The 57,671-nt window shown below is 53.7% G+C and carries 48 protein-coding genes (2 of these 48 only partly in view); 27 read left to right on the top strand and 21 right to left on the bottom strand.

Annotation, left to right across the window (positions count from 1 at the left end):
• The 5 genes in view from glgB to glgP are tightly spaced (at most 19 nt apart) and all read left to right on the top strand, a layout consistent with a single transcriptional unit that may run on beyond the window.
• Positions 1-814, top strand: partial view of a 1,4-alpha-glucan branching enzyme gene (gene glgB, locus SK32_RS18410; RefSeq protein WP_048213570.1) — the 3' portion only. It extends 1,373 nt beyond the left edge of the window; only the last 814 of its 2,187 coding nucleotides appear in the window; its start codon lies off the left edge, out of view; the stop codon is at positions 812-814.
• A complete protein-coding gene (glgX, locus tag SK32_RS18405; RefSeq protein ID WP_048213569.1) occupies positions 811-2,787 on the top strand; it encodes a glycogen debranching protein GlgX in 1,977 nt (658 codons plus the stop codon). Before glgB ends, glgX begins: the two co-directional genes overlap by 4 nt.
• Positions 2,788-2,800: 13 nt before the next feature.
• The gene (gene glgC, locus SK32_RS18400) at positions 2,801-4,096 is read left to right on the top strand and encodes a glucose-1-phosphate adenylyltransferase (RefSeq protein ID WP_048213568.1); all 1,296 of its coding nucleotides are present in this window, start codon (positions 2,801-2,803) and stop codon (positions 4,094-4,096) included.
• The gene (gene glgA / locus SK32_RS18395; RefSeq protein ID WP_048213567.1) at positions 4,096-5,529 is read left to right on the top strand and encodes a glycogen synthase GlgA; all 1,434 of its coding nucleotides are present in this window, start codon (positions 4,096-4,098) and stop codon (positions 5,527-5,529) included. Before glgC ends, glgA begins: the two co-directional genes overlap by 1 nt.
• A 19-nt stretch (positions 5,530-5,548) precedes the next feature.
• Complete coding sequence (glgP, locus tag SK32_RS18390) at positions 5,549-7,996, top strand: glycogen phosphorylase (RefSeq protein ID WP_048213566.1); 2,448 nt, start codon at positions 5,549-5,551, stop codon at positions 7,994-7,996.
• 90 nt (positions 7,997-8,086) lie between these two features.
• Here glgP and glpD read toward each other — a convergent pair whose 3' ends face one another.
• Positions 8,087-9,595: a glycerol-3-phosphate dehydrogenase gene (gene glpD, locus SK32_RS18385; protein ID WP_048213565.1), complete on the bottom strand. Its 1,509-nt coding sequence runs from the start codon at positions 9,593-9,595 to the stop codon at positions 8,087-8,089.
• Between the two features lie 197 nt (positions 9,596-9,792).
• On the opposite strand from glpD, the gene glpE reads away from it, so the two are divergent.
• The 3 genes from glpE to SK32_RS18370 all read left to right on the top strand — a co-directional run bounded on the left by glpE (position 9,793) and on the right by SK32_RS18370 (position 11,799).
• Positions 9,793-10,119, top strand: coding sequence for a thiosulfate sulfurtransferase GlpE (gene glpE / locus SK32_RS18380; RefSeq protein WP_048213564.1), 327 nt, complete (start codon positions 9,793-9,795; stop codon positions 10,117-10,119).
• A 75-nt stretch (positions 10,120-10,194) separates the two neighbouring features.
• Positions 10,195-11,025 carry a rhomboid family intramembrane serine protease GlpG gene (gene glpG, locus SK32_RS18375; RefSeq protein ID WP_048213800.1) on the top strand — a complete coding sequence of 277 codons (831 nt, stop codon included), beginning with the start codon at positions 10,195-10,197 and terminating at the stop codon, positions 11,023-11,025.
• Between the two features lie 15 nt (positions 11,026-11,040).
• Positions 11,041-11,799, top strand: a complete 759-nt coding sequence (locus tag SK32_RS18370; RefSeq protein WP_003023499.1) for a DeoR/GlpR family transcriptional regulator — start codon at positions 11,041-11,043, stop codon at positions 11,797-11,799.
• 41 nt (positions 11,800-11,840) lie between these two features.
• On the opposite strand, the gene malT is transcribed toward SK32_RS18370, so the two are convergent.
• Positions 11,841-14,546, bottom strand: coding sequence for an HTH-type transcriptional regulator MalT (gene malT, locus SK32_RS18365; RefSeq protein WP_048213563.1), 2,706 nt, complete (start codon positions 14,544-14,546; stop codon positions 11,841-11,843).
• A gap of 627 nt (positions 14,547-15,173) precedes the next feature.
• On the opposite strand from malT, the gene malP reads away from it, so the two are divergent.
• Complete coding sequence (malP, locus tag SK32_RS18360) at positions 15,174-17,567, top strand: maltodextrin phosphorylase (protein ID WP_048213562.1); 2,394 nt, start codon at positions 15,174-15,176, stop codon at positions 17,565-17,567.
• Between the two features lie 9 nt (positions 17,568-17,576).
• Entirely contained in the window at positions 17,577-19,664 is a 2,088-nt protein-coding gene (gene malQ / locus SK32_RS18355; protein ID WP_048213561.1) for a 4-alpha-glucanotransferase, read from the top strand.
• Positions 19,665-19,709: 45 nt separating this feature from the next.
• Here the strand turns inward: malQ and gntT are convergent, their stop codons facing one another.
• From gntT to gntX, 3 genes are all read right to left on the bottom strand, one after another.
• Positions 19,710-21,026 (bottom strand): gluconate transporter, encoded by a 1,317-nt coding sequence (gntT, locus tag SK32_RS18350; RefSeq protein ID WP_032950402.1) that lies wholly within the window; start codon positions 21,024-21,026, stop codon positions 19,710-19,712.
• A gap of 369 nt (positions 21,027-21,395) precedes the next feature.
• On the bottom strand, positions 21,396-21,971 hold the full coding sequence (gene nfuA / locus SK32_RS18345; RefSeq protein WP_003023509.1) for a Fe-S biogenesis protein NfuA: 576 nt from the start codon (positions 21,969-21,971) through the stop codon (positions 21,396-21,398).
• 58 nt (positions 21,972-22,029) lie between these two features.
• Positions 22,030-22,713: a DNA utilization protein GntX gene (gntX, locus tag SK32_RS18340; RefSeq protein WP_048213560.1), complete on the bottom strand. Its 684-nt coding sequence runs from the start codon at positions 22,711-22,713 to the stop codon at positions 22,030-22,032.
• A gap of 37 nt (positions 22,714-22,750) precedes the next feature.
• Here gntX and bioH point away from each other — a divergent pair, with 37 nt between their 5' ends.
• The gene (gene bioH / locus SK32_RS18335) at positions 22,751-23,530 is read left to right on the top strand and encodes a pimeloyl-ACP methyl ester esterase BioH (RefSeq protein WP_048213559.1); all 780 of its coding nucleotides are present in this window, start codon (positions 22,751-22,753) and stop codon (positions 23,528-23,530) included.
• A 96-nt stretch (positions 23,531-23,626) separates the two neighbouring features.
• Here the strand turns inward: bioH and feoC are convergent, their stop codons facing one another.
• The 5 genes from feoC to greB form a co-directional block, all read right to left on the bottom strand.
• Entirely contained in the window at positions 23,627-23,863 is a 237-nt protein-coding gene (feoC, locus tag SK32_RS18330; protein ID WP_003023516.1) for a [Fe-S]-dependent transcriptional repressor FeoC, read from the bottom strand.
• 11 nt (positions 23,864-23,874) lie between these two features.
• The gene (gene feoB / locus SK32_RS18325; RefSeq protein WP_048213558.1) at positions 23,875-26,193 is read right to left on the bottom strand and encodes a Fe(2+) transporter permease subunit FeoB; all 2,319 of its coding nucleotides are present in this window, start codon (positions 26,191-26,193) and stop codon (positions 23,875-23,877) included.
• 18 nt (positions 26,194-26,211) lie between these two features.
• On the bottom strand, positions 26,212-26,439 hold the full coding sequence (gene feoA / locus SK32_RS18320) for a ferrous iron transporter A (RefSeq protein WP_003023519.1): 228 nt from the start codon (positions 26,437-26,439) through the stop codon (positions 26,212-26,214).
• 374 nt (positions 26,440-26,813) lie between these two features.
• Positions 26,814-29,147 (bottom strand): Tex family protein, encoded by a 2,334-nt coding sequence (locus SK32_RS18315; protein ID WP_048213557.1) that lies wholly within the window; start codon positions 29,145-29,147, stop codon positions 26,814-26,816.
• 98 nt (positions 29,148-29,245) lie between these two features.
• Positions 29,246-29,719, bottom strand: a complete 474-nt coding sequence (gene greB, locus SK32_RS18310; protein ID WP_003023524.1) for a transcription elongation factor GreB — start codon at positions 29,717-29,719, stop codon at positions 29,246-29,248.
• Positions 29,720-29,944: 225 nt separating this feature from the next.
• Between greB and ompR the strand changes: the two genes are divergently transcribed.
• Together ompR and envZ are read left to right on the top strand one after the other, a co-directional pair.
• The gene (gene ompR / locus SK32_RS18305; RefSeq protein WP_001157751.1) at positions 29,945-30,664 is read left to right on the top strand and encodes an osmolarity response regulator transcription factor OmpR; all 720 of its coding nucleotides are present in this window, start codon (positions 29,945-29,947) and stop codon (positions 30,662-30,664) included.
• Entirely contained in the window at positions 30,661-32,013 is a 1,353-nt protein-coding gene (envZ, locus tag SK32_RS18300; RefSeq protein WP_048213556.1) for a two-component system sensor histidine kinase EnvZ, read from the top strand. The genes ompR and envZ overlap by 4 nt, the downstream gene beginning before the upstream one ends.
• 111 nt (positions 32,014-32,124) lie before the next feature.
• Here the strand turns inward: envZ and pckA are convergent, their stop codons facing one another.
• Positions 32,125-33,747 carry a phosphoenolpyruvate carboxykinase (ATP) gene (gene pckA / locus SK32_RS18295; RefSeq protein WP_048213555.1) on the bottom strand — a complete coding sequence of 541 codons (1,623 nt, stop codon included), beginning with the start codon at positions 33,745-33,747 and terminating at the stop codon, positions 32,125-32,127.
• Positions 33,748-34,125: 378 nt separating this feature from the next.
• Between pckA and SK32_RS18290 the strand changes: the two genes are divergently transcribed.
• Positions 34,126-35,844, top strand: coding sequence for a DUF4153 domain-containing protein (locus tag SK32_RS18290; protein WP_048213554.1), 1,719 nt, complete (start codon positions 34,126-34,128; stop codon positions 35,842-35,844).
• A 94-nt stretch (positions 35,845-35,938) separates the two neighbouring features.
• Here the strand turns inward: SK32_RS18290 and hslO are convergent, their stop codons facing one another.
• From hslO to igaA, 4 genes are all read right to left on the bottom strand, one after another.
• Complete coding sequence (gene hslO / locus SK32_RS18285) at positions 35,939-36,817, bottom strand: Hsp33 family molecular chaperone HslO (RefSeq protein ID WP_005121631.1); 879 nt, start codon at positions 36,815-36,817, stop codon at positions 35,939-35,941.
• Between the two features lie 24 nt (positions 36,818-36,841).
• The gene (hslR, locus tag SK32_RS18280; RefSeq protein WP_048213553.1) at positions 36,842-37,243 is read right to left on the bottom strand and encodes a ribosome-associated heat shock protein Hsp15; all 402 of its coding nucleotides are present in this window, start codon (positions 37,241-37,243) and stop codon (positions 36,842-36,844) included.
• A 10-nt stretch (positions 37,244-37,253) separates the two neighbouring features.
• The gene (gene yrfG, locus SK32_RS18275) at positions 37,254-37,922 is read right to left on the bottom strand and encodes a GMP/IMP nucleotidase (RefSeq protein ID WP_048213552.1); all 669 of its coding nucleotides are present in this window, start codon (positions 37,920-37,922) and stop codon (positions 37,254-37,256) included.
• 62 nt (positions 37,923-37,984) lie between these two features.
• A complete protein-coding gene (igaA, locus tag SK32_RS18270) occupies positions 37,985-40,120 on the bottom strand; it encodes an intracellular growth attenuator protein IgaA (RefSeq protein WP_048213551.1) in 2,136 nt (711 codons plus the stop codon).
• 322 nt (positions 40,121-40,442) lie between these two features.
• Here igaA and nudE point away from each other — a divergent pair, with 322 nt between their 5' ends.
• Positions 40,443-41,003 (top strand): ADP compounds hydrolase NudE, encoded by a 561-nt coding sequence (gene nudE / locus SK32_RS18265; RefSeq protein ID WP_048213799.1) that lies wholly within the window; start codon positions 40,443-40,445, stop codon positions 41,001-41,003.
• Positions 41,004-41,115: 112 nt separating this feature from the next.
• Here nudE and mrcA read toward each other — a convergent pair whose 3' ends face one another.
• On the bottom strand, positions 41,116-43,668 hold the full coding sequence (gene mrcA, locus SK32_RS18260; protein WP_048213550.1) for a peptidoglycan glycosyltransferase/peptidoglycan DD-transpeptidase MrcA: 2,553 nt from the start codon (positions 43,666-43,668) through the stop codon (positions 41,116-41,118).
• Positions 43,669-43,788: 120 nt separating this feature from the next.
• Here mrcA and SK32_RS18255 point away from each other — a divergent pair, with 120 nt between their 5' ends.
• From SK32_RS18255 to trpS, 12 genes are all read left to right on the top strand, one after another.
• The gene (locus tag SK32_RS18255) at positions 43,789-44,568 is read left to right on the top strand and encodes a type IV pilus biogenesis protein PilM (RefSeq protein WP_048213549.1); all 780 of its coding nucleotides are present in this window, start codon (positions 43,789-43,791) and stop codon (positions 44,566-44,568) included.
• The gene (locus tag SK32_RS18250; protein WP_048213548.1) at positions 44,568-45,107 is read left to right on the top strand and encodes a PilN domain-containing protein; all 540 of its coding nucleotides are present in this window, start codon (positions 44,568-44,570) and stop codon (positions 45,105-45,107) included. Before SK32_RS18255 ends, SK32_RS18250 begins: the two co-directional genes overlap by 1 nt.
• Before the next feature lie 52 nt (positions 45,108-45,159).
• Positions 45,160-45,558, top strand: coding sequence for a HofO family protein (locus SK32_RS18245; RefSeq protein WP_231591588.1), 399 nt, complete (start codon positions 45,160-45,162; stop codon positions 45,556-45,558).
• Positions 45,548-45,952, top strand: a complete 405-nt coding sequence (locus SK32_RS25135) for a HofP DNA utilization family protein (protein ID WP_075551437.1) — start codon at positions 45,548-45,550, stop codon at positions 45,950-45,952. The genes SK32_RS18245 and SK32_RS25135 overlap by 11 nt, the downstream gene beginning before the upstream one ends.
• Positions 45,864-47,102, top strand: coding sequence for a DNA uptake porin HofQ (gene hofQ / locus SK32_RS18240; protein ID WP_048213546.1), 1,239 nt, complete (start codon positions 45,864-45,866; stop codon positions 47,100-47,102). Before SK32_RS25135 ends, hofQ begins: the two co-directional genes overlap by 89 nt.
• 404 nt (positions 47,103-47,506) lie before the next feature.
• On the top strand, positions 47,507-48,028 hold the full coding sequence (aroK, locus tag SK32_RS18235; protein WP_003023552.1) for a shikimate kinase AroK: 522 nt from the start codon (positions 47,507-47,509) through the stop codon (positions 48,026-48,028).
• A 57-nt stretch (positions 48,029-48,085) separates the two neighbouring features.
• Positions 48,086-49,174 (top strand): 3-dehydroquinate synthase, encoded by a 1,089-nt coding sequence (aroB, locus tag SK32_RS18230; protein WP_048213545.1) that lies wholly within the window; start codon positions 48,086-48,088, stop codon positions 49,172-49,174.
• 96 nt (positions 49,175-49,270) lie between these two features.
• Complete coding sequence (damX, locus tag SK32_RS18225) at positions 49,271-50,563, top strand: cell division protein DamX (protein WP_048213544.1); 1,293 nt, start codon at positions 49,271-49,273, stop codon at positions 50,561-50,563.
• A gap of 117 nt (positions 50,564-50,680) precedes the next feature.
• On the top strand, positions 50,681-51,517 hold the full coding sequence (gene dam, locus SK32_RS18220; protein WP_048213543.1) for an adenine-specific DNA-methyltransferase: 837 nt from the start codon (positions 50,681-50,683) through the stop codon (positions 51,515-51,517).
• 17 nt (positions 51,518-51,534) lie between these two features.
• Entirely contained in the window at positions 51,535-52,212 is a 678-nt protein-coding gene (rpe, locus tag SK32_RS18215; protein ID WP_040231743.1) for a ribulose-phosphate 3-epimerase, read from the top strand.
• Positions 52,205-52,963 (top strand): phosphoglycolate phosphatase, encoded by a 759-nt coding sequence (gph, locus tag SK32_RS18210; protein ID WP_048213542.1) that lies wholly within the window; start codon positions 52,205-52,207, stop codon positions 52,961-52,963. Before rpe ends, gph begins: the two co-directional genes overlap by 8 nt.
• Positions 52,956-53,960, top strand: coding sequence for a tryptophan--tRNA ligase (gene trpS / locus SK32_RS18205; protein ID WP_048213541.1), 1,005 nt, complete (start codon positions 52,956-52,958; stop codon positions 53,958-53,960). The genes gph and trpS overlap by 8 nt, the downstream gene beginning before the upstream one ends.
• Positions 53,961-54,030: 70 nt before the next feature.
• Here the strand turns inward: trpS and SK32_RS25125 are convergent, their stop codons facing one another.
• The 5 genes from SK32_RS25125 to nirB form a co-directional block, all read right to left on the bottom strand.
• A complete protein-coding gene (locus tag SK32_RS25125) occupies positions 54,031-54,198 on the bottom strand; it encodes a YhfL family protein (RefSeq protein ID WP_048213798.1) in 168 nt (55 codons plus the stop codon).
• A gap of 256 nt (positions 54,199-54,454) precedes the next feature.
• Positions 54,455-55,828, bottom strand: a complete 1,374-nt coding sequence (gene cysG / locus SK32_RS18195; RefSeq protein ID WP_048213540.1) for a siroheme synthase CysG — start codon at positions 55,826-55,828, stop codon at positions 54,455-54,457.
• Positions 55,829-55,843: 15 nt separating this feature from the next.
• Positions 55,844-56,653: a nitrite transporter NirC gene (gene nirC, locus SK32_RS18190; protein WP_005121658.1), complete on the bottom strand. Its 810-nt coding sequence runs from the start codon at positions 56,651-56,653 to the stop codon at positions 55,844-55,846.
• 275 nt (positions 56,654-56,928) lie between these two features.
• Positions 56,929-57,255: a nitrite reductase small subunit NirD gene (nirD, locus tag SK32_RS18185; protein ID WP_005121659.1), complete on the bottom strand. Its 327-nt coding sequence runs from the start codon at positions 57,253-57,255 to the stop codon at positions 56,929-56,931.
• On the bottom strand, positions 57,252-57,671 hold the end of the coding sequence (gene nirB / locus SK32_RS18180) for an NADPH-nitrite reductase large subunit (RefSeq protein WP_048213539.1). The gene runs 2,124 nt beyond the window's last position; the window shows 420 of its 2,544 coding nt (coding positions 2,125-2,544); its start codon lies off the right edge, out of view; its stop codon occupies positions 57,252-57,254. The genes nirD and nirB overlap by 4 nt, the downstream gene beginning before the upstream one ends.

Below are 57,671 nucleotides of genomic sequence, written 5' to 3'. Positions count from 1 at the left end.
AGAGTCCACTGATTTTGCTGGCGTTTCAAGACCGCAGGACATGGGCGGTTTAGGGTTCTGGTATAAGTGGAACCTCGGCTGGATGCACGACACGCTGGACTACATGAAACTGGACCCGGTTCATCGTCAGTACCATCACGACAAGCTGACCTTCGGTATGCTGTACAACTACACCGAAAACTTTGTCCTGCCGCTGTCGCATGACGAAGTGGTACACGGTAAAAAATCGATTCTCGACCGCATGCCGGGCGATGCGTGGCAGAAGTTTGCCAACCTGCGCGCCTACTACGGCTGGATGTGGGCCTTCCCCGGTAAGAAACTGTTGTTTATGGGCAATGAGTTTGCTCAGGGACGCGAATGGAACCACGACGCCAGCCTCGACTGGCACCTGCTGGAAGGCGGCGACAACTGGCACCACGGCGTACAGCGTCTGGTGCGCGATCTGAACCACACCTACCGTCATCACAAAGCGCTGCACGAGCTCGACTTTGACGCCTATGGCTTTGAGTGGCTGGTGGTGGATGACAACGAACGTTCGGTGCTGGCTTTCGTGCGTCGTGACAAGGTCGGCAATGAAATCATCGTGGTCAGTAACTTTACGCCTGTGCCCCGCCACGGCTATCGCTTCGGTATCAATCAGCCGGGGAAATGGCGTGAGATCCTCAACACCGACTCGATGCATTACCACGGCAGCAATACCGGCAACGGCGGTGCGGTGCACAGTGATGAAATCGCAAGTCATGGTCGGCAGCATTCACTGAGCCTCACGTTGCCGCCGTTGGCAACGATCTGGCTGGTTCGGGAGGGGGAATGACGCAACTGGCAACCGGCAACGCCACCCCCCATGGTGCAACGTATGACGGCCATGGCGTTAATTTTACTCTCTTCTCAGCCCACGCTGAACGCGTTGAATTATGCGTATTCGATGAGCAAGGCTGTGAACTCCGCTACGACCTGCCGGGGCGTAGCGGCGATGTCTGGCACGGCTATCTGGCCAACGCCCGGCCCGGTCTGCGCTATGGCTATCGCGTCCATGGCCCATGGCAACCGCAGCAGGGCCACCGGTTTAACCCGGCGAAACTGCTGCTCGACCCTTGCGCCCGTCGGGTCGAGGGCGAGTTAAAAGATAACCCACTGTTGCACGGTGGGCTAAATGAACCGGATCACCGTGATAACGCCGCCATCGCGCTGAAGGGCGTGGTGGTGTCCGACCATTATGACTGGGAGGATGATGCCGCGCCGCGCACGCCGTGGGGCAATACCGTGATTTACGAAGCGCATGTCAAAGGGTTGACGTATTTGCATCCTGACCTGCCGGAAGAGATTCGCGGAACCTACAAAGCGCTGGGTCATCCGGTGATGATCGATTACTTCAAGCGTCTCGGCATTACCGCGCTGGAGCTGCTACCGGTGGCGCATTTCGCCAGCGAGCCACGGCTTCAACGGCTGGGCCTGTCGAACTACTGGGGATACAACCCGGTGGCGATGTTCGCGCTGCATCCGGCCTATGCCTGTTCGCCGGAGAGTGCGCTTGATGAGTTTCGCGACGCGGTAAAAGCGCTGCACAAAGCGGGGATTGAGGTCATTCTCGATATCGTTTTGAACCACAGTGCCGAGCTGGATCTCGAAGGGCCTGTCTTCTCGCTGCGCGGAATTGATAACCGTAGCTATTATTGGATCAGGGATGATGGCGATTACTACAACTGGACCGGTTGTGGGAACACCCTCAATCTGAGCCATCCCGGCGTTGTGGAATACGCATGTGAATGCCTGCGTTACTGGGTTGAAACCTGCCACGTGGACGGCTTTCGCTTTGATTTAGCATCCGTCATGGGGCGTACGCCTGCGTTTCGTCAGGATGCGCCGCTGTTTACCGCGATCCAAAACTGTCCGTTGCTCTCTCGCGTGAAGCTGATTGCGGAACCGTGGGATATTGGTGAAGGCGGGTATCAGGTGGGGAATTTCCCACCACCGTTTGCCGAGTGGAATGACCATTTTCGCGACGCAAGTCGACGCTTCTGGCTTCAGCGTAATCTGTCTTTAGGTGAGTTTGCCGGACGTTTCGCTGCATCCAGCGATGTGTTTAAACGCCAGGGCCGCAAACCCAGCGCCACGGTCAATCTGGTGACCGCGCACGACGGTTTTACGCTACGCGACTGTGTGTGCTTCACAAATAAGCACAATGAAGCGAATGGTGAGGAAAATCGCGACGGCACTAGCAATAACTACAGCGACAATCATGGTAAAGAAGGATTAGGCGGCACGCTGGACCTGATTGAACGGCGGCGCGACAGCATTCATGCGCTGTTAACCACGCTGTTGCTCTCCCAGGGGACGCCGATGTTGCTGGCGGGCGATGAGCATGGTCATAGCCAGCACGGCAACAATAACGCTTACTGTCAGGATAACGCCTTAACGTGGCTGGACTGGCAGCAGGCAAACAGTGGGCTAACCACATTTACCGCCGCGCTGATTCATCTGCGCCGGCAAATACCCGCATTAACGGGGGATTGCTGGTGGGAAGAGGGCGATGGCAATGTTCGTTGGCTGAATAAGTACGCACAACCCTTAAGTGCGGATGAGTGGCAAAACGGCCCGAGGCAGATGCAAATCCAGCTTTCAGACCGTTTTCTGATTGCAATAAACGCCACGCTTGAGGTGACAGATATCGTTTTACCTGAAGGGGAATGGCACGCCATTCCCCCATTTGCCGGAGAGGATAATCCGGTGCTTACGGCTGTCTGGCAGGGACCTGCGCACGGACTGTGTGTGTTCCAGAGAAGATAAAAAGGAGTTAGTCATGGTGAGTTTAGAGAAGAACGATCGTGTAATGTTGGCGCGCCAGCTGCCATTAAAATCTGTTGCCCTGATCCTGGCCGGTGGCCGCGGAACCCGTCTGAAAGATTTAACCAACAAACGAGCCAAGCCTGCCGTGCACTTTGGCGGTAAGTTCCGCATTATCGATTTTGCTTTATCCAACTGTATTAACTCCGGGATCCGCCGTATCGGCGTAATCACGCAGTACCAGTCCCACACGCTGGTGCAGCATATTCAGCGCGGCTGGTCGTTCTTTAGCGAAGAGATGAACGAGTTCGTCGATCTGCTGCCTGCCCAGCAGAGAATGCAGGGTGAAAACTGGTATCGCGGCACGGCGGATGCGGTGACCCAAAACCTGGATATCATTCGACGCTATAAAGCGGAATACGTGGTGATCCTCGCGGGCGATCATATTTATAAGCAGGACTACTCACGCATGCTGATCGACCACGTCGAGAAAGGCGCGCGCTGCACCGTGGCCTGTATGCCAGTGCCGATCGAAGAAGCCAGCGCGTTTGGCGTGATGGACGTGGACGACACCGATAAAATTATCGAGTTCGTTGAAAAACCCGCCAACCCGCCAGCGATGCCTAACGATCCGACCAAATCGCTTGCCAGTATGGGGATCTACATCTTCAACGCCGATTATCTGTATGAACTGCTGGCGGAAGATGATCTCGATGAAAAATCCAGTCACGATTTTGGCAAAGACATCATTCCAAAAATCACCGAAGCTGGCATGGCATATGCGCATCCATTCCCGTTGTCCTGCGTGCAGTCTGATCCGGAATCCGAACCGTACTGGCGCGATGTGGGGACGCTGGAAGCCTACTGGAAAGCGAACCTCGATCTGGCTTCGGTGACGCCTGAACTGGATATGTACGACCAGGACTGGCCAATCCGAACGCACATGGAATCGCTGCCACCAGCGAAATTTGTTCAGGACCGTTCCGGCAGCCACGGCATGACGCTGAACTCGCTGGTTTCCGGCGGCTGTATTATTTCAGGTTCGGTGGTGGTGCAGTCCGTTCTGTTCCCGCGTGTGCGGGTGAATTCATTCTGTAACATTGATTCGGCAGTGTTATTACCTGAAGTGTGGGTGGGACGTTCATGCCGCTTACGTCGTTGCATTATTGACCGCGCCTGCGTTATTCCTGAAGGCATGGTAATCGGTGAAAACGCGGAAGAAGATGCTCGTCGCTTCTACCGCTCAGAGGAAGGCATTGTGCTGGTCACGCGTGAAATGCTACGCAAACTGCAAATCAAACAGGAGCGATAATGCAGGTTTTACACGTTTGTTCAGAGATGTTCCCCCTGTTAAAAACCGGGGGACTGGCGGATGTTATTGGGGCGTTACCTGCGGCACAAATTGCGGACGGTGTGGATGCCCGCGTATTGCTTCCGGCGTTTCCTGATATTCGTCGCGGCATTCCCGATGCGCAGGTCGTGACGCGTCGGGATACCTTCGCCGGACGGATAACGCTGTTGTTCGGACATTACAACGGCGTCGGTATTTATCTGATTGATGCGCCACATCTCTATGACCGTCCCGGGAGCCCGTATCACGATACGAACCTGTTTGCGTATACCGATAACGTGCTGCGTTTTGCGCTGTTGGGTTGGGTCGGCTGTGAAATGGCCTGCGGCCTTGATCCATTCTGGCGCCCGGATGTGGTGCATGCGCACGACTGGCACGCTGGCCTGGCGCCGGCGTATCTGGCGGCGCGCGGCCATCCGGCGAAATCGGTGTTCACCGTACACAACCTGGCGTATCAAGGCATGTTTTATGCAAAGCATATGGATGACATCCAATTGCCATGGTCGTTCTTTAATGTGCACGGGCTGGAGTTTAACGGCCAGATTTCGTTCCTGAAGGCCGGGTTGTACTACGCCGACCACATTACGGCGGTCAGTCCGACCTACGCGCGGGAAATTACCGAGGCGCAGTTCGCCTACGGCATGGAAGGTTTGTTGCAGCAGCGCCATCGCGAAGGGCGTCTTTCCGGCGTGCTGAACGGCGTTGATGAAAAAATCTGGAGCCCGGAAACCGATCTGCTGCTGGCGTCGCGCTATACGCGTGACACGCTGGAAGAGAAGGCGGAGAACAAACGGCAGCTACAGATCGCGATGGGACTTAAGGTTAACGATAAAGTGCCGCTGTTTGCTGTAGTCAGTCGCCTGACCAGCCAGAAAGGGTTGGATCTGGTGCTGGAAGCGTTGCCGGGGTTGTTAGAGCAGGGCGGACAACTGGCGTTGCTCGGCGCGGGCGATCCGGTATTGCAGGAAGGTTTCCTCGCCGCGGCGGCGGAACATCCGGGCCAGGTGGGCGTACAGATTGGCTATCATGAAGCCTTCTCGCATCGCATCATGGGCGGGGCTGATGTGATATTGGTGCCCAGCCGTTTTGAGCCGTGTGGCTTAACACAATTGTATGGACTGAAGTACGGCACGTTGCCGCTGGTGCGACGTACCGGTGGGCTGGCTGATACGGTGTCTGATAGTTCGCTGGAGAACCTGGCGGACGGTATCGCCAGTGGGTTTGTATTTGAAGATAGTAATGCCTGGTCGCTGCTACGGGCGATCCGGCGTGCTTTCGTATTGTGGTCCCGGCCTTCGCTGTGGCGGTTTGTACAACGTCAGGCCATGACCATGGATTTTAGCTGGCAAGTCGCGGCGAAGTCATACCGTGAGCTTTACTATCGCTTGAAATAGTTATCCAGGAATCACCTATATGAATGCTCCATTTACTTATGCATCGCCCACACTCAGCGTAGAGGCACTTAAGCATTCTATTGCCTACAAGCTGATGTTCACGATTGGTAAAGACCCGGTCATTGCCAATAAACATGAGTGGCTGAACGCCACATTGTTCGCGGTGCGCGATCGTCTCGTGGAGCGCTGGCTGCGTTCTAATCGTGCGCAATTATCCCAGGAAACTCGTCAGGTCTATTACCTGTCTATGGAGTTCCTGATTGGCCGCACGCTTTCCAATGCACTGTTATCGTTGGGGATTTATGACGATGTCAAAAATGCGCTGGAAGGCATGGGGCTGGATCTTGAAGATCTGATCGACGAAGAAAACGACCCGGGTCTTGGCAACGGTGGCCTCGGGCGCCTGGCGGCCTGCTTCCTGGACTCGCTGGCAACGCTGGGACTGCCGGGACGTGGCTACGGTATTCGCTATGACTACGGCATGTTCAAGCAAAACATTGTTGATGGCCGACAGAAAGAGTCGCCAGACTACTGGCTGGAATACGGTAACCCATGGGAGTTCAAACGCCACAATACGCGCTACAAAGTGCGTTTTGGCGGGCGTATTCAGCAGGAAGGCAAGAAAACGCGCTGGATAGAAACTGAAGAGATCCTCGCGGTTGCCTACGACCAGATTATCCCCGGTTACGACACTGATGCCACCAACACGCTGCGCCTGTGGAATGCACAGGCCAGTAGCGAAATCAACCTTGGTAAATTCAATCAGGGCGATTACTTTGCGGCGGTGGAAGATAAAAACCACTCCGAGAACGTTTCCCGCGTGCTGTATCCGGATGACTCCACCTATTCGGGACGCGAGCTGCGCTTGCGTCAGGAGTATTTCCTGGTCTCCGCCACGGTGCAGGATATCCTGAGTCGTCATTACCAACTGCACAAAACCTACGACAACCTGGCGGACAAAATTGCTATTCACCTCAATGACACCCATCCGGTGCTGTCGATCCCTGAGCTGATGCGTCTGCTGATTGATGAGCACAAGTTTAGCTGGGACGATGCCTTTGAGGTGTGCTGTCAGGTCTTCTCGTATACCAACCATACGCTGATGAGCGAGGCGCTGGAAACCTGGCCGGTGGATATGCTGGGTAAAATTCTGCCGCGCCACCTGCAAATTATCTTTGAGATTAACGATTACTTCCTGAAAACGCTGCAGGAGCAGTATCCGAGCGATACGGGTCTGTTGGGGCGGACGTCGATCATCGATGAATCCAACGGCCGCCGGGTGCGTATGGCATGGCTGGCGGTGGTGGTGAGCCACAAGGTTAACGGCGTGTCGGAACTGCACTCCAACCTGATGGTACAGTCGCTGTTTGCTGACTTTGCGAAGATCTTCCCGACCCGTTTTTGCAACGTTACCAACGGCGTGACGCCGCGTCGCTGGCTGGCGCTGGCGAATCCGGCGCTTTCCAATGTGCTGGATGAGAACATTGGCCGTACCTGGCGCACCGATCTCAGTCAGCTCAGCGAACTGGAACAACACTGCGATTACCCGCTGGTAAATCAGGCGGTGCGTCATGCGAAGCTGGAGAACAAAAAGCGACTGGCGACGCTCATCGCGCAGCAGTTGAATGTGGTGGTGAATCCGAAATCGCTGTTTGATGTGCAGATCAAGCGTATTCACGAGTACAAGCGTCAGTTGATGAACGTGCTGCATGTGATCACCCGCTACAACCGCATTAAGGCCGATCCTGACGCCGAGTGGGTGCCGCGTGTGAATATTTTTGCCGGTAAGGCGGCTTCGGCTTATTACATGGCGAAGCACATCATTCACCTGATTAACGATGTCGCGAAAGTGATCAACAACGATCCGCAAATTGGCGACAAACTGAAAGTGGTGTTTATTCCTAACTACAGCGTCAGCCTGGCGCAGGTGATTATTCCTGCCGCCGACCTGTCTGAGCAAATCTCACTGGCCGGGACCGAAGCCTCCGGGACCAGTAACATGAAATTTGCGCTGAATGGCGCGTTGACCATCGGTACGCTGGATGGTGCCAACGTCGAGATGCTGGAACATGTGGGCGCAGAAAATATCTTTATCTTTGGTAATACGGCGGAAGAAGTGGAGGCGCTGCGTAGTCAGGGTTACAAGCCGCGTGAGTATTATGAGAAAGACGAAGAGCTGCACCAGGTGCTGACGCAGATTGGCAGCGGTGTATTCAGCCCTGAGGAGCCGGGACGCTATCGCGACCTGGTGGACTCATTGATTAACTTTGGCGACCACTATCAGGTGCTGGCGGATTATCGCAGCTATGTTGATTGCCAGGATAAGGTGGATGAACTGTATCGTCATCCGGAAGAGTGGACCACCAAGTCGATGATTAATATCGCCAACATGGGCTATTTCTCGTCGGACAGGACGATCAAAGAGTACGCCGAAAACATCTGGCATATTGATTCGGTACGGTTGTAACACACGAGGCCGGGGGCGCTTCGCTTGCCCGGCCTACGTTTATGCACTTTTGTAGGCCGGATAAGGCGTCGCCGCCATCCGGCATTTTTATCAGGACGCCAGCGACAGCTGGTGCTTCTCAATGTATTCAGCCAGCCACTGGGTCATGCGTGACTGCTGCTCAGCGTTCAGCCACATACCTTCTTTCGTACGGCGCCACAACGCATCTTCCGCACGACGAACCCATTCGTGATCGACCAGATATTTCAGCTCGGCCTCATAAAACTCATGGCCAAAGTCTTCACCTAACTCGGCAAGCGAGGTGGCTTCGCCGATGACCCATTCGGTGTTGCTGCCGTAGGTGCGAGAATAATGGCGCGCCAGCGACTCGGTCAGGAACGGGTAGCGACGGCGCAGTTTGGCCGCGTAGTCTTCGCGATCGCCGCCAATGTCACCGCCTGGCAGAATGCACTCTTTCGTCCACGCCGGACCAATGCCCTGATAGTACGATGCCAGTTTTTCCATCGCGTGCTCAGCCAGCTTACGATAGGTCGTCAGCTTGCCGCCAAAGACCGACAGCAGCGGCGCTTTGCCGTTTTCATCATGGATATCCAGCGTGTAATCACGGGTGATAGCCTGCGGCGAGTCGGACTCGTCGTCGCACAGCGGGCGCACGCCTGAGTAAGTCCAGACGATATCATCACGGCCCAGCTGTTTCTTAAAGTGCGCATTGTAGACCTTCAGCAGGTAATTGATTTCACTCTCATCAATTTTCACCGCTTTTGGGTCGCCTTTGTATTCGACGTCGGTCGTCCCGATGATCGAGAATTCGTCCATCCATGGGATGACAAACACAATACGTTTATCTTCGTTTTGCAGGATGTAAGCCTGTTTCTGGGTATGGACGCGCGGCACCACGATGTGGCTGCCTTTAATCAGGCGAATACCGTACGGCGATGGCAGGTGCATGCCGTCGTCGAAGAACTCTTTCACCCACGGGCCGGTGGCGTTGACCAGACCGCGCGCCTGCCAGGTGTGTTTTTTGCCGGTATCGATATCTTCAGCTTCAACAATCCACAAACCGTTTTCACGGCGAGCAGAGGTGGCGCGCGTGCGGGTTAATACTTCTCCGCCTTTGCGTACAACCATTTGGGCGTTTGCCAAAACCAGTCGTGCATCGTCTACCCAGCAGTCAGAATATTCGAAACCGCGCACAATCTCAGGTTTCATTACGGAATCTGCGCCAAAACGCAAACCGGTAGAACCTGGCAAACTGGTGCGTTTGCCCAGATGATCGTACATAAACAGACCAATACGGATCATCCACGCCGGACGCAGGTGCGGGCGATGGGGCAGACGAAAGCGCATCGGGAAGGCGATATGTGGTGCCATTTTCAACAGCACTTCACGTTCGGCCAGCGCTTCGCTCACCAGACGGAATTCGTAGTGTTCCAGGTAGCGCAGGCCACCATGGATGAGTTTGGAGCTGGCGGAGGAGGTCGCGCAGGCTAAATCCTGTGCTTCCAGCATCAGTACGGATAATCCGCGTCCAGCGGCATCTGCCGCGATACCGGCACCGTTGATGCCTCCACCTATCACAATCAGATCTTTGGTTTCCATGCTGGCCTCTCGCACTTTCGTTATAGCTCATTAATGTTCGTTATCGAGCATAATAGCAAAGAATCGCGCCATTGGTAACATCGGATAAACAATTTACAGTGATACATATAACATTATGGTGTTTAACTGCCGTCGGGACGTACACTAAGAAGTAACATGTTTGAAAAGCGTCACCTGCTAATAAAGAAGAGAGAGCAATGGATCAGTTTGAATGTATTAATGTCGAAGAAGCGCATCAGAAGCTGCATCAGGGAGCTGCGGTGTTAGTGGATATCCGCGATCCGCAAAGCTATGCGATGGGTCACGCCCCGCAGGCGTTTCATCTGACGAACGACACGCTGGGGTCATTTATGCGTGAGCATGATTTCGACACCACCGTGTTGGTGATGTGTTATCACGGCAACAGCAGTAAAGGCGCGGCGCAATATCTTCTGCAGCAGGGCTATGACGCGGTTTACAGCGTTGACGGCGGCTTCGATGCCTGGCATCGACATTTTCCGGCAGAAGTGGCATACGGTTCGTAAGCTAACAAAGATGCAGCCTGAAACGGGCAGGATATATATACTGTCCTCTTTTGTGTGGATGAAGCGACAGCAACCATGTTGATGATTACCTCTTTTGCTAACCCCCGCGTGGCGCAGGCATTTGTTGATTATATGGCGACACAGGGCGTTATCCTGACGATTCAACAACATCAGCAAACGGATGTCTGGTTGGCGGATGAGTCCCAGGCTGAGCGCGTGCATGCTGAACTGGCGCGATTTCTGGAGAACCCGGGCGATCCGCGCTATCTGGCGGCAAGCTGGCAGTCAGGGCAGACCGACAGCGGTTTGCGCTATCAACGCTATCCGTTTCTTGCCACGTTGCGCGAACGTGCGGGTCCGGTGACCTGGGCGGTGATGGCCGCGTGTGTGCTGGTGTTTATCGCAATGAATGTGATGGGTGACCAGGCGGTTATGCTCTGGCTGGCATGGCCGTTTGATCCTACGCTGAAATTTGAATTCTGGCGTTATTTCACCCACGCGTTTATGCACTTCTCACTGATGCACATTCTGTTCAACCTGTTGTGGTGGTGGTATCTCGGCGGCGCGGTTGAAAAACGACTCGGCAGCGGAAAACTAATCGTCATTACCGTAATTAGCGCGCTGTTGAGCGGCTATGTGCAGCAGAAATTTAGCGGCCCGTGGTTCGGTGGACTTTCCGGCGTAGTGTATGCCCTGATGGGCTACGTGTGGTTGCGCGGTGAGCGCGATCCGCAAAGCGGCATTTTCCTGCAGCGTGGTTTGATTATCTTTGCGTTGATGTGGATTGTTGCCGGCTGGTTTGATTTGTTCGGCATGTCGATGGCGAACGGCGCGCATATCGCCGGGCTGGCCGTCGGTCTGGCAATGGCATTTGCTGATACTATTCATGTGCGAAAACGAACGTAATTTCAGGGAACCATAATGAAGCAAACACAACGACATGACGCGATCATCGAACTGGTAAAAAAACAGGGATACGTCAGCACCGAGGAGCTGGTGGAGCATTTCTCCGTCAGCCCACAGACGATTCGCCGCGATCTCAACGATCTGGCCGATCAGAACATGATTTTGCGCCATCACGGCGGCGCGGCGCTGCCCTCCAGCTCGGTCAACACGCCGTGGCATGACCGTAAAGCGACGCAGACGGCGGAAAAAGAGCGCATTGCCCGCAAAGTCGCCACGCAGATCCCGAACGGCTCCACGCTGTTTATTGATATCGGCACCACGCCGGAAGCGGTCGCTCATGCGCTGCTTAATCACAGCAACCTGCGCATTGTGACCAACAACCTCAATGTGGCGAATACGCTGATGGCAAAAGAGGATTTCCGCATTATTCTGGCCGGTGGCGAACTGCGTAGCCGTGACGGCGGTATTATGGGCGAAGCGACCCTCGACTTTATTTCACAGTTCCGTCTGGACTTTGGCATCTTAGGGATAAGCGGTATCGACAGCGATGGTTCGCTGCTGGAATTTGATTATCACGAAGTTCGCACCAAACGCGCCATTATTGAGAATTCACGTCATGTGATGCTGGTGGTGGATCATTCGAAGTTTGGTCGTAATGCGATGGTGAACATGGGCAGTATCAGCATGGTGGATGCAGTATATACCGACACGCTACCGCCTGCTGGCGTGATGCAGGTCATTGCTGACCATCATATCCAGTTAGAGTTGTGCTAAGCGGGTTCCAGGCCTGATACGCATAGCGCATCAGGCGTTAACTAAACGCCATACCCCATCATCTTCAGCAGTTTCTGCGCATGTTGCACCGCATCCTGGCGGTGCGCCACGCCGAGCTTTTGGTACAAATTGCGGATGTGCGTCTTAATGGTCGTCGCGGCAACAGCCAGCTCACCGGCAATCTGCTCGTTGCTGTAGCCAGAATAAATCAGACCGAGAACCTGCCATTCACGCTGGGTCAGCGGGCTGGTACGGATCAGCTCCGGGACGTCCGGGTGGGTGAGCAGGCGTTCAACGAACCCTTCATCAAAGTGGGCGAATTTGTGGCGGTGATGCTGGTTAATCTCGCGCAAAATACGCTGCGCACGATGCTGTTCAAGTTCCGGTAATGTGTTGAGCTGAATCAGCTGGCGTAACTGCTGCGCCATGGCCTCGCCTTCGATCACAAAGTGGCTGATGAACCCGGTGCGGTTCGCCAGTTGCAGGGCGTCGAGCAACACCCGCTGTGCGTCATTTTTGCGCCCCGCCTGCCAGTACAATTGATTAAGCAGCAGCAGGTTACGGTTCAGATCGCTCATCAGGCGCAGATTGCGCGCATTTTCATTCAACTCTTCCAGCACAATCTCAGCCGGTTCAAACTCGCCCAGCAGGATCTGCGCACGGGCGATGTTGCGCCATTGTCCTTGCAGGAAGTGGTTATTGGCGAATTCCGGTTTCGGCGTGTGGCGCAGCCAGTTGGCGGCTGAATTTTTGTCGCCGACCATTTGCCAGTAAATCACCCGGACTTTATCAGCGTTGGAGATCCAGTCGCTGTGATAGTGGCCATTACCCAGCAGGTTTTCCAGACGGTTGAGCAGGCTACGGGCGTTGTCCAGATCGCCACGCGCCAGCGAACACTGAACCTGCAGCGCCAGACACTGTAGCTGCTGCTGCGGCTGGAAGGTGGAAAGTAGTTCAATACCCGAGCGGGCAGACGCTTCCGCTTCGTCCAGGCGCGCCCATGCCCACAGGAGCTGCGCACGAATGCGCACCAGGAACTCGTGCATCGGCAGCTGTTCGAGGTGCTGCTCTTTGATCAGCTGGAACGCTTTTTCCTGGATTTCCCAGGCGGCCTGCAAAAAGCCCTGGGCAAACAAGATTTCACTTTGCTGAATAAGACTCCACAGGGCGTAATGCCAGACGTCATGATGGCGCGCCATTTGTTCGGTTTGCTGCATCAACGCCAGAGAACGCGTGAGGTCGCCCTTACAGTGCAGAACTTCGCCGTGTACCGAGGTGGCGACAATTCGGCTATAGAACCAGGCGATGGGTAATTCATCCAGCGCCAGTTTCGCCAGACGCTCGGCTTCATCAGGATTTCCGTCGTTAATCGCGACCTGCGCTCGCAGGGCGTTAAATTCAGCATGTAGCGTCTGTTCCATATCGCCTTTCATTTCCTGCTCAGCGCGCGCCAGCAGGGTATTCACCTCGCCGTAGCGGTGCTGGCTTTGCATCAGCCAGGCTTGCAGCAGAACCAGACGCGGATTTTCCAGCAGGCTTTCCCACGGCAGAGCTTTCAATGACTCTTCAAGTAATGCCAGTTCGCTGTGGTTAAACAGCCCCCACGCATGATTGAGCAGAATGTCGCGCAGCATATGAGCGTCGCCTGCCGCCAGCGCGTGGTGGATGGCTTCGGTCGGAAAACCTTGCGCCATCCAGCTTTCAGCGGCGGCGCGGTGTATTTCGGGAAGTTCGGTAGCTAACTCCCACTGGCAACGCTGGCGTAAAAAGCTGCCAAATAGCGGGTGATAGCTAAACCATTCGCCGACATCATCCATCCGCTGCAGGAATAATCCCTGGCGCTCAATTTCCTCCAGCCGCATTTGGCCGTTTTCTTCGCCCGTGACCCGAACAATCAGCGCATCGTTCATCGAGCGCAGGATGGCGCTTTTTAGCAGGAAATGGCGGGTTCCGATATCGACGCTGTCCAGGACTTCATCGACCAGATAATCGGATAAATGGCTGGCGTTGATACCGGCCAGACGTCGTGCCGACTGGTGGGCGGAATGGTTGTTCTGACGGGCAGATAAGGCGATCAGCTGTAACGCCGTGGCCCAGCCTGCAACGTCATCGCACATGCGGCTACTTTCCGCAGCCTCAATCGGGGAGGACAGGCGACGGTCAAAGAATTGTTTGGCTTCCTGGTGGTTAAACGCCAACTGCTGGCTGCCGATTTCCAGCAGTTGATCGCGTACGCGCAGGTTGGCAATGCCCAGTTGCGGTAGGTTTCGCGACAGCACGACTAACGTCAGATTCTCCGGCTGATGGCGCAGGAAAAAACGCATCGCTTCGTGGATGGCCGGATTGGAGATCAGATGATAATCATCCACGACCAGATAGAGTGGACGATGCCACTCTGCCAGTTCAATGAACAACTGGGCAAACAGTGAAGTCAGGCTGGCATACTGGCGTTTTTGCACCATGGCTTCGCTGGTGGTGCAGTGCCCACCGGTCGCCTGTTGGATTGCCGCAATCAAATAGCTGGCGAAGCGCTCTTGCTGGTTATCGCCTTCATCCAGGGAATACCAGCCTAATTCGTTCTTCCCCGCCGCCCATTGTGAAACAAGCGTTGTTTTTCCATAACCAGCAGGACTTGTTATCAGGGCAAGCCTGAAATTGTTCGCGCCGGAAAGTTTAGCCAGCAGGCGCTCACGAACCACCGTATGGTCGAGTCGAACCGGACGACTTAATTTAGACGGAATCAACATAAGTTAGTCACTTCACTGTGTGAATATGGGGGAAAACGATTTTTTTTGCGCTTCGTAATTAATAGATATAAGGTCGGCCAGAACGGGATTTATTGCAAGCTAAGCGGACTTTTTGTGTGTCTGATTTTGCACTATGTCACAAATCTATACATCTATTGCAATAATTGTTTTAAAGAGTCGCAACAGGCATGGTGACTGGATCCAGCGTTATTTTTACGGGGCGGAATAACTCCTCTTCTTTTATATGGTTACTGTGGTGATGAATAAAAGTCGATGAATTTTGTGCTCGACTTAAAACTTTCATGTGAAATATCTCAAGCAGAATGTGTATTTCAGGTTAGAAACTATTTCTCCGTTTACATATTTTTTCTAAATGTCATCTTCCTGTTTGATATTGTCTGGATAATCCCTTTTGATTAATGCGAAAACCGCGATGCATTTCAGGGGTATGCGCAGAGCCTGCGTATTTATCAGCCATAATACCCCTCGTAAAGTGGCGGCGATCACATTTTAACGCTCATCCCCGCTCCTCCTCCCTACCTAATCCCTGGCAGGATGAGGAAGGTCAACAACGAGCCTGGCAAACTAGCGATAACGTTGTTTATTACCTAAGGACCTGGAATCCCTATGTCACAGCCTACTTTCAACAAAGATCAATTTCAGGCTGCCCTGACGCGTCAGTGGCAGCGCTTCGGTTTATCGTCGGCTCACGAAATGACGTCGCGCCAGTGGTGGCAGGCCGTGAGTGGGGCGTTGGCTGAGTTACTCAGCGCCCAGCCTGCGGTGAAACCGGCAAAAAATCAGCGCCATGTTAACTATATCTCAATGGAGTTTTTGATTGGCCGTCTGACGGGGAACAACTTGCTCAACCTGGGCTGGTATCAGGCGGTGAGCGACGAGCTGAAAGCACACGACATCAACCTGACCGACTTGCTGGAAGAAGAAACCGATCCGGCGTTGGGGAACGGGGGGCTGGGCCGTCTGGCTGCGTGTTTCCTCGACTCGATGGCAACGGTTGGCCAGTCGGCGACGGGCTATGGCCTCAACTATCAGTACGGCTTATTCCGTCAGTCATTTGCTGATGGGCAACAGATGGAAGCTCCGGATGACTGGCATCGCGGCAGCTACCCGTGGTTCCGTCACAACGAAGCGCTGGATGTGCAGGTAGGGATTGGCGGCAAGGTCAGCAAACAAGGCCACTGGGAGCCGGGATTCATCATCACCGGTCAGGCCTGGGATCTACCGGTTCTCGGCTACCGCAACGGCGTGGCGCAGCCGCTGCGTCTGTGGCAGGCCAGCCATGCGCATCCGTTTAACCTGACCAAATTTAACGACGGTGATTTCCTGCGTGCCGAGCAGCAGGGTATCGACGCTGAAAAACTGACCAAAGTGCTGTACCCGAACGACAACCACACGGCGGGTAAAAAGCTGCGCCTGATGCAGCAGTACTTCCAGTGCGCCTGCTCCGTAGCCGATATTCTGCGCCGCCATCATCTGGCAGGGCGTAAACTGCATGAGCTGGCTGATTTTGAAGTTATTCAACTGAACGACACCCACCCGACCATTGCCATTCCTGAGCTGCTGCGCGTGCTGATCGATGAGCACCAGATGAGCTGGGACGATGCATGGACGATCACCAGCAAGACGTTTGCGTATACCAACCACACTTTGATGCCAGAGGCGCTGGAGTGCTGGGATGAGAAGCTGGTGAAAGCGCTATTACCGCGCCATATGCAAATCATCAAAGAGATTAACGACCGCTTTAAGACGCTGGTCGATAAAACCTGGCCGGGTGATGCTGAAGTCTGGGCGAAGCTGGCGGTGGTGCACAACAAACAGGTGCGCATGGCCAACATGTGCGTGGTCAGCGGCTTTGCGGTTAATGGTGTGGCAGCGCTGCACTCCGATCTGGTGGTGAAAGATCTGTTCCCGGAATATCACCAACTGTGGCCGAACAAATTCCATAACGTCACCAACGGGATTACCCCACGTCGCTGGATTAAGCAGTGCAACCCGGCGCTGGCAGCGCTGCTGGATAAATCGCTGAAAAAAGAGTGGGCCAACGATCTCGACCAGCTGATTAATCTGGAAAAATACGCCGACGACGCGAAGTTCCGTCAGCAGTATCGTGACATCAAGCTGGAGAACAAAGCGCGTCTGGTGAAGTTTATTAAAGCGCGAACCGGTATTGAGATAACGACTAACGCGATTTTTGATATTCAGATTAAACGTCTGCATGAGTACAAGCGTCAGCACCTGAACCTGCTGCATATTCTGGCGTTGTACAAAGAAATCCGTGAGAACCCGCAGGCCGATCGCGTGCCGCGCGTATTCCTGTTTGGGGCGAAAGCGGCTCCGGGTTACTACCTGGCGAAAAATATCATCTTCGCCATTAACAAGGTGGCGGAAACCATCAATAACGACCCGAAAGTTGGCGATAAGTTGAAGGTCGTGTTCCTGCCGGATTACTGTGTCTCAGCGGCGGAAATGCTGATCCCGGCGGCGGATATCTCTGAGCAGATCTCAACCGCAGGGAAAGAGGCTTCCGGCACCGGCAACATGAAGCTGGCGCTGAATGGCGCCTTAACTGTCGGTACGCTGGATGGCGCAAACGTCGAAATCGCCGAAAAAGTGGGCGACGAGAATATCTTTATCTTTGGTCATACCGTGGAAGAGGTGAAGGCGCTCAAGGCCAAAGGTTACGATCCGGTGAAATGGCGTAAGAAAGACAAAGTGCTGGATGCGGTCCTGAAAGAGCTGGAAAGCGGGAAATACAGCGACGGCGACAAGCATGCCTTTGACCAGATGCTGCACAGTATCGGCAAGCAGGGCGGCGACCCGTATCTGGTGATGGCGGACTTCGCGGCCTACGTTGAAGCTCAGAAGCAGGTTGACGTGTTGTATCGTGACCAGGAAGCCTGGACCCGGGCGGCGATTCTGAATACCGCACGTTGCGGCATGTTCAGCTCGGATCGCTCCATCCGCGATTATCAGGCCCGTATCTGGCAGGCGAAACGTTAAGGAATCGCGATGGAAAGCAAACGTCTGGATAATGCCGCGCTGGCGGCGGGGATCAGCCCCAATTACATTAACGCTTACGGCAAACCGCAGTCTATTGGCGCCGAAACCAAGCGGCGTTTGCTTGAAGCCATGCATCGCACCACCGCCGCCACGCAGGTGGCGGTGACGCCAGTGCCGAATGTCATGGTTTATACCGCCGGTAAGAAAATGTCGCTGGCGGTTGAGGGAAGCGGAGAGTTTAGCTGGCTGCTGACCACTGAAGATGGCGTACAGCACAAAGGGCATGCCATCGGCGGCAAATCTTTTCACCTTCCGACGAAACTGTCGGAGGGCTATCACACGCTGACATTGACGCAGGGCGAGCTGCGCACCCACTGTCGTGTCATCGTGGCGCCAAAGCGCTGCTATGAACCGCAGGCGCTGCTGGAGGGGCAAAAACTGTGGGGCGCATGCGTTCAGCTCTACACCCTGCGTTCAGAGAAAAACTGGGGGATTGGCGACTTTGGCGATCTCCGCGCCATGCTGGTAGATGTGGCGCAACGCGGCGGCGCGTTTATCGGGCTTAATCCTATTCACGCGCTGTATCCGGCGAACCCGGAAAGCGCCAGCCCGTACAGCCCGTCGTCACGTCGCTGGCTGAACGTTATTTATATTGATGTTAACGCAGTAGATGATTTCCGCCTGAGTAAAGAGGCGCAGGCGTGGTGGCAGAAACCCGCGACTCAGCAAACCCTGCAACGTGCGCGCGATAGTGAGTGGGTTGATTATTCTGCTGTTACCGCACTGAAGATGACGGCGCTGCGCATGGCGTGGAAAAATTTCTCTGCACGTGACGATGAGCAGATGGCGGCATTTCGCCAGTTTGTGGCTCAGGAAGGAGATAGCCTGTACTGGCAGGCAGCCTTTGACGCGTTGCATGCGCATCAGGTGCAAGAGGATGCGTTGCGCTGGGGATGGCCGGTGTGGCCGGAAGCTTTTCAGTCGGTAGATTCGCCGGAGGTCAAACAGTTCTGCGCAGAGCATCGTGATGAGGTGGATTTCTACCTGTGGCTGCAGTGGCTGGCGTATACCCAGTTTGCTGACTGCTGGAAAACCAGCCAGGGTTTTGCGATGCCGATTGGACTGTATCGCGACCTGGCGGTTGGTGTGGCAGAAGGTGGGTCAGAGACCTGGTGTGACCGTGAACTGTATTGTCTGAAAGCCTCAGTTGGCGCGCCGCCGGATATTCTTGGGCCGCTTGGGCAAAACTGGGGGCTGCCGCCGATGGATCCGCACATCATCACGGCACGGGCCTACGAACCGTTTATCGAACTGCTGCGCGCCAATATGCAGAACTGCGGCGCGCTGCGTATCGACCATGTTATGTCGATGCTGCGTCTGTGGTGGATCCCCTACGGTGAAACTGCCGATCACGGCGCTTACGTGCACTATCCGGTCGACGATCTGCTTTCAATTCTGGCGCTGGAGAGTAAACGTCATCACTGCATGGTAATTGGTGAGGATCTGGGTACCGTTCCCGTGGAGATCGTCAGCAAGCTGCGCGACAGCGGCGTGTACTCCTACAAAGTGCTTTATTTCGAGAATGACCATGAGAAAAACTTCCGTGCGCCGAAAGCGTACCCGGAACAATCAATGGCAGTCGCGGCGACGCATGACCTTCCTACGCTTAAAGGTTATTGGGATAGCGGCGATTTGACGCTGGGTAAGGCGCTGGGCCTGTACCCGGATGAAGTCGTGCTGCGGGGGTTGTATCAGGACCGGGAGCTGGCGAAACAGGGGCTGCTGGACGCGCTGCACAAATACGGCTGCCTGCCAAAACGTGCTGGTCACAAGGCGTCACTGATGTCGATGACGCCGATTCTTAATCGCGGCATGCAACGCTACATCGCTGACAGCAACAGCGCGTTGCTGGGCCTGCAACCGGAAGACTGGCTGGATATGGCTGAACCGGTCAACATTCCGGGGACCAGCGACCAGTACAAAAACTGGCGGCGTAAGCTCACCGCCACACTGGAGCAGATGTTTGCAGATGAGGGCGTGAACAAGCTGATTAAGGATTTGGATAAGCGGCGAAAAGCAGCGGCGAAGAAGAAGTAAAGAAATTAAGCCGGGTAGGCGCTAGCGCCACCCGGCTTTTTTACATCAGATTGCCATATTTAACAGCAGGCACCCTACCAGGCCGCATACTGAAATAATGGTTTCCAGCATTGACCATGACTTGATGGTTTCACCGATGGTCAGGTTGAAGTACTCCTTGAACAGCCAGAAGCCAGGATCGTTCACGTGGGAGAAAATGACAGAACCGGAACCGACTGCAATAACCATTAGCTCAGGGCTTACGCCGGTCGTTGCAATTAGTGGTGCCACAATCCCGCCAGCGGTGATTGCCGCAACGGTTGCTGAACCCAGTGCGATACGCAGGACCGCCGCAATAGACCATGCCATCAGCAGTGGAGACACGTTAGAGCCATGCATCATTGAAGCGATGTATTTGTCCACGCCGCTATCAACCAGGACCTGTTTGAAGGCACCGCCACCACCGATAATCAACAGCATCATCGCGATGATTTTGATTGAGGACACCAGCGTGTCGTTAATCTGATCCATCGAACGTCCACGGTTCAGACCAAACGTGAACATCGCAATCAGCACCGCGATAAGCGTTGCCATAACCGGGTCACCGAGGAATTCTGCAACAGTCAGGAAAGCATGTCCTTTCGGCAGGATCATCTCCGCCACGGCGCGCATCGCCATCAGAATAACCGGGACCAGAGAGGTCCAGACGCTGACGCCAAAGCCTGGCATCTCTTCTTCAGTGAAGGTTTTCGCGCTGTACAGACCTTCCGGGATCGGCTTATCGATACCTTTCAGGAAACGTGCGTAAACAGGACCGGCGAGAATAACGGTCGGGATTGCCAGAATCGTACCAAACAGCAGGGTTTTACCCATATCTGCATGGAAAATAGTGGCGATAGCAGTCGGACCCGGGTGCGGCGGCAGGAAGCCGTGCGTTACGGACAGCGCGGCAGCCATCGGCACGCCAACGTACAGCAGCGGGATATTGGCAGCAGCGGCAATGGTGAACACCAGCGGCAGCATCAGTACGAAACCAACTTCGTAGAACAGGGCAAAACCAACGGTGAAGCCGGTTAATACCACCGCCCACTGAATATGTTTTTTGCCGAATTTAGCAATCAGGGTGGTTGCGATGCGCTGTGCGCCGCCGCAGTCCGCCAGCATTTTGCCCAGCATGGCGCCAAAACCCATAATCAGGGCGAGGCTGCCAAGGGTTCCGCCGACACCGGCTTTAATCGAACCAATGACTTTATCCAGTGGCATCCCTTGCATCAATCCGACAGCAAGCGCCACCAGGACGAGAGCGATGAAACCGTTCATTTTGAAACGGATCATCAGGAGGAGTAACAAGATTACACCGATAGCAACGATGACTAATGGCATGATTTACCTGGCCTTTACTTTGTTATGGGTAACGTCAGTGTTTAGATGACAAATTCCGATTGTCCCGACCGGGAACAGCGTATTCACAGCACCAATGCTGATTGCCCGTAAAACTAATCAGTTTCGCTGGCTGTTATGTGCGTCTTGGGTGCTGATACGAATGATACGGGTAACATACTGCGCTTGAGAATCACCTGGACAGGCAAAATTTAAATTATGAGAGGCTGGTCAAATTATGCGGGGGGATTGTTGCAGGGTACGTGCAGAGAAATGTAAGGGCGTAGGCCGGATAAAGCGTTTACGCTGCCATCCGGCATCAATGCCCGATGGCGACGCGGATGCGTCTTACCGGGCCTACAAGTCTGGTCGCTAGTAGTAAGAGTGCTCGCCACGCTGGTGTTCGGTTAAATCGCGAACGCCTTTCAGTTCCGGGAATTCAGCCAGCAGCTGCTTCTCGATACCTTCTTTCAGCGTCACATCGACCATTGAACAGCCGTTACAGCCGCCGCCAAACTGCAGAATGGCGTAGCCTTCATCGGTGATTTCCATCAGAGATACGCGACCACCGTGGCCTGCCAGCTGCGGGTTGATCTGCGATTGCAGCATGTACTCCACGCGTTCCATCAGCGGTGCATCATCGGCAACTTTACGCATTTTGGCGTTTGGCGCTTTCAGGGTCAGCTGGGAGCCTAACTGGTCGGTAACGAAATCGATTTCTGCATCTTCCAGATACGGTGCGCTCAGTTCATCAACATATGCGGTCAGCAGGTCAAATTTAATGGCGGTGTCGGTTGCTTCCACGGCGTCTGGCGGACAATAAGAAACGCCGCATTCAGCGTTAGGCGTGCCGGGATTAATCACAAATACGCGGATTTGTGTCCCTTCTTCCTGATTTGCCAGCAGTTTGGCAAAGTGCGCTTGTGCAGCATCGGAAATATGGATCATAGTAATGGCCTAATAGTTGACTATTTTACTTGGTTATAATACGCCCATCATCGAGGCTCTACAAGGTTCGACACAGGCACCATACCTGGACAGTCGCCGCGCCGTTGCGTAAAAGCAGCTGCGCGATTTCCGCGACGGTACTTCCGGTAGTGACGACATCATCCACAATAACCATATGGAGTCCCTGCACCGGCAATTCAAGGCGAAAGGCGTTTTTCAGGTTACGTTTACGCAATCGGGCGCTGAGATGGTGCTGCGTGGCGGTTGCCCGAACCCGCGATATGGTCCGGCTGTCCCAGTCGCAGCCCAGCCAGCGCGCCAGTGGGCGACACAGTAATTCGCTCTGATTAAACCCCCTGCGCCAGTGCCGTCGCTGCCAGAGCGGTACGCTGACGAGCCTGTCCGGCAGAGGAAGAGCGCTGACACGTCGGGCCTGTAGTACCTCCAGCAACAGCAAACGCGAAAGAGCGGAGGCTGTTTCGCTGCGTCGCGAAAACTTGAGCTGGTGGATAAGCCCGCTCAACGGCGGAACATAGTCGCTGACGGTGACCAGCCGCTGCCACGGCGGCGGTTTTTGCAGGCAGCGCCCACAGGGAATGATGGTATGAGCTGCAGGGAGTCCACATTGGGGGCATAGGTTGGCGTGTTGACGCGTTGCCCGCGTACAGACTGAGCAGATCCCCCAATGCCCTAACCTCAGCGGCATTCGGCATAGCCAGCATAATCCTGGTACTGTTAGCATAGAGACATCCTTGTTAGCTAAAAGAGAACAGTAACTGATGAATGACATCTGGTGGCAGACCCAGGGTTCGGGAAATTGCCATCTTGTGCTGCTGCACGGATGGGGACTGAATGCAGAGGTGTGGCATTGCATAAGCGAGGAACTGAGCTCGCATTTCACGCTGCATCTTGTCGACTTACCGGGATTTGGCCGCAGCCAGGGTTTCGGCGCGATGTCGCTGGAAGAGATGGCTGAGCGAGTATTAAAACAGGCACCGGAGAAGGCCATTTGGCTCGGCTGGAGCCTGGGCGGGCTGGTTGCAAGCCAGGTGGCGTTAACCCATCCTGAGCGTGTTCAGGCGCTGGTGACCGTGGCCTCTTCCCCTTGCTTTAGCGCGCGCGAGGAGTGGCCAGGCATCAAGCCAGAAGTGCTGGCAGGCTTCCAGCAGCAGCTGAGCGAAGATTTCCAGCGTACAGTGGAGCGTTTTCTGGCGTTGCAAACGATGGGCACGGAAACCGCACGTCAGGATGCGCGAGCGCTGAAGAAAACGGTGTTGGCATTACCCATGCCGGACGTCGAGGTACTTAATGGCGGGCTGGAGATCCTGAAAACGGTCGATTTGCGTGAGCCGTTGTGCTCGGTGGAAATGCCTTTCCTGCGGTTGTACGGCTATCTTGACGGGCTGGTGCCGCGCAAAGTCGTCCCAATGCTCGATGCCCTCTGGCCGCAGAGCGAGTCTTTGGTGTTTGCTAAGGCGGCGCATGCACCGTTTATCTCGCATCCCGCCGAGTTTTGCGCAGCGCTGGTGGCGTTAAAACAGAAACTGAATTGCTTCTAAAGTAACGGATATCTGCATAAACGAATTATCCGGCCTGGACGTTTGCACCATTTGTAGGCCGGATAAGCGTAGCGCCATCCGGCAAAGAGCATCTGATTAGCGTAAAGCCCACCATTCGCGCAGGCAGGCTTTACCTTCCGGGCAACTTTTGCAGCTTCCGGAAAGACACCCGTCGGCATCTTCCTGAATCCGCACCGCTTTGCCCATCTTTTCTAACTGATTCAGCATGGCGTCAATCATCGGCTGCGGGGTGTGCAGCGTGTGGCTAATTTGTGTTGCCTCCATGCGCCCCCGCAAAGCCAATAAATCACGAACCTGAATAAGCGATGCCATTGTCGATAACCTTAGTGGCAATCGCCAGTGGTGCTGGAGCAGCAGGAACTTGCCGTTCGGTTGGTCGCCAGCAGTGCGAGGTCCACACGGCTACGTGCTCGACGCAGCAGGCCCAGTAACACGATGTTAAACAGGATGACCGCTAAAATGCACACCAGGCTGTAGGTCGGGTGTTCTTTGTAGCTGACCGCCTGATAAAACAGCGTTGACAGCGAATAAGCGATATTCAGCCCCCACAAAACCGAGAAGCCCATCCAGCCACGGCTGGATTCACGTGCGATAGCGCCCATCACTGAAATGCACGGCACATACAGCAGCACGAAAATCAGGTAGCTGTACGCGGCGGCGGCGCTGCCAAATTTCTCACCCATCACGCCCATTGCGCCCGTCGCCATTTCTCCGTCGCCCTTGCTGGCTTCGATAGGGTTGGCCAGTACGCTCAGGCTGAAGGTGTCTTTCAGGCTTTGCCAGGTTTCATCCACCGCACCGAGCAGCTCGTCGCCAAGGTGGAAATCTGCCGGATTGAACTCTTCTTCCTGAATGTTTTCTGCGGTATAGAGCGTGTTCAGTGTACCAACTACCACTTCTTTCGCCATCGCGCCGGTGAACAAACCTACGGTTGCCTGCCAGTTATCTTCGTGAACGCCAATCGGTTTAAACACTGGAGTAATAACACGGCTAACGGAGGCCAGCGCAGAGTCGTTGATGTTGTCGACGATTTTTCCGCTCAGCGAGAAGCTGTTAAACGCGCTGAGGAAAATGCTGACGATGATGATGACTTTACCCGCACGCAGAACGAAGCCTTTCAGGCGTTGCCACGTTTGAATGATCAGACTCTTGATGTGCGGCACGTGGTATACCGGCAGCTCCATCACGAACGGCGTTGCTTCACCACGCATGATGGTGTGTTTGAGCATCAGGCCCGTCAACACCGCCATCACGATACCCAGTACGTACAGCGAGAAGACCGCCAGTGCGCCGTTCTGACCAAAGAATGCTGCGGCAAACACGGCGAAAATCGCCAGACGTGCGCCGCAGGACATAAACGGCGCCATCATGATGGTCATCAGACGCTCACGCGGGGCGTCCAGCGTACGTGCGCCCATCACGGACGGTACGTTACAGCCAAAGCCGACGATCAGCGGCACAAACGATTTGCCCGGCAGTCCCAGCGCCTGCATCAGACGGTCCATCACAAATGCGGCGCGCGCCATGTAGCCGGAGTCTTCAAGGAAGGAGAGGAACAGGTACATCATGCCGATTTGCGGTACCAGCGGTAGCACGGTGTTAATCCCGCCGCCAAGGCCCTGGGCCAGGAAGATGGTTAGCCAGTCCGGGAAGTGCAGCGTGTAGCCAATCCACTGAATACCATGAATAAAGAGCGCCACGGAGCCGACGTCAAACAACGGTTGCAGCGCGCCGCCGATGTTAATGGCGAGCAGGAACATCAGGTACATCACGAACAGGAAAATCGGTAGCCCGAGGAAGCGGTTGAGAACGATTTTATCTACCGCGGTGGTGAAACGGCTCGGTTCTGCCGTCAGAGTATTGCTGACGGTATCGCAGATAGCGGCAATGCACTGATAGCGCGCATCGGCGATGTGCAGCGCCGGATCGTCCATAGTCTCGCTCAGGCGTGCGATGGAAGCATCGAGATTTTGCGCGGCATCACCCGCATAGGCGCGGCTGTAGATATCGCCTTCCAGCATCTGCAGACCCAGCCAGCGGCGCTGTTTCAATGGCATGTCTTTGGCCATCGCGTCGGCGAGGGAATCCGCTTCCTGCAGCAACGGCTGGGCATAATGGACCAGCTCGACGGTGTCGTTTTCTTTGTAGCGGTCGATCGCCAGCTTCAGCGCTTCAATGCCGCGGGCTCGGGTGGAAACCAGCGGAACCACCGGGCAGCCAAGACGTGCTGAGAGGGCGTCGATATCAATACGGATTTGCTGCTTTTCAGCGATATCCAGCATATTCAACGCGACGATGCAGGGGATGCCCAACTCAAGCAGTTGCAACGTCAGGTAGAGATTGCGTTCAAGATTTGACGCATCGACCACGTTGATCAACAGATCCGCATCACCGCTCAAAATATAGTGACAGGCAATTTGCTCATCGAGAGAGGTCTGGGATGAGATTGTCGTCAGTGAATAGGTGCCAGGTAAATCCACCAGCGTGACCTGATGGTCCGTTGTGGCGAAATGACCTTCTTTACGCTCAACGGTAACGCCAGCCCAGTTACCTACACGCTGGCGCGCGCCGGTGAGCTGGTTGAATAAGGTTGTCTTGCCGGAATTAGGATTACCAATTAAACCAATGGTTAGTTTTTTCATTTTTATAGACTCACTGTATTAACAGGAAACCGCTTCCACTTCTAATAACGCCAGATCTTTCTTACGCAATACCAGGCTTACGCGACGCGTTTCGATATGGATAGGATCGCCGAGCGGGGCGACGCGTACCACGTTGAAGGAGGAGCCGGGCAGCATGCCAAGTGACAACAGTTTCTGACGATAAGCCGGGCTGATTTCACGGGCAAAGCCGGTAATTTTCCACGCACTGTCAGGAGTGAATTGCATAGGGACCTACTTATATCTCGCTAACTGGATGATTACCTCATGGGGCGACAGGGCGGCATGAGACCAGATGATTAGCCAACGTAAGGAAAGAGTAAATAATCAACAAAACAATGATAATGAGAATGGTTTCTATCATCAATAGAATAAATGTGACGGAATGTAGAATTGAACAATAATTTGAGCCAATTTTGATATTTCTCAACATTTATTCCGCTTTGGAATGAATGTTTCTGCAGTGTCATTATTGACTTTCTTAATGTTTAATTAAGGTTTTATTTGTTAATGAGGTGATAAATATAAGGGGCGGAGAGAAGATAATATATTAAATATGCCGGACAGGGTGTTTACACCGCCATCCGGCACATGATCCAAACTTAGCGTTTTTTACCCATTGCCGCCGCCAGCGCATCCATCATCGCGCTGTTGCCCGCAGGCTGGGCGTCACGACCACGCGGTTTCGCCGCTTTTGGCGCTGGGCGATTGCCCTGAGTGCGATCGTTATTCCCGCCGCCGCGACGCGCATTGGTTTCACCCGGCTGCTCGTCCAGGCGCATGGTCAGCGCGATACGCTTGCGTTGCAGGTCAACTTCCAGCACTTTCACCTTCACGATGTCGCCCGCTTTCACCACGGTGTGTGGATCGTCGACGAACTTATTCGACAATGAAGAGATATGCACCAGTCCATCCTGATGAACGCCGATATCCACAAACGCGCCGAAGTTGGTGACGTTGGTGACCGCCCCTTCCAGAATCATCCCCGGCAGCAGGTCGTTCATGGTTTCTACACCATCGGCAAACTGTGCGGTTTTAAATTCAGGACGCGGGTCGCGGCCCGGTTTTTCCAGCTCTTTGATGATGTCGGTGACGGTCGGTACCCCGAAACGTTCATCGGTGAAATCGGCAGCTTTCAGATTGCGCAGTTCGTCGCTGTTGCCCATCAGGTCACGCAGCGATTGCTCGGTGGCGGCCAGAATGCGTTCCACGATCGGGTAGGCTTCCGGGTGAACGGTGGAGGCATCCAGTGGGTTATCGCCATGGTTGATGCGCAGGAAGCCCGCGCACTGTTCAAAAGCTTTTGGCCCCAGACGGCTGACTTTCAGCAGTTGCTGACGGTTCTGGAACTGACCGTTCTCATCGCGCCAGGCGACGATGTTTTGCGCCATCATGCGCGTCAGGCCGGCCACGCGGGTCAACAGCGGAACGGAGGCGGTATTGAGATCGACGCCGACGGCGTTTACGCAGTCTTCCACCACCGCATCCAGCTTACGCGCCAACTGCGTCTGGCTAACGTCGTGCTGATACTGGCCCACGCCGATCGATTTCGGATCGATTTTCACCAGCTCAGCCAGCGGGTCCTGCAGACGACGGGCGATAGACACCGCGCCACGCAATGAAACGTCGAGATCCGGGAATTCCTGCGCCGCCAGCTCGGAAGCAGAGTAAACTGATGCCCCGGCTTCGCTGACGATCACTTTCTGTGCGGTGACTTTCGGGAACTGTTTCTGCACGTCGAGGAAGAAACGTTCGGTTTCACGCGACGCCGTACCATTACCAATCGCCACCAGTTCAACGTTGTATTTTTCACACAGCGCCGCTACAGCAACGGCGGCTTTGGCGGCCTGACCGGTGTGTGGATAAATGGTGTCGGTCGCGACCAGCTTGCCGGTGCCGTCAACAACCGCCACCTTCACGCCGGTACGCAGACCGGGATCGAGGCCCATGGTGGCACGCAGACCCGCAGGCGCGGCCATCAGCAGATCGTGCAGGTTACGGGCGAAGACGTTAATCGCTTCATCTTCGGCACGTTCACGCACGGTGCCCATCAGCTCGGTTTCGAGGTGCATCAGCACCTTAATTCGCCATGTCCAACTGACCACGCCTTTACGCCAACTGTCGGCAGGGGCGTTGTTCAGGCGCAGTCCCAGGTGGTTCTGGATAATCTGTTCGCCGTGGCTCTCTTTTGGCGGCTCATCGAATTGCGGATCGGCATTCAGCGAAAGCTGAAGCACGCCTTCGTTACGGCCACGGAACATGGCCAGCGCACGGTGAGACGGCACGGTAGAGATCGGTTCGTGGTGATCGAAGTAGTCGCGGAACTTCGCGCCTTCCTCTTCTTTACCGCTTACCACGGTGGAGACCAGGTGGGCGTTTTTCCACAGGTAATCACGCACTTTCGCCAGCAGGGCGGCGTCTTCTGCGAAGCGCTCCATCAGAATGTAGCGTGCGCCGTCGAGTGCGGCTTTGGTATCCGCCAAGCCGTTCTCGGCGTTGAGGTATTTAGCGGCTTCCGTTTCCGGGTCGTGAGACGGTTCGTTCCACAGCAGGTCTGCCAGCGGCTCCAGTCCGGCCTCAATGGCGATTTGCCCACGGGTACGGCGTTTAGGTTTGTACGGCAGATAGAGATCTTCGAGTTCGGTCTTACTTAACGTGCCGTTGATCGCTTTCGCCAGATCGTCGGTCAGTTTGCCTTGCTCGCCGATAGATTTCAGGATTGCCTGACGGCGGTCTTCCAGTTCACGCAGATATCCCAGACGGGTTTCCAGATTACGCAGTTGCGTATCATCCAGACCGCCGGTGATTTCCTTACGATAACGTGCGATAAACGGCACGGTGTTCCCTTCGTCAAGCAAGCGAACGGCAGCTTCTACCTGTTCAGCACGAGCCTGAATTTCACCTGCGATAATGCGGCAGAAAGAATCATTCATCATGGATAGCTTCGTCTATAGGATAAAAAATCAGGGGATAGTTATACGGATTGACTGGCAAAAATGCCAGTCATCTACGGGGGCTTCGGATTGTTCCGGTCTCACTTAACGTATTCAATCTCATTCACGTACCAGCTGGCTTCCCCGCCAGGGGTGTTCACCACCGCGAGATCGCCGACCTCTTTTTTCAGCAGCGCCCGCGCCATCGGCGAATCGATAGAGATGTAATCTTTACGGCCGAAGATCTCATCGTAGCCAACAATACGGAATTTGCGGATGTCGCCATCGTCATTTTCAATCTCAACCCATGCGCCAAAGAAAACTTTGCCTTCCTGCTGCGGGGAGTAATCGACGATTTTCAGATTCTCCATGCACTTGGTCAAATATCGGACGCGGCGGTCGATCTCACGCAGGCGCTTTTTATTATACTGGTAGTCAGCATTTTCGCTGCGGTCACCCAGACTTGCGGCCCAGGTAACCTTTTTGGTGACTTCCGGGCGCTCTTCACGCCAGAGATAATTCAGCTCTTGTTTGAGTTTTTCATACCCTTCACGGGTTATCAGGGGCGTTTTCATCTTATTGTTTTGCCTTCGACTCTGTGATGATGCGCACAATTAGTATTACATGAGCATATCAACAGAATAAATAATGTATTGCGAGAAACATTGTATACTTAAGCTGCTGTTTAATATGCTTTGTAACAATTTAGCCTGGAATTCATACCAGAATTCGCTGGTGACTCACGCTAGCTTTCTTAAGAATATACACTTAATTGTTGCGAACCTTTGGGAGTAATAACAATGCAAGAGAACTATAAGATTCTGGTGGTCGATGACGACATGCGCTTGCGTGCGCTTCTGGAACGTTATCTGACCGAGCAGGGCTTCCAGGTTCGAAGCGTCGCAAACGCTGAGCAGATGGATCGTCTGCTGACCCGTGAGTCTTTCCACCTGATGGTGCTGGATTTAATGCTGCCGGGAGAAGATGGCCTGTCTATTTGCCGTCGCCTGCGCAGCCAAAGCAACCCGATGCCGATCATTATGGTCACGGCGAAGGGCGAAGAAGTGGACCGTATCGTTGGACTGGAAATCGGCGCTGACGATTACATTCCGAAACCGTTTAACCCGCGTGAACTGCTGGCGCGTATCCGCGCTGTACTGCGTCGCCAGGCGAACGAACTGCCGGGCGCGCCTTCCCAGGAAGAAGCAGTCATTGCGTTTGGTAAGTTCAAACTGAACCTCGGTACGCGTGAAATGTTCCGCGAAGATGAGCCTATGCCGCTCACCAGCGGTGAATTTGCGGTGCTGAAAGCGCTGGTGAGCCACCCACGTGAACCGCTGTCCCGCGACAAGTTGATGAACCTGGCCCGTGGTCGTGAATACTCGGCGATGGAGCGTTCCATCGACGTGCAGATTTCTCGTCTGCGTCGTATGGTGGAAGAAGACCCGGCGCACCCTCGTTATATTCAGACCGTATGGGGTCTGGGCTACGTCTTTGTTCCGGACGGTTCTAAAGCATGAGGCGAATGCGCTTCTCGCCACGAAGTTCGTTTGCTCGCACGTTATTGCTTATCGTCACCTTGCTGTTTGCAAGCCTGGTGACGACCTACCTTGTGGTGCTGAACTTCGCGATTCTGCCGAGCCTCCAGCAGTTTAATAAGGTCCTGGCCTACGAAGTCCGTATGCTGATGACTGATAAACTGCAACTGGAGGACGGTACGCAACTGGTAGTGCCACCTGCATTTCGTCGGGAAATTTACCGTGAGCTCGGTATTTCCCTCTATTCCAACGAGGCCGCTGAAGAAGCCGGTCTGCGTTGGGCGCAACACTATGAATTCTTAAGCCACCAGATGGCGCAGCAACTGGGCGGCCCGACGGAAGTCCGCGTTGAGGTGAACAAGAGCTCGCCGGTCGTGTGGCTGAAAACCTGGCTGTCGCCCAACATCTGGGTACGCGTGCCGCTTACGGAAATCCATCAGGGTGATTTCTCACCGCTGTTCCGCTATACGCTGGCGATTATGCTGCTGGCTATCGGTGGCGCGTGGCTGTTTATCCGTATTCAGAACCGACCGTTGGTGGATCTTGAACATGCGGCGTTACAGGTGGGGAAAGGCATTATTCCGCCGCCGCTGCGCGAGTACGGCGCCTCTGAGGTACGCTCTGTTACCCGAGCCTTCAACCATATGGCCGCCGGCGTAAAACAGCTGGCCGATGACCGTACGCTGTTAATGGCGGGCGTGAGCCATGATTTACGCACCCCGCTGACGCGTATCCGTCTGGCGACGGAAATGATGGGCGAAGAAGACGGATACCTCGCGGAGTCCATCAATAAGGACATTGAAGAGTGTAATGCCATTATCGAACAGTTCATCGATTATCTGCGGACGGGTCAGGAGATGCCGATGGAGATGGCCGATCTGAACTCGGTATTAGGTGAAGTGATCGCGGCAGAAAGTGGTTACGAGCGTGAAATTGATACTGCATTACGCCCAGGCGTCATTCAGGTGAAGATGCACCCACTGTCTATCAAGCGCGCGGTTGCTAATATGGTGGTTAACGCCGCTCGCTACGGTAATGGCTGGATTAAGGTCAGTAGCGGTATGGAAGCGCATCGCGCCTGGTTCCAGGTCGAAGATGACGGGCCGGGTATCAAACCGGAACAGCGTCAACACCTGTTCCAGCCGTTTGTGCGCGGTGACAGCGCGCGTAGCACCAGCGGCACGGGCCTGGGACTGGCGATTGTACAGCGTATTATTGATAACCATAACGGTATGCTGGAAATTGGCACCAGTGAGCGAGGCGGGCTGTCGATACGCGCCTGGCTTCCGGTTCCATTCACGCGCACGCAGGGGACAACGAAAGACGCGTAGAAAAAAGGGAGGCTAAATGCCTCCCTTTTTATTTCTCTAACCGACTGATATTGCTGCGCTTATCAGTTGCAGTAGGCCGGATAAGGCGAAGCCGCCATCCGGCACTTTTCGTTACAGCTTCGGTCCGGCGCTAACCAGCGCTTCGCCCGCAGGGGTGTCGGTGTACTTCTCGAAGTTCTCGATAAACAGTTTCGCCAGTGCGTTGGCTTTTTCTTGCCACTGCTCCGGGGATGCGTAGGTATTACGCGGATCGAGAATACGCGTATCCACACCCGGCAGCTCGGTTGGGATTGCCAGGTCAAACATCGGCAGACGGAACGTTTCCGCGTTATCCAGAGATCCGTTCAGGATGGCGTCGATAATCGCACGGGTATCTTTGATTGAGATACGCTTGCCGGTGCCGTTCCAGCCGGTATTCACCAGATAAGCCTGTGCACCAGCCGCCTGCATGCGTTTCACCAGTACTTCTGCGTACTGCGTTGGGTGCAGCGACAGGAATGCCGCGCCGAAACAGGCAGAGAAGGTTGGCGTAGGCTCAGTGACGCCACGCTCGGTGCCAGCCAGTTTGGCGGTAAAGCCAGACAGGAAGTGGTACTGGGTTTGGTCCGCCGTCAGGCGAGAAACCGGTGGCAGTACGCCAAATGCGTCGGCGGTCAGGAAGATGACTTTGGTTGCATGACCCGCTTTTGACACCGGCTTAACGATATTGTCGATGTGATAAATCGGGTAGGACACGCGGGTGTTCTCGGTTTTGGAACCATCATCGAAGTCGATAGAACCATCTTCGCGCACGGTGACGTTTTCCAGCAGGGCATCACGGCGGATCGCGTTGTAGATTTCCGGCTCAGCATCTTTAGACAGTTTGATGGTCTTCGCGTAGCAACCGCCTTCGAAGTTAAATACGCCGTCGTCATCCCAGCCGTGTTCGTCATCGCCAATCAGGCGGCGTTTCGGGTCGGTGGACAGCGTGGTTTTACCGGTACCGGACAGGCCAAAGAAGACCGCCACATCCCCTTTTTCACCGACGTTTGCCGAGCAGTGCATGGATGCAATGCCTTTCAGCGGCAGCAGGTAGTTCATGACGGAGAACATACCTTTCTTCATCTCGCCGCCGTACCAGGTGCCGCCAATTAACTGAATGCGTTCAGTCAGGTTAAACGCCACGAAGTTTTCGGAGTTCAGACCTTGTTCTTTCCACTGTGGGTTAGTGCATTTTGCACCGTTCATCACGATGAAATCAGGTTTGAAATCAACCAGTTCTTCGTCGCTCGGGCGGATGAACATATTTTTGACAAAATGTGCCTGCCAGGCGACTTCGGTAATGAAGCGCACGGAAAGACGGGTATCCGCATTAGCACCGCAGAAAGCATCAATGATAAACAGACGTTTGCCGGAGAGTTGATGGGTGACTAACCCTTTCAAATGCTGCCAGGTTTCCTGGGAAAGCGGTTTGTTGTCGTTCTTACCTTTACCTTTGTCGGACCACCAGAGTGTATCTCGTGTGGTGTCGTCACGGACAATGTACTTATCCTTTGGCGAACGTCCGGTAAAGATACCGGTATCAACTGCAACGGCGCCCAGATTCGTTAACACGCCACGCTCATAACCTTCCAGGTTTGGATCAAGTTCTTCCTGATAAAGCGTGTCGTAGTCTGGATTGTAAACGATATCCTGAACGTCATTGATACCATAAGCCTTGAGATCTTGCGGGGTTAAACTGTTGTTCACACGCATTTCACTGCTCCTTAGCCAATATGTATTACCTGGAATAGTAAGGTTTTTTAGGGATTGCTAACCGCGACAAGGCTCATAGATTTACGCATCCGGTGATTCCACGAATAACCGAATACGCTGCGACTCCTGTCACAAAGAGGCGGATATTATGGCAGGAAACCCTTTTTTGTTGTGGAAAATGTTCTTAAAACGTTAATAGAGAGTGTTTTTGGCGGGAATCTTGTGAGTGTAATCGCATTCATGTAAGAAAAAAACGTAACTCAAACATAAACAATATCGATTCACCTCGCGCAGTTGGGCTCCGAAATGGACCGACAAATACTCATATTTGTGAAGTTGATGCGATAATTAGATTTTCTCTTCTTTCTGGAAAACGACATGGACAGTGTTGAGCTTTCACCAACGACCCGCTGGGGCATGATCTTTATCGGACTGCTACAAGGGTGTGTGTGCTACCTGCTGATGGCGTATCTTGCGCCGCAGAACAGTGACTGGCTGTTCTACGGGATGCCCGTAACGATTGCGCTCTCCTCTGCGCTTTTGCTGACTGTCGTCTCATTTAAGCAACGTGCTCTATGGTGCTGGATGGCGTTGATCTGTGTGGTTGTGCTGGCGATGAGTGTGTGGCTGAAATGGAGTGTGGCAGACAGTGACAGATGGCGGCAGGATGACATTTTTTTTGCCTACGGCTGGCGCTTACTGTTGATGGCGATGCTGGCTTTACCGTGGATTCAATATCAACTTCATGCCCGTCGTGAACAGGCTCGCTATCCGCAGTTTTATACCTACCTGTGGCTTAACTCGCTGACGCTGCTGATCGCTTTTGTGGCCAACGGCCTGTTCTGGCTGGTGCTCCTGCTGTGGAGTGAAATGTTTCAACTGGTCGGAATCACCTTCTTCAACACGCTTTTCTTTGAGACTGACTGGTTTGTTTATTTGGCTTTAGGTCTGATCACCGCACTGGCAGTAGTGCTGGCACGTACGCAGTCGCGTCTGGTTGCTGCGGTGCAAAAGTTGCTGACGTTCCTTGCCACAGGTTTACTCCCGCTGGTTGCACTGTTAGCGCTGATGTTTATGCTGACCCTGCCTTTTACCGGACTGGACGCTATCTCACAGCGCGTGTCAGCGGCTGGCCTGATGTCCACGTTGACGCTGATCTTCCTGTTGCTGATGGCCATTGTGCGCGAGCCGCACAAAGAGGCGTTACCTTATCCTGGCGCATTATGTTACTTGATTAACGCTTCACTGGTTGTTGCTCCTCTCTATATGCTGATTGCCGGTTGGGCAATGTGGCTGAGAATTCATCAGTATGGCTGGACGCCTGAGCGTTTGTATGGCGCATTGGTGGTCTTTGTATTACTGGTGTGGTCCCTCGGCTATCTGGTCAGTATTTTGCGCGCTGGAGGCAACCCGCTCGATATTCAGGGAAAGGTCATTCTTGGCGTTTCGCTCCTGACATTGGGCCTGTTGATTCTGCTGACGTCGCCGGTCATTGATGTTTGGCGTATTAGCGTCAACAGCCATATAGGGCGCTACTACAGCGGGAAAATTACGGCTGACCAGGTCAGTCTGTATATGCTGGATCACAGCGGAAAACCCGGTCGCGCCGCACTGGAAGCATTGCAAAAAGACGATGTATTCAACAAAGACAGCAAGCGCAGGCGTGATTTAAATGCCATCCTGCGGGGGCATCGCGATCCGGTAAATGAGCTGACGGCAACGCAGTTAGCGCCGAAGGTGATGATTGCACCGGGAAGCAAGAAGCCCGATGACGCGTTTTGGACGTTTTTAAAGGGGCAGCGCTACCGGATCGCCTCCTGTATTGAGCAGGATGCGTGTGTGTTGGTGGATCAGGATCTCAACGCGGATGGGCAGCCCGAGCAAGTATTGTATGCTTTTGGCGATGGGGAGAGCCTGGTCTTTGGCGTTAAGGAGAACAAATGGGTGTTGATCGCGACAGCCCGGCTACCGGAGGGATTCAATAAGGATCAACTGCTGCAGGCGCTGGCGAATCATCAACTGGATTCGGCTTCAAGAGTCTGGCGGGATATCACCATTAATGGCAAACGACTGCCGATGACTTATTACAATGAGTGAATCTGTTGCCGGATGGCGGCGCGAGCGCCTCATCCGGCCGACAAAAGTTTTACCGTAGGCCCGATAAGCGTTGCGCCACCGGGCAAAACGGGGATTAATGCACCTGTGGATCGGCAGGGGAGGCGTTGCTGCGGATCTCTGCAATATCCATGGCGTTAAACAGATAGTGGCTACCGCAATAATCGCAGTGCATATCGATTTCACCTTCTTCTGCCAGAATGCTGTCAACTTCTTCATCCGGCAGCGTTTTCAGAGCGCCCGCGCAGCGTTCGCGTGAACAGGTGCATTTGAACTCAACATCCTGAGGATCGTAGAGGGTGACTTCTTCTTCGTGGTACAAACGCCACAGAACTTCGTTGGCTGGCAGCGTCAGCAACTCTTCGGCTTTGATGGTTTCTGTCAGTGCGGCAAGGTGATCGAAATCATCTGCCTGTGCGTTTTGCGCTGGCATGACCTGCAACAGCATACCGCCAGCAGCAGGTTTACCGTCGACGTCGCCAGTGCGGATAAACAGACGCGTCGGCAGCTGTTCTGAACGCATGAAGTAATCTTCCAGGCAGGCCGCCAGCGTGTCACCTTCCAGACCGACCACGCCCTGATAGCGTTCGCCTTCTTCCGGTGTAATAGTGATCACCAGATAGCCGTTGCCAACCAGTGTTTTCAGATCGGCATCTTCAGGGATATCGCCTTGTATACGAGCCACGCCGCGCATCTGCTGGTTGTTGTTGCCGTTAATGACCGCCAGGCTCAACGGACCGTCGCCCTGCAGTTGTACGGTGATATCACCGGCAAACTTCAGCGTCGCGGTCAGCAGGCTGGTGGCAACCAGCAGCTCCGCCAGCACGGTTTTGACCGGCTGTGGGTAAGTATGATTTTCGAGGATCTGTTGCAGGGTTTGCGAAACGGTTACCAGTTCGCCGCGCACGGCAAAGTTTTCAAACAGATAACGATGTAATTGGTCATGTTGCGGCATAATCATCTCTCTTGCAGGTGACAGTCACTCGCTGTCGCCATGTTTAAATCGTAACAGGTCGCGGCGCTCTTTTTTGTCCGGTCGCCTGTCCGGGTGCGGCATGGTTAACGCGTTAAGTTTACGCGCCAGCGCCATTTTTTCGCGTTTTTCCACGCTTTCTGCGGTTTCTTCATACAGCATAACGGCTTCAGTTGCCGGGCGGCGCTGCTCGCTAATGGCTTTAATAATGACCGTTCGTTCGTCATTCCCCTGGCGCAGGGTGAGGGTGGCATTTAGCTCGACAATCTTACTCGGCTTGCTGCGCTGCCCGTTGTAATGCACCTTACCGCCTTCAACCATTTCGCGGGCGACTGCGCGCGTTTTATAAAAGCGTGCTGCCCACAGCCATTTATCCAGCCTGACTTCGACAGGGGGCTTCTCTTTCATGGCGTCTCCTTCACATCAGTGAGGGGATCAGTCGGCGGTAGTCATTCAGTGACGGATGGCGTGCGTACTGTTTTTCCGCTGTACCTGAGTCGGGATTGGTTACGCCGAGGCAGTAACGAATGCCGAATTGAGCAGCGGCGTCGAGAATTGGTTCGCTGTCGTCAATAAACAACGTCTTCTCTGCACTCATTCCCGTTTCTTCAGCGACAGCGTGCCATAACCGCTGATCCTCTTTGGGATAACCAAATGTGTGGGTGGAAAGTAATAAATCAAGGTGTGAGGCCAGACCGGTATGCTGAAGCTTCACCGCCAGGTTATGCGGATGCGCATTGGTGAGCAAAATACGACGTTTGCCGCTCGCTTTTAGGGCATCAAGGAACGGTACCGTATCTTCACGCAGTACGGCGCGTGGTCCCTGTGCGGTTGTCATGGCGCATATATCCAGACCCAGGCGTTCGCTCCAGTAATCCAGGCAGTACCAGTTTAGCGTATGCTGTACGGCATGATACTGCTGACGAATGAATTCCTGGGCTTCCTGGGGAGAGATACCCTGCTGCGCGCCGTAGGTTTCCGGCACCAGTTTTTGCCAGAAATAGTTATCGAATGCCAGATCGAGCAGCGTACCGTCCATATCCAGCAGAACGGTGTCGACGTCCTGCCAGGCAATATCTATGTGCATGGAAACTCCCCAGAGGAAAATAAGATGCGCGACAGGGTAGCATATTCCGTCGCGCGGGCGTGTTATCGAATCAGGCTTTCTGGGTCTTCAAGCAGCGTTGGATTCAGGCAACTCTCGTAATATTCCTGAATTTCCGCGATGCGCGAACGATGACGCTGGTAGCGTCTGAATGCCTGAACGCTGTTGTAGATAGCGCATCCCAGCATGGAGAGCATCAGCAGCGTGGTGCCAAGGTAACGCCATAAACCTGAACGATCCGGGATCCGGTGCAGGCCAATGTGCTGGGTACCGTTGGCGTCGGTCGAGATGTTGGTGACAATCCCTTCAGCGCGAAATGGCGTTTGCATCAACATCTGGGCAAGGCGCTGGAAAGCGTTCCATTGCTCTTGTGGCGGATAGTCGTACAACGAGGTCGCCGGCCAGGGCTGATCAACCAGGTCGCTGCCTTCGTCACTGATAATCAGGAAACCACCGGGGGCAGGGCTATTCAGTGCCTGAGCCGCCCGGGCGGTCTCGCGTGAAATGAACGGTGCCGTAGAGGTATTCACCAGGTTATCCAGTGATTCGGCGCTTACCGGGCGCAACAGCACATTCACACCATCCAGTTTCCCGGCGTTTGCTCGCTTAACCAGAGCGTTCCAGTCCTTACTGTTACCCAGGTTAACCAGGGCATTTTTCAGGCGAACGCATTCATCTTCGGCGGCACACAAATCGGCGGTTTTCAGGACAATATCGCCAAAATCATCCAGCAATACCATGCCGGACTTCTGAATGGCTGAGCGTAATGATGAGCTGACGCGAGAGTCATCGTCGGGTTTGGGATGCAGTTGGCGGCTAACGCTTTGGGTCAGTGCGGTCGCCTTATTGACCAGGTCGGACTCAGGCAGCGGCAGGGCGCGCGCGTCATTCCAGATAATCTGCGAACAATCAAATGGCATAAAAGGTGTCGCGGGTTGTGCGTTCCAGCTCCCCTGAGTGTGGATGTTACACATCCCCGTGCCACTCAGATGCAGCGTGTCGCCCACGCGAACGCCTGCCTTTTCCAGTTGCTTAACGCTGGTGGCCTCAACAGTTTGCGCCCCTTTCATCCAGGAAAGCGTAAGTTTAATTGGCATATCCAACGGGACCCAAAACAGCAGCATTAGCAATACCAGCAACGAACCGCCGGCAATGACGGCGCTGCGTAGCCAGTGTTGCAACGGGAAGTTTTTCACCTCGTCATGCAAAGATAAAAAACGCCCCTGGCGGACAACATGGCGATCCAGATAGATATCAATATCCGTTTGCTGGCCAAGGTCCTGTGCAATGTAAGGTTGCCAGTGTGGTGGATAAATCAGGTCAATAATACCCAGGGAGATATTATTAATTTGCTCCTGATCGTTTTCACCAAACAGCCCCCAGCGACGTGGAGTGCCACGCAGACAGTGGATTTCTCGTAGAGCCGTTTTAGACGGTGGTGCAAACAGGCCCCACAGACCCGCAGCCAGCAGCAACACCGCGCCACCGGCGGTCCACGGTACGAACGTGTCTGGCATGATTAAACAGAAAAAGAACAGCAGGAATGAGGCAGCAATCAGTAACGCTTCGCGCAATCCCGACGGGCGGCTGAGAGCATATTCTTCATGCGTTTCCTGACGAATATTCAGCAGTTCAATCTGCTCGCTTTCTTCACCACGAATAGATGCCTGAGTAGATGCGGTGTGCTGTAGGGCGTAGCCGCGCGCTTCCTGCATATACTCTTTCAACGTATGACCGTTCAACGAGATAACCAGCGGCAGCGTATTGGTGTGGATCAGCTCAACGCTGTTTTCGTCATTGATGTATTGTTCCCAGAAGGGAGGCAAATGCACTTCGACGGAGTCGAGATAGTAGCGCCATTTATTCGGATCGTCGGTGGTGATGCCATAGCGCGTAATTGAATGCGTCAGTACGATGACGCTATTACTTTGGGCATTCAGGGTTAACGATACCGGTGCTGAACTGGCACCTGTTGGGCCAGGTACCTGCTGAATTTGACTGAGGTTTTCGAGATAGTTTTCGACCGCGCCACGTTCTTCGGGTGTTAGTTTACGCTTAGAGGCGTCAGAGAAGACGTTGCTCAACGGTAATTTTTGTTGTCTGAATTTTGATCTGAATCGCCACCCTGCAAGCAATGAGCAGGCCAGCAAAGCAGCTAAAAAAATCAGAATGGTGCTCATGCTTTCCCCATCTTACTTAGTCTGTCAGGCGTGGTCAGTCGCACCCTGTTCAATATTCGTGATTCTGTGGTTGGCTATCGGCAAGTGTGGAGTTGAACTTGAGCATCTTTAAGTACAGCCCAATAAATGCGAATAATAGCAAAATCACCAAAAACGGAATATCAGCAAATTCCTGGAGTTATTTCAACCTATTGACTTTTAATTTGAAATAGGGATTAACTTTTAGTACGTTACATAAATGTAAATAAACGGCAATTCACATTGCCGAAACCGTGCTGTATATCGCACAATAACCCCAGATTTCACAGCAAAGATCCTCATGATGAGCAAATCATTACAAAAGCCCACGATTTTGAAAGTGGAAACCGTCGCACAATCCCGGCTATTTAAAGTCGAAAGCGTGGACCTTGAGTTCAGCAACGGCGTACGTCGTGTTTATGAGCGTATGCGCCCATCCACGCGCGAAGCGGTAATGATTGTGCCGATTGTGGATGACCACCTGATCCTCATTCGCGAATATGCGGTCGGAACTGAATCCTACGAGCTTGGTTTTTCCAAAGGGTTAATCGATCCGGGTGAAAGCGTGTTTGAAGCGGCTAACCGGGAACTGAAAGAAGAAGTGGGATACGGTGCGAAGGACCTGACGTTTTTGAAAAAACTCAGCATGGCGCCTTCCTATTTCTCCAGCAAGATGAATATTGTGGTCGCTGAGGATCTTTATCCTGAGTCGCTGGAAGGTGATGAGCCCGAGCCATTGCCACAGGTGCGCTGGCCGCTGGCGCATTTGATGGATCTGTTAGAAGACCCTGACTTCCACGAAGCGCGTAATGTCAGTGCGCTGTTCCTGGTACGCGAATGGCTGAAAGGGCAGGGGCGGTTTTAATCGACATTGCCGGATGGTGGATGTCGCCTTATCCGGCCTACAACATCCAGCAATATCAAACAATTGTGCCGAAAATGTAGGCCGGATAAGCGAAGCGTCATCCGGCAAAAGATTAGAACAACTCGTGCGTCTCACCATTATCAATAATGGTTGTCCCCACCTCATGTACCGCCTGTTGCGTTGGCTGAGTACCTTCAATGAAATACTCTGCACGGCTGTTACCGCCGTTTGCCAGTTGGCCGGTGCTACGATCGATATTGACGGTAACGATACCCGGTGGTGGTGTCAGCGGCTGCTCAGGAACACCTTCTAATACACTCTTCATGTAGGCATCCCATGCAGGCTGCGCACTCTTGGCACCGCCTTCGTAGCCGGAGATTTGGTCTTTGATCGCGCCGGATGCCGTCGTATGTCCGAGATCGCGGCGATGATCATCAAACCCGATCCATACCGAGGTCACCACCCCTGGGCCGTAGCCGGAGAACCATGCATCTTTCGAGCTGTTGGTTGTCCCGGTTTTCCCGCCGATGTCATGGCGCTGTAAATCGCGTCCTGCACGCCAGCCGGTTCCCATCCAGCCTGGTTCACCAAAGATATTGGTGTTCAACGCGCTCTTGATCAGGAAGGCCAGCGGCGTGTTGATGACGTGCGGTGCGTATTCTTGCGTGCCGCTTTGTGCGACCAGCGCCTGGTTAGCTTGCTCAAGCTGTGGCATTGGCACGGCGGCGTTTTGTTGTTCCTGAGATACCGCAACATCTTCAACGTTACTGTTTTCCAGCACGTTAGACTTCTGCGTATCGCCGTAAATTACCGGGATATCACATTCCGGGCAGGCAATTTTTGGCTTCGCCTCAAAGATAACGCCACCCATATCGCTTTCAATCTTACTGATGAAATACGGGTCGACCAGGAACCCGCCGTTTGCCATTACCGCGTAACCGCGAGCAACCTGCAGCGGAGTGAACGAGGCTGAGCCCAGCGCCAGTGATTCAGTATGCACAATATTCTGTGCCGGAAAGCCGAAACGCTGCAGATACTCTGCCGCGTAATCCACACCCATTGCGCGCATGGCACGAACCATCACCACGTTTTTCGACTGGCCGAGCCCCTGACGTAAGCGGATAGGGCCAGCATATTGCGGCGGTGAGTTTTTTGGCTGCCAGTCAGAACCTGCACCGGCATCCCAACGGGAAATCGGTACGTCATTCAGCATACTTGCCAGCGTCAGGCCTTTATCCATCGCGGCGGTATACAGGAAAGGTTTGATGTTAGAACCCACCTGGCGTAACGCCTGGGTTGCACGGTTAAACTTGCTCTGGTTGAAATCAAAACCCCCCACCAGTGCCAGCACTGCGCCGTTTTGCGGGTTAATAGAAACCAGTGCGGAGTTAACGTCCGGCACTTGCGCCAGCCACCAGGCATCTCCCACCTGGCGTACCCAGATTTGCTGGCCAGTCTGTACTACGTCGGTCACTTTACGCGGTGTTGGGCCTTGTTGAGTATCCGAACGATAAGGACGCGCCCAGCGCATACCTTCCATACGTAATGACACCGATGTTCCATCCGCCAACGCAGCGGTCGCTTCCTGTGGGTTGGCGCTGGTGACAACCGCGGGCAGCAGCGGGCCGTAGGTCGGTAGCGCTTTTAGCGTATCGGTGATTTTTTTGCTGTCCCAACTACTTTCGCCCACTTTCCACAGCACGTTCGACGGGCCGCGGTAGCCGTGGCGCATGTCGTAATCCATCACGTTGTTACGTACTGCCTGCTGAGCCGCCTGCTGTACTTTGCGTGTAATGGTGGTGGTGATGCGATACCCGTCTTCATAGGCTTTCTCACCATAACGGTTATACATCTCCTGGCGCACCATTTCAGACAGATACGGTGCAGAGAAAGCGATTTCCGGCGCGTGGTAGTTGGCGTCAATGGCCTCGCCTCGCGCCTGATCGTACTGGGCCTGGGTGATGTAGTTTTCGCTCAACATACGCGACAGTACAACGTTACGGCGCGCAGTTGCCCGGTCCATCGAATAGAGCGGGTTGAAGGTTGACGGCGCTTTTGGCAGACCGGCGATCACCGCGATTTCACTTAAGCTGAGTTGATCAACTGTCTTGCCGAAATAGACCTGCGCGGCAGCACCCACGCCATAGGCGCGATACCCCAGATAGATCTTGTTCAGATAAAGCTCGAGGATCTCGTCTTTACTCAGCAATTGCTCAATACGAATAGCCAGGAACACTTCTTTGATCTTACGCATCAGCGTACGTTCCGGACTCAGGAAGAAGTTTCTCGCCAACTGTTGGGTAATGGTACTGGCCCCTTGTGAGGCGTGGCCGGAGAACAACGCGACGCTGGCCGCACGGAAGATCCCCACCGGGTCCACCCCGTGGTGCTCATAGAAGCGGCTGTCTTCTGTGGCGATAAAGGCTTTAACCATTACCGGCGGCATTTGATCCAGCGTAACCGGAATTCGACGTTTCTCGCCATATTGCGCGATGAGTTCGCCGTCAGCACTGTAAACCTGCATTGGGATCTGCAGACGCACATCTTTTAGCGTCGCGACGTCAGGTAATTGTGGCTCGATATAGCGATAAAGGCCATAGATCGAGCCTGCTCCCAGCAGGATGCAACATACTGCAAGGATTAATAAATACTTTACGAACTTCACTGGAGATTTCCCATTTAGTGGCATTTGGGCAGTTTATAAACAAACGCGCGGTAGTATAAAGGCAAGCCAGACGCATTGATATACCCGTTGAAGGAACGGGTGATAAGGAGATCATCAGCAATGGCTTTTCGTATATGGAAAATTGGTCTGCATATTCAGCAACATGATGCGCTGGCTGTCGCTATCGTTCGTGACGCATCCGGTTGGGTCCTACAACGCTGGTGGCGTATGCCGCTGGCACATCAGGTTGTCGTCGATGGGCACATTCGTGAGCCGGAACAGCTTACTGCGGTGCTCCTGCCGTGGAGCCGTGAACTACCGCACAGGCACCATATTCACCTTTCTTTTCCTGCCAACAGGACGTTACAAAAAAAGTTACCCCGTCCAGCAATGACCCTACGCGAACCAGAGCAAACGGCATGGTTGTCTGGGGCAATGGCTCGCGAACTGGATATGGAGCCGGATGCGCTGCAGTTTGATTATAGCGAAGACACGCTAAGCCCGGCGTTTAACGTGACGGCGGCACAAAGCAAAGAAATATCGGCACTCCTGACACTGATGCATCCCCTGAAAGTACAGGTTACGGCCATTACGCCGGATGCCAGTGCCTTGCAGCGATTAATTCCTTATTTACCCGTGCATCAATCGTGTCTGGCATGGCGTGACGATACCCAATGGCTCTGGGCGAGCCGCACGGCATGGGGACGTAAATCGACGGGGGAAATTGACGATATTGACGCGCTTGCCGCGGCATTATCTCTTTGCCCTGTGGATATTGCGCTATGTGACGCTGGTGGCTTTGATCCCTTTAATGCGGTGTCCGTCCGCCAGCCACCGATTCCAACGGAAAGCCACAACTTTGCTGTTGCGCTTGGGCTGGCGATGGGAGGTGTGTACTGATGGCGGCGAACATCAACCTTTTGCCCTGGCGTCAGTCGCGGCGGTATGCCCGTCTGCAATGGTGGGGAGCATTATTGAGTGGATCTTTACTGGTTATTGTGGGTATCGCGTTGGGTTATTACGCGCTTTCTCGCGTAGATAATCGGGTCGATTTACTGCTGGCTGATGCCGAAAAAATGCGGGCTGAAACCCTGATAGCGCTCAAGCCGCGCCTGCAACAGCGTCAACAACAATGGCAGCAGGCGCAACAAAGAGAAAAACGGCGTGAACAGATGCGAAGCTGGCAGTCTGTTTTACAAGGGGTGGCCGAGTTGCTGCCAGAACAGGCGTGGTTAACAGGAATGACCTGGCAGCAGGATACGCTGGAGCTGACAGGGCTGACGCTGAACGTTGCTGCGCTTCATAGACTGGAGACGCAATTACGTAAACACCCTGGGTTTCAGTTGGGAAGCTCAGGGGAAACGCGACAAGATGCGCAGGGACACTGGCAGTTTCACTATCGTCTGATACGGAGCGTTATGCATGCAGGCGCTTTGTGATGGCTGGTTAGCGCAGACGCCGCGGTTTCGACTTTTGTGCTGGGGCGGCTGGATGTTGGTTCTGATCGCGGCTGCGCTGTTGTGCCTTTATCCTGTAGAGCAACAACGGAAAGTGCAGCAGGCAGCATTAGTCCGTCAACGCGTGGCGATTCAAGATCAATGGCGCAATCTGTATCTGCTGGCGTCATCGGTTGAACAACCCTTTTCTCCCTCTGAAGCGAGGCCGGTTCCTTTTTCCCCATTGGTATATCAAAGCTCTCTTACACGTCTGATCCACTGGCAGCCCTCCGTACGGGGAGGCGAACTGGCGCTGAAAACTGCGTGGGATGCAGTCCCACACGTGTTTGCCCTACTGGCGGAACAGGGAATGAGTACGAGTCAGTTTTCTCTTAGTGCAGAAGATGCTGATGTGTTGTTGACGATACACCTGGAGCGTCTGAATGATGACTAAGCGCTGGCTGTTCGCGTGTTTTAGCGTGCTGTTGTTGACCGGCATGCGCAATCCCTTTCAGCCGCCAGAGGATCTCTGCCGGATGGCTGAGTTGTCGGCATGGCGTTATCAGGGGGCGGTGATCCAGGGAGGACGCTCAATTGGTTTTATGCAGGATGGTCAACACAAATGGCGGAGGGTCGAGCAGCGAGATGTTCTGAATGGCATCTGGAGGGTATCTCAGGTGACAGCCCAAAGCGTAACTATCGACACAGGGAATGATTGTGAGCCATCACGGTGGCAGTGGCAACGACAAGGAGAGGCGAATGAAGCGGTGGATAGTCATCGTGCTGATGACCGTAATACCCAGCGTGCTGGCTGGGAAAGCACAAAACGTGACGCTGGTGGTCGATGATGTGCCCGTTGTACAGGTGCTGCAGGCGCTGGCGGTGCAGGAGAAGAAAAATCTGGTGGTGTCACCGGATGTTAGCGGTGTGCTGTCATTGCATCTGACGAATGTGCCCTGGAAACAGGCATTGCAGACAGTTGTGAAAAGCGCCGGGCTGGTATTACGCCAGGAGGGTAATATTCTGCATGTGCATTCTGTTCAATGGCAGAGTGAAAATGCGGCCCGCCAGGAAAACGAGCAGGCACGGATTCAGGCCAGCTTGCCGCTGGAACATCGCAGCATCATTTTGCACTATGCCGATGCATCCGAGTTGGCCAAAGCCGGTGAAAAACTGCTGAGTACTAAAGGAAGTATAACGGTCGATAAACGTACCAACCGCTTACTGCTGCGAGACAATTCTGTTGCGCTAAACACACTGGAACAGTGGGTGGCGCAAATGGACTTGCCCGTTGAACAGGTCGAGCTGGCGGCGCATATCGTCACGATTAATGAAAAAAGTTTGCGTGAGCTGGGGGTTAAGTGGTCGCTGGCAGATGCACAATTGCCAGGGGCGGTGGGGAATGTCACCACGCTTGCCAGCGACCTTTCTGTGTCTACTGCAACATCGCGGGTGGGATTTAATATTGGCCGCATTAATGGTCGTTTGCTGGAGCTTGAGTTGTCCGCATTGGAGCAAAAACAGCAGCTCGACATCATTGCCAGTCCTCGATTACTGGCTTCTCATCTGCAACCTGCCAGTATTAAGCAGGGCAGTGAAATCCCGTATCAGGTCTCCAGCGGTGAAAGCGGCGCGACTTCCGTCGAATTTAAGGAAGCGATGCTGGGGATGGAGGTAACGCCGACCGTGCTGCAGAAAGGGCGGATCAGACTGAAACTGCATATTAGCCAGAATGTCCCCGGGCAGGTGCTACAGCAAGCGGATGGCGAAGTGCTGGCCATCGATAAGCAGGAAATTGAAACCCTGGTGGAGGTTAAGAGCGGCGAAACGATCGCGTTGGGCGGGATTTTTTCACATAAAAATAAATCAGCAGCTGACAGTGTGCCGTTACTCGGCGACATTCCGTTGCTCGGCCATTTTTTTCGTCATGATGGTAAAGAAGATGAGCGGCGTGAGTTAGTGGTTTTTATCACGCCCAGACTGGTCCCAACAGAATAACTTATGCATGAAAACCCGTTGTTTTCGCGCTGAACACGTTTCTGGGATTTGACGTGCGGGTGTATTTAGCATACAAGGAGTACCGATTTGAGCGTCGGTACTTTTCTTTACTTATGCAGCAGTGAATACGCTTCGCCTTTCCGGTGGTGTGTCATAGGCTTATTTGGCGTCATTTGGCTACACGATACGTCATCAGGTCAGATGTTTGCAGGGTAGCATGCCTGCCACGACCAGAAATGCGTAAGGTTTGGTGATTTATTCAGTTGCCAAACCCGCTTGAGTATTGAGATAATTTTCAGTCTGACTCTCGCAATATCTTATGAGGTTTCAGTTCATGTCCTGCTGCGCTGGGTGTCTGCGAAGCGGGTTTACCATTAACGAATAGTCTTAGTAGTACCGAAAAAATGGCAGAGAAACGCAATATCTTTCTGGTTGGGCCTATGGGTGCCGGAAAAAGCACTATTGGGCGCCAGTTAGCTCAACAACTCAATATGGAATTTTACGATTCTGATCAAGAGATTGAGAAACGAACCGGAGCTGATGTGGGCTGGGTCTTCGATGTAGAAGGTGAAGACGGCTTCCGTGATCGCGAAGAAAAAGTCATCAACGAGTTGACGGAAAAACAGGGTATTGTGCTGGCAACTGGCGGTGGCTCTGTAAAATCACGTGAAACACGTAACCGTCTTTCCGCGCGTGGCGTCGTGGTCTATCTTGAAACGACAATTGAAAAACAACTTGCACGTACTCAACGTGACAAGAAACGCCCGCTGCTGCAGGTAGAATCGCCGCCGCGTGAAGTTCTGGAAGCATTGGCCGACGAACGCAACCCTCTGTATGAAGAGATTGCCGACGTGACCATTCGCACCGACGATCAGAGCGCGAAAGTCGTAGCAAACCAGATTATTCATATGCTGGAAAGCAACTAATTCTGGCTGAATACACACTCGTCTGCGGGTACAAGTAACTAAGGTGGATGTCGCGTAATGGAGAGGATTACAGTCACTCTCGGGGAACGTAGTTACCCTATCACCATCGCGGCTGGTTTGTTTGATGAGCCAGCTTCATTCTTACCGCTGAAATCGGGCGATCAGGTTATGTTGGTGACCAACGAAACCCTGGCTCCCCTTTATCTCGATAAGGTTCGCGGCGTACTTGAACAGGCGGGTGTTAACGTTGATAGCGTTATCCTTCCCGATGGCGAGCAGTATAAAAGTCTGGCGGTGCTGGATACGGTCTTCACTGCGTTACTGCAAAAACCGCATGGTCGCGATACCACGCTGGTCGCACTTGGCGGCGGCGTGATTGGCGATCTTACCGGTTTTGCAGCAGCCAGCTATCAGCGTGGTGTTCGTTTTATTCAAGTCCCGACAACGCTGTTGTCGCAGGTTGACTCCTCCGTAGGCGGTAAAACCGCCGTAAACCATCCCCTCGGTAAAAACATGATTGGCGCGTTTTACCAACCTGCTTCCGTGGTGGTGGATCTCGACTGTCTGAAAACGCTTCCTGCGCGTGAATTGGCATCGGGCCTGGCGGAAGTGATCAAATACGGCATCATCCTTGACGGTGAATTTTTTAGCTGGCTGGAAGACAATCTGGATGCGTTGTTGCGTCTGGATGGTCCGGCAATGGCGTACTGTATTCGCCGTTGTTGTGAGCTGAAAGCAGAAGTTGTCGCAGCGGACGAGCGCGAAATGGGCTTACGTGCTTTACTGAATCTGGGACACACGTTTGGCCATGCTATCGAAGCTGAAATGGGTTATGGCAATTGGTTACATGGTGAAGCCGTCGCAGCAGGTATGGTAATGGCTGCCCGCACGTCAGAACGTTTGGGCCAGTTTACCTCCGCTGAAACGCAGCGCATTATTACGCTGTTGCAGCGCGCAGGTTTACCGGTGAATGGGCCGCGTGAAATGTCTACACAGGCTTATTTGCCGCACATGCTGCGAGATAAAAAAGTGTTGGCGGGAGAGATTCGTTTAGTGCTTCCGCAGGCGATAGGGAAGAGTGAAGTGCGCGGCGGAGTGTCGCACGAGGTGGTTCTTAACGCGATTGCTGATTGCCAGCAGGCGTAACAACAAGAAAGGTCAGGCTTGCGTTGTAAAGCGTAAGTCTTTTAGCTTCAGGTTATGTGCAAAGTCGTAAGCATTAACCTTTGAGTGGGGTGTTAAATGGATGAATTCAAACCAGAAGACGAGCTGAAACCCGATCCCAGCGATCGTCGTACTGGTCGTTCTCGTCAATCGTCTGAACGCGATAATGAGCCGCAAATCAATTTTGATGATGTTGATCTGGATGCCGACGATCGCCGTCCTGCGCGGGCACGTAAAGAGCGTGATGAAGAGCAGGACATTGAAGAAGACTATGAATCTGATGACGATGTTGTGGATGAAGAACGTGTAGAACGTCGCCCACGCAAGCGTAAAAAAGCGGTCAGTAAACCAGCCTCCCGTCAGTACATTATGATGGGTGTGGGTGTTCTGGTACTTCTGCTGCTGATTGTCGGTATCGGTTCTGCGCTGAAGGCCCCCTCATCTTCCTCTTCCAGTGAGCAGGCTGCGTCTGGTGAGAAGAGCATCGATCTTTCTGGCAGCAATGCGACGGATCAGGCGAACACCACAATGCCTGCGACGGGTGCTGAGCAGACCGCTGGCAATACGCAGCAGGATGTTTCTCTGCCGCCGATTTCCTCTACCCCGACTCAAGGCCAGGCACCTGCCACAGCGGAAGGTCAGCAGCGCGTCGAAGTTCAGGGCGATCTGAACAATGCACTGACGCAGCCGCAAGGTCAGGCACAGGTTAACAACGTCGTAGTCAACTCTACGCTGCCAACTGAACCTGCTACCGTAGCACCAGTTCGCAATGGCAATGCAGGGCGTCAGACTGCGAAGACTGAGCCAGCAGAACGTACTGCAGTTGCACATCAGGAACGCAAACAGGCTGTTATTGAGCCGAAGAGCAAGCCGCAGACCACGGTAAAAGCGACGCCGACAGAGCCAAAACCTGTTGCTCAGGCTACACCAACCGCAACTGCGCCGACGACCACAACCAAAGCGCCGGTGGTAGCTGCTACGCCGAAAGCGACTGTTGAGCCGAAAGCAACCGCGACGACGCCAGCCCAGACTGCAACACCTGCACCAACGACAGCAACACCGGTTGCGGGTGGTGCGAAAAGTGCAGGGAACGTTGGCGCGTTAAAATCAGCGCCATCCAGTCACTACACGCTGCAGCTCAGCAGTTCCTCTAACTACGACAACCTGAATGGTTGGGCGAAGAAAGAGAACCTGAAGAACTACGTGGTGTACCAGACGACGCGTAACGGTCAACCGTGGTATGTTCTGGTGACGGGCGTGTATGCGTCTAAAGAAGATGCAAAACGTGCAGTGTCTACGTTACCCGCCGACATTCAGGCGAAAAACCCGTGGGCAAAACCGCTGCACCAGGTTCAGGCCGATTTGAAGTAAGATAGGATATGTTCTGCAATGGTTTGCTGTTTCGCCCAATTGCGGGACAAAGACTAAAGCGCAGGATGCTGTCGGAGCTTTCTCCACAGCCGGAGAAGGTGTAATTAGTTAGTCAGCATGAAAAAAAATCGCGCTTTTTTGAAATGGGCAGGGGGGAAATATCCCCTGCTTGATGACATCAAACGGCATTTACCTCAGGGTGAATGCCTGATTGAACCCTTCGTGGGTGCCGGGTCGGTGTTTCTCAACACCGACTTTTCTCGTTATATTCTTGCCGATATCAACAGCGACCTTATCAGTCTCTATAACATCGTGAAGACGCGTACCGATGAGTATGTGCAGGCTTCACGTGAGCTGTTTATGCCTGAAACGAATCAGGCTGAGGTGTACTACCAGTTCCGGGAAGAATTTAATGCCTGCCAGGACCCGTTCCGACGTGCAGTGCTGTTCTTATATCTCAACCGTTTTGGCTATAACGGGTTATGCCGTTATAACCTGCGTGGTGAGTTTAACGTCCCCTTTGGTCGTTATAAAAAACCTTACTTCCCGGAAGCCGAGTTGTACCATTTTGCTGAAAAAGCGCAAAATGCAGAGTTCCATTGCCTCTCCTATGAAGAGTGCATGGATCGCGCGGATAGCAACTCTGTGGTCTACTGTGACCCGCCATATGCACCGCTCTCGGCGACGGCAAATTTCACCGCGTATCATACCAACAGCTTTAGCCCGAAAGAACAGGCGCATCTGGCCGAGATGGCAGAAAAGCTGGTCAGTAAGCAGATCCCGGTGTTAATTTCGAATCATGACACGCCGGATACCCGCGAATGGTATCGAGCGGCGAAACATTTTCAGGTCAAAGTGCGGCGCAGTATAAGCAGCAACGGCGGCACACGTAAAAAGGTGAACGAACTGCTGGCACTATACAAACCAGGAGTCGCAACGCCTGCGAAAAAATAATTCTCAAGGAGAAGCGGATGAAACAGTATTTGATTGCCCCTTCAATTCTGTCGGCTGATTTTGCCCGCCTGGGTGAGGACACCGCGAAAGCACTGACCGCGGGTGCTGATGTCGTTCACTTCGACGTCATGGACAACCACTACGTGCCGAACCTGACCATCGGCCCGATGGTACTGAAATCGCTGCGTAAATATGGCATCACCGCTCCGATTGATGTTCATCTGATGGTGAAGCCCGTTGATCGTATTGTCCCGGACTTCGCCGCCGCTGGCGCCAGCATTATTACGTTTCACCCGGAAGCCTCCGAACACGTCGATCGCACTTTACAGCTGATCAAAGAGCATGGCTGTAAAGCGGGGCTGGTGTTCAACCCGGCAACACCGCTGAGTTATCTGGACTACGTCATGGATAAGCTCGACGTGATCCTGCTGATGTCCGTTAACCCAGGCTTTGGTGGACAGTCCTTTATCCCGCAAACGCTGGATAAGCTGCGCGAAGTGCGCCGTCGCATTGATGAATCTGGCTATGACATCCGTCTGGAAGTGGACGGCGGCGTTAAGGTGAACAACATTGGCGAAATCGCGGCTGCCGGTGCGGATATGTTTGTCGCAGGCTCTGCTATTTTCGACCAACCAGACTACAAAAAAGTCATTGATGAAATGCGTAATGAACTGGCGAAGGTAAGTCATGGATAAATTTCAGGACATTCGGGGCGTAGCATTTGACCTCGACGGTACGCTGGTTGACAGTGCGCCGGGATTAGCCGCAGCGGTGGATATGGCGCTGTATGCGCTGGAACTGCCGGTAGCCGGTGAAGAACGCGTTATCACCTGGATTGGCAATGGCGCAGACGTACTGATGGAGCGCGCGCTGGCGTGGTCTCGTCAGGAGCGCGCGACCTTACGCAAAACGATGGGTAAACCGCCCGTTGATGATGATATTCCCGCCGAGGAACAGGTGCGTATTTTGCGCAAGCTGTTCGACAGATACTACGGCGATGTCGCAGAAGAGGGGACATTCCTGTTCCCTGATGTTGCCGACACGCTGGGCGCGCTGCATGCGAAAGGATTGCCGCTGGGTCTGGTGACCAACAAACCGACCCCGTTTGTCGCGCCATTACTCGAAGCATTAGATATCGCCAAATATTTTAGCGTGGTCATCGGTGGTGATGACGTACAGAACAAAAAACCGCATCCGGATCCGCTGCTGCTGGTGGCAAGCAAGCTTGGCATCAAGCCTGAGCAAATGCTCTTCGTAGGGGATTCACGCAATGATATTCAGGCGGCAAAAGCTGCTGGCTGTCCGTCCGTTGGCCTGACCTATGGCTACAACTACGGCGAGTCGATCGCGCTGAGCCAGCCCGACGTTATTTACGACCGTATTAATGAACTACTGCCCGCTCTCGGGCTTCCGCATAGCGAAAATCAGGAATCAAAAAATGACTAAGCCCATCGTTTTTAGTGGCGCACAGCCCTCAGGTGAATTGACCATTGGCAACTATATGGGTGCGCTGCGTCAGTGGGTGAGCATGCAGGATGACTACCATTGCATCTACTGCATCGTTGACCAACATGCTATCACCGTTCGTCAGGACGCTCAGCAGTTGCGTAAAGCAACGCTGGATACGCTGGCGCTGTACCTGGCATGCGGTATCGATCCTGAAAAAAGCACCATTTTCGTCCAGTCTCATGTGCCGGAACACGCACAGTTAGGTTGGGCGCTGAACTGCTACACCTATTTCGGTGAGCTGAGCCGTATGACCCAGTTCAAAGATAAATCCGCACGCTATGCGGAGAACATCAACGCCGGGCTGTTTGATTACCCGGTGCTGATGGCGGCGGATATTCTGTTGTATCAGACCAACCAGGTACCGGTTGGCGAAGATCAGAAACAGCATCTGGAACTGAGCCGTGATATCGCTCAACGCTTTAACGCCCTGTACGGCGATATCTTTAAAGTGCCTGAGCCGTTTATTCCGAAATCCGGTGCGCGCGTAATGTCGCTGCTGGAGCCGACGAAGAAAATGTCCAAGTCGGATGACAACCGCAATAACGTGATCGGCTTGCTGGAAGATCCGAAATCAGTGGTTAAGAAAATCAAACGCGCGATGACCGACTCGGAAGAGCCGCCGGTTGTGCGCTACGACGTGCAGAATAAAGCGGGTGTTTCCAACCTGCTGGATATCCTCTCTGCCGTTACTGGCCAGAGCATTCCTGAGCTGGAACAGCACTTTGAAGGCAAAATGTATGGTCATCTGAAAGGTGAAGTCGCAGAAGCTGTCTCCGGCATGCTGACGGAGCTTCAGGAGCGCTATCACCGTTTCCGTAACGATGAAGCTTTCCTGCAGAAAGTGATGAAAGACGGTGCGGAAAAAGCCAGCGCGCGTGCCTCTGTTACGCTGAAAGCCGTGTATGAGGCTATTGGCTTTGTTGCCAAGCCGTAATACTTTTTGCATTGCTGAAAAAACCGGGAATTTCCCGGTTTTTTTGTATCTGCGCAAAGAGATTTATTGATTATTCAGCCACTGCGCCGCAACCGCCAATCATTTTAGAAATTGAAATTGCCGGGTGCAGCAGGTAATCATACGAGCAGGTTTTATTACGGTTTTCAATATGACCCGTACAAGCGGTCAACGTCGTCAGAATCCCTGCCACAAGGGCAATTTTTGCAATCTTAAGCATAACGAAATCTTTGTAGATATAACCATTTATATATATGAAAAAAATGGAAAAAATCCATTTTCCGCCGGTGAAAATATCAAGTAATGGAACAGGGAGGTAGTCCAGATAAGGACTACTCAAAGACAAGGAAATATGCTTTGAAAAACAGGTGAGAAATAAAAACGGCAGTCAGGAAAGAGATTCCAGGACTGCCGTTTGTGTTAATTAGCGGAACGATTTCAGAACGGTATACCGTTGGTTATTTCGCTGATGTGAATCAATGGTTCGAGAACCAGTTCAGCTTATCGCGTAATCCCACTACACGACCCACGATAATCAGCGCCGGGCTTTCAACCTGTTTTGCCAGTTCACCGAGCTGTGTCAGCACACCGCTGACGACGCGCTGTGTTACGGCAGTACCATTCTCAACCAGGGCAACCGGCATATCGGCTTGCATACCAAACTCGATGAGTTTTTCCTGAATCGTTGCCGCCTGATTCAGTCCCATATAGAACACCAACGTTTGTTTCTCTGCTGCCAGGTTCTCCCAGTCCAGCTCACCGCCTGTTTTCAGGTGCCCGGTGACCAGGCGTACGCTCTGCGCATAATCGCGATGAGTCAGTGGGATACCGGAATAAGCAGAACAGCCAGAAGCCGCTGTAATGCCTGGCACGACAGAGAATGGAATACCGGCATGACACAGGGTTTCCAGCTCTTCGCCACCGCGGCCAAAGATGAACGGGTCACCGCCTTTCAGTCGCACTACGCGTTTACCTTGTTGCGCTTCACGCAGCAGGATCTGGTTGATCTCTTCCTGCGGAACGCAGTGATAACCCGCACGTTTGCCTACGAACACACGATCTGCATCGCGGCGTACGAGGTTCATGATGTCGTCAGAAACCAGACGGTCATATACCACAACATCAGCTTGCTGGATCTGCTGTAGCCCTTTCAGCGTCAGCAGCCCGGCATCACCAGGACCGGCACCTACCAATACCACTTCACCCCGGTGATCCAGCGGTTCGCTGAGCAACTGCTCGGTGGTTTCTTCTACGGCTTGCTGGTCGTTGTTCGCCAGTGACTGCGCCAGGCGGTCGTTAACGAACAATTTTTCCCAGAAGCGGCGACGTTCACCCATGCTGGCAAACTGTTTTTTCACGCGGGAGCGCAGTTGTCCGGCATATTGTGCGACCTGGCCCAGATGCTGCGGCAACACGGATTCGAGTCTTTCACGCAGCAGGCGGGCAAGAACAGGGGATGTACCGCCTGAGGAGACCGCCACCATCAGCGGAGAGCGGTCGATAATGGAGGGCATGATAAAACTGGCCGCTTTTGGCGCATCGACCACGTTACAGAAAATACGGCGTGTCTCTGCGGCATTGCTGACGCTAAGATTAACGGCATCGTCGTCAGTAGCGGCGATAGCCAGCCAGCAAGAGTCGAGCAGGGCTTCATCGAATGGCCCCTCAACCAGCGTCAGCATGCCTTCATTTGCCCATACGGTGAACTGCGGAATAAACGCCAGCGCATTAACCGTTAAACGGGCGCCAGCTTCCAGCAGTAACCGCGCTTTGCGTTCTGCGACATCACCACCGCCGACGATCAAGCAGTCGCGGTCACGTAGTTGACAAAATATAGGCAAATGGTCCACGACATTACCCCTTAATTAATTATTGGCAGCAGCCTCTGGCTGGTTGATTTTTGCCGGAGCCGGACGCTCCGATTTTGGCGTAGCATACCAATAACCCAATCCCATGAATACGACACCGGACAAAGTATTACCGAGTGTCACCCACAGAAGGTTATGACCAATTCCGGACAGGGTATAAGCTTCGCTGTGATGACCGAACCAGGAAAGGGCAAACAGCGTCATGTTGGCCACCGAGTGCTCGTAGCCTGAAGCGATAAACGCCAGCAGACACCACCAGATAGCGAGGAATTTTGCCGCGCCTTCGGTGCGGATTGCCATCCAGATTGCCAGACAAACCAACCAGTTACATAGCGCGCCTTTAAAGAACAGCACTGTTGCAGGTGCGGTAGTTTTCGCCAGCGCGACCGTATGCACTATGCTGGTATCGACCGGCAGCAGACTGCCGCCTCCCCAGCTATAAAGCAGGGCGACAAACACGGATCCGACCAGATTTCCCAGCCAGGTTTGCGGCAGGATAGCCCACATTTGGCCGTGGCTGATGGTGCCCGCTTTGACGCCAAGCGTCAGGAACATGGTGTGACCGGTAAACAGTTCTGAACCGGCAATAATCACCAGCGTCAATGCAATACCAAAGGTTGCACCCATCACCAGCGGACGTACGGACGGGTCAAGCAAATTACCGAGAGTGAAAATAAGAATGATGCCGAGACCAACGTAGGCCCCCGCCATTGCCGAACTGACCCAGAACCCGAGTGGGTTATTTGCCGACAGGCGTGCGATGCGCGCAGCGTTAGCCGCACACTTATTGATAGTGTCTGTGAACATGTGTTGATTATCCTTTTCTCACTTCATCCTTTGCACTGCGTCTTTGTTGGCTACTGAGTTACTCGTCTCGTCCTGAGACTCGCCCTTACGGGCCGTCGCTGTGCGACGTTCAAATCTGTTCCTGACAGATTTGTCGCTCACCCCAGTCACATAGTGAACTATGCTCCTGGGGGTTTGCTCAGTTGCCGCCGCGATGCAGCACAAATGATTTTGTGATAACAATTACAATGAAAAAAATACAAAAAAGGGGAGGCGTTGCGCCTCCCAAAAATTAATTAACCGCGCAGTTGTACCGTGCCGTCTTTCACTCGCGCTTCGTAATGTTTCACGGAGAATTGTTCGTCTTCCATGCACAGCCCATCGCTTAAACGAAAGCGTTGTTTCTTCAGCGGACTGGCGACCCACAATTCGCCCTGATGTTCAGCAATCAACCCACGCGACAGTACGCTGGACTCAAAGAATGGGTCGATATTGCTGATCGCAAACACCTGATCGCTGTGATACGGGCGGAAAATAGCAACCTGCTCAGTACCTAACAGGGCGCAGACGCCTGTTGCAGGCAGAATGTCATCGATTTTGCAGATGTTTTTCCACTGGCTCATGCGTTTTCCTCCACCAGAGTCACCGGGATACGCTCATAAGGCGTAGCCGGACGATGTTGTTCGCGCTCAGGTACAACCTGAACATTCGGATCACGTTGATCGCTGTTGATAAAGTGTTTAAAGCGAACCTGTGCGGATGGGGTGTTAACCGTTTCTGTCCACTCACACACTACCGCTTCACGCAGACGAGCCATCTCTTCTTCCAGGTGCTGGTTCAACCCCAGTTTGTCGTCGATGATGACTGATTGCAGATACTCGATGCCGCCTTCCAGGTTATCTAACCACGGTGCGGTACGGGTCAGTTTGTCGGCAGTACGGATGTAGAACATCATGAAACGGTCAAGGTACTTGAGCAGCGTTTCACGATCGACATCGGCCGCCAGCAGGTCTGCATGACGCGGTTTCATCCCGCCGTT

This window comes from Citrobacter sp. MGH100 (assembly GCF_001034465.1).
Lineage (GTDB): Bacteria > Pseudomonadota > Gammaproteobacteria > Enterobacterales > Enterobacteriaceae > Citrobacter > Citrobacter youngae.
Note: the sequence above shows the minus strand (reverse complement) of the source record. Positions and strands in the feature narration are given on the sequence as shown.

What these genes read in the sequence shown, in the direction of transcription:
- SK32_RS18315 (WP_048213557.1), bottom strand. Translation starts at nt 29,147, where the DNA reads ATGATGAATGATTCTTTCTGCCGCATTATCGCAGGTGAAATTCAGGCT.
- gph (WP_048213542.1), top strand. Translation starts at nt 52,205, where the DNA reads ATGGATAAATTTCAGGACATTCGGGGCGTAGCATTTGACCTCGACGGT.
- yrfG (WP_048213552.1), bottom strand. Translation starts at nt 37,922, where the DNA reads ATGCACATAGATATTGCCTGGCAGGACGTCGACACCGTTCTGCTGGAT.
- nirC (WP_005121658.1), bottom strand. Translation starts at nt 56,653, where the DNA reads ATGTTCACAGACACTATCAATAAGTGTGCGGCTAACGCTGCGCGCATC.
- hslR (WP_048213553.1), bottom strand. Translation starts at nt 37,243, where the DNA reads ATGAAAGAGAAGCCCCCTGTCGAAGTCAGGCTGGATAAATGGCTGTGG.
- malQ (WP_048213561.1), top strand. Translation starts at nt 17,577, where the DNA reads ATGGAAAGCAAACGTCTGGATAATGCCGCGCTGGCGGCGGGGATCAGC.
- nirD (WP_005121659.1), bottom strand. Translation starts at nt 57,255, where the DNA reads ATGAGCCAGTGGAAAAACATCTGCAAAATCGATGACATTCTGCCTGCA.
- feoC (WP_003023516.1), bottom strand. Translation starts at nt 23,863, where the DNA reads ATGGCATCGCTTATTCAGGTTCGTGATTTATTGGCTTTGCGGGGGCGC.
- malP (WP_048213562.1), top strand. Translation starts at nt 15,174, where the DNA reads ATGTCACAGCCTACTTTCAACAAAGATCAATTTCAGGCTGCCCTGACG.
- hofQ (WP_048213546.1), top strand. Translation starts at nt 45,864, where the DNA reads ATGAAGCGGTGGATAGTCATCGTGCTGATGACCGTAATACCCAGCGTG.
- igaA (WP_048213551.1), bottom strand. Translation starts at nt 40,120, where the DNA reads ATGAGCACCATTCTGATTTTTTTAGCTGCTTTGCTGGCCTGCTCATTG.
- glgP (WP_048213566.1), top strand. Translation starts at nt 5,549, where the DNA reads ATGAATGCTCCATTTACTTATGCATCGCCCACACTCAGCGTAGAGGCA.
- glgX (WP_048213569.1), top strand. Translation starts at nt 811, where the DNA reads ATGACGCAACTGGCAACCGGCAACGCCACCCCCCATGGTGCAACGTAT.
- envZ (WP_048213556.1), top strand. Translation starts at nt 30,661, where the DNA reads ATGAGGCGAATGCGCTTCTCGCCACGAAGTTCGTTTGCTCGCACGTTA.
- rpe (WP_040231743.1), top strand. Translation starts at nt 51,535, where the DNA reads ATGAAACAGTATTTGATTGCCCCTTCAATTCTGTCGGCTGATTTTGCC.
- SK32_RS18250 (WP_048213548.1), top strand. Translation starts at nt 44,568, where the DNA reads ATGGCGGCGAACATCAACCTTTTGCCCTGGCGTCAGTCGCGGCGGTAT.
- gntX (WP_048213560.1), bottom strand. Translation starts at nt 22,713, where the DNA reads ATGCTAACAGTACCAGGATTATGCTGGCTATGCCGAATGCCGCTGAGG.
- greB (WP_003023524.1), bottom strand. Translation starts at nt 29,719, where the DNA reads ATGAAAACGCCCCTGATAACCCGTGAAGGGTATGAAAAACTCAAACAA.
- trpS (WP_048213541.1), top strand. Translation starts at nt 52,956, where the DNA reads ATGACTAAGCCCATCGTTTTTAGTGGCGCACAGCCCTCAGGTGAATTG.
- feoA (WP_003023519.1), bottom strand. Translation starts at nt 26,439, where the DNA reads ATGCAATTCACTCCTGACAGTGCGTGGAAAATTACCGGCTTTGCCCGT.
- SK32_RS18290 (WP_048213554.1), top strand. Translation starts at nt 34,126, where the DNA reads ATGGACAGTGTTGAGCTTTCACCAACGACCCGCTGGGGCATGATCTTT.
- glpD (WP_048213565.1), bottom strand. Translation starts at nt 9,595, where the DNA reads ATGGAAACCAAAGATCTGATTGTGATAGGTGGAGGCATCAACGGTGCC.
- bioH (WP_048213559.1), top strand. Translation starts at nt 22,751, where the DNA reads ATGAATGACATCTGGTGGCAGACCCAGGGTTCGGGAAATTGCCATCTT.
- gntT (WP_032950402.1), bottom strand. Translation starts at nt 21,026, where the DNA reads ATGCCATTAGTCATCGTTGCTATCGGTGTAATCTTGTTACTCCTCCTG.
- dam (WP_048213543.1), top strand. Translation starts at nt 50,681, where the DNA reads ATGAAAAAAAATCGCGCTTTTTTGAAATGGGCAGGGGGGAAATATCCC.
- malT (WP_048213563.1), bottom strand. Translation starts at nt 14,546, where the DNA reads ATGTTGATTCCGTCTAAATTAAGTCGTCCGGTTCGACTCGACCATACG.
- glpG (WP_048213800.1), top strand. Translation starts at nt 10,195, where the DNA reads ATGTTGATGATTACCTCTTTTGCTAACCCCCGCGTGGCGCAGGCATTT.
- pckA (WP_048213555.1), bottom strand. Translation starts at nt 33,747, where the DNA reads ATGCGTGTGAACAACAGTTTAACCCCGCAAGATCTCAAGGCTTATGGT.
- nudE (WP_048213799.1), top strand. Translation starts at nt 40,443, where the DNA reads ATGAGCAAATCATTACAAAAGCCCACGATTTTGAAAGTGGAAACCGTC.
- feoB (WP_048213558.1), bottom strand. Translation starts at nt 26,193, where the DNA reads ATGAAAAAACTAACCATTGGTTTAATTGGTAATCCTAATTCCGGCAAG.
- damX (WP_048213544.1), top strand. Translation starts at nt 49,271, where the DNA reads ATGGATGAATTCAAACCAGAAGACGAGCTGAAACCCGATCCCAGCGAT.
- glpE (WP_048213564.1), top strand. Translation starts at nt 9,793, where the DNA reads ATGGATCAGTTTGAATGTATTAATGTCGAAGAAGCGCATCAGAAGCTG.
- SK32_RS25125 (WP_048213798.1), bottom strand. Translation starts at nt 54,198, where the DNA reads ATGCTTAAGATTGCAAAAATTGCCCTTGTGGCAGGGATTCTGACGACG.
- hslO (WP_005121631.1), bottom strand. Translation starts at nt 36,817, where the DNA reads ATGCCGCAACATGACCAATTACATCGTTATCTGTTTGAAAACTTTGCC.
- nfuA (WP_003023509.1), bottom strand. Translation starts at nt 21,971, where the DNA reads ATGATCCATATTTCCGATGCTGCACAAGCGCACTTTGCCAAACTGCTG.
- SK32_RS18245 (WP_231591588.1), top strand. Translation starts at nt 45,160, where the DNA reads ATGTTGGTTCTGATCGCGGCTGCGCTGTTGTGCCTTTATCCTGTAGAG.
- SK32_RS18255 (WP_048213549.1), top strand. Translation starts at nt 43,789, where the DNA reads ATGGCTTTTCGTATATGGAAAATTGGTCTGCATATTCAGCAACATGAT.
- SK32_RS18370 (WP_003023499.1), top strand. Translation starts at nt 11,041, where the DNA reads ATGAAGCAAACACAACGACATGACGCGATCATCGAACTGGTAAAAAAA.
- aroB (WP_048213545.1), top strand. Translation starts at nt 48,086, where the DNA reads ATGGAGAGGATTACAGTCACTCTCGGGGAACGTAGTTACCCTATCACC.
- SK32_RS25135 (WP_075551437.1), top strand. Translation starts at nt 45,548, where the DNA reads ATGATGACTAAGCGCTGGCTGTTCGCGTGTTTTAGCGTGCTGTTGTTG.
- ompR (WP_001157751.1), top strand. Translation starts at nt 29,945, where the DNA reads ATGCAAGAGAACTATAAGATTCTGGTGGTCGATGACGACATGCGCTTG.
- aroK (WP_003023552.1), top strand. Translation starts at nt 47,507, where the DNA reads ATGGCAGAGAAACGCAATATCTTTCTGGTTGGGCCTATGGGTGCCGGA.
- glgA (WP_048213567.1), top strand. Translation starts at nt 4,096, where the DNA reads ATGCAGGTTTTACACGTTTGTTCAGAGATGTTCCCCCTGTTAAAAACC.
- glgC (WP_048213568.1), top strand. Translation starts at nt 2,801, where the DNA reads ATGGTGAGTTTAGAGAAGAACGATCGTGTAATGTTGGCGCGCCAGCTG.